The organism is Phytoactinopolyspora halophila (assembly GCF_003287285.1).
Lineage (GTDB): Bacteria > Actinomycetota > Actinomycetes > Jiangellales > Jiangellaceae > Phytoactinopolyspora_A > Phytoactinopolyspora_A halophila.
Window position 1 is genome coordinate 57672 of the sequence record NZ_QMIG01000003.1, and the last position, 56121, is coordinate 113792.

Annotated in this window: 57 protein-coding genes and 4 tRNA genes (2 of these 61 running past the window's edge); 30 read left to right on the plus strand and 31 right to left on the minus strand. The window is 67.5% G+C overall.

All coding sequences use genetic code 11. The features are described from left to right. Positions 1-596 carry the 3' portion of a DUF305 domain-containing protein gene (locus DPM12_RS05005; RefSeq protein ID WP_112257207.1) on the plus strand. It extends 34 nt beyond the left edge of the window, so the window shows 596 of its 630 coding nt (coding positions 35-630); its start codon lies off the left edge, out of view; the stop codon is at positions 594-596. A gap of 32 nt (positions 597-628) precedes the next feature. On the opposite strand, the gene DPM12_RS05010 is transcribed toward DPM12_RS05005, so the two are convergent. The 4 genes from DPM12_RS05010 to DPM12_RS05025 all read right to left on the minus strand — a co-directional run bounded on the left by DPM12_RS05010 (position 629) and on the right by DPM12_RS05025 (position 2454). After that, complete coding sequence (locus DPM12_RS05010) at positions 629-1066, minus strand: VOC family protein (protein ID WP_112257208.1); 438 nt, start codon at positions 1064-1066, stop codon at positions 629-631. A 368-nt stretch (positions 1067-1434) separates the two neighbouring features. After that, positions 1435-1698, minus strand: a complete 264-nt coding sequence (locus DPM12_RS05015; RefSeq protein ID WP_112257209.1) for a Txe/YoeB family addiction module toxin — start codon at positions 1696-1698, stop codon at positions 1435-1437. Then, the gene (locus tag DPM12_RS05020) at positions 1695-1946 is read right to left on the minus strand and encodes a type II toxin-antitoxin system Phd/YefM family antitoxin (RefSeq protein ID WP_112257210.1); all 252 of its coding nucleotides are present in this window, start codon (positions 1944-1946) and stop codon (positions 1695-1697) included. Before DPM12_RS05020 ends, DPM12_RS05015 begins: the two co-directional genes overlap by 4 nt. Positions 1947-2382: 436 nt before the next feature. Next, a tRNA-Val gene (locus DPM12_RS05025) sits at positions 2383-2454 on the minus strand. 247 nt (positions 2455-2701) lie between these two features. On the opposite strand from DPM12_RS05025, the gene DPM12_RS05030 reads away from it, so the two are divergent. Next, positions 2702-3094: an SsgA family sporulation/cell division regulator gene (locus DPM12_RS05030; RefSeq protein ID WP_158542751.1), complete on the plus strand. Its 393-nt coding sequence runs from the start codon at positions 2702-2704 to the stop codon at positions 3092-3094. A gap of 153 nt (positions 3095-3247) precedes the next feature. After that, complete coding sequence (locus DPM12_RS05035) at positions 3248-3802, plus strand: CGNR zinc finger domain-containing protein (RefSeq protein WP_112257212.1); 555 nt, start codon at positions 3248-3250, stop codon at positions 3800-3802. A 109-nt stretch (positions 3803-3911) separates the two neighbouring features. On the opposite strand, the gene DPM12_RS05040 is transcribed toward DPM12_RS05035, so the two are convergent. Together DPM12_RS05040 and DPM12_RS05045 are read right to left on the minus strand one after the other, a co-directional pair. Continuing rightward, on the minus strand, positions 3912-4745 hold the full coding sequence (locus tag DPM12_RS05040; protein WP_112257213.1) for an aminotransferase class IV: 834 nt from the start codon (positions 4743-4745) through the stop codon (positions 3912-3914). Beyond that, positions 4739-5791, minus strand: a complete 1053-nt coding sequence (locus tag DPM12_RS05045; protein ID WP_112257214.1) for a chorismate-binding protein — start codon at positions 5789-5791, stop codon at positions 4739-4741. The genes DPM12_RS05040 and DPM12_RS05045 overlap by 7 nt, the downstream gene beginning before the upstream one ends. 187 nt (positions 5792-5978) lie before the next feature. Here DPM12_RS05045 and DPM12_RS05050 point away from each other — a divergent pair. From DPM12_RS05050 to DPM12_RS05060, 3 genes are all read left to right on the plus strand, one after another. Beyond that, positions 5979-6050: transfer RNA gene (locus DPM12_RS05050), tRNA-Gly, on the plus strand. Between the two features lie 30 nt (positions 6051-6080). Continuing rightward, positions 6081-6151: transfer RNA gene (locus tag DPM12_RS05055), tRNA-Cys, on the plus strand. 34 nt (positions 6152-6185) lie between these two features. Next, positions 6186-6257: transfer RNA gene (locus DPM12_RS05060), tRNA-Val, on the plus strand. A gap of 151 nt (positions 6258-6408) precedes the next feature. On the opposite strand, the gene DPM12_RS05065 is transcribed toward DPM12_RS05060, so the two are convergent. The 3 genes from DPM12_RS05065 to DPM12_RS05075 form a co-directional block, all read right to left on the minus strand. After that, on the minus strand, positions 6409-6981 hold the full coding sequence (locus tag DPM12_RS05065; RefSeq protein ID WP_211658462.1) for an HD domain-containing protein: 573 nt from the start codon (positions 6979-6981) through the stop codon (positions 6409-6411). Between the two features lie 81 nt (positions 6982-7062). Next, positions 7063-7443, minus strand: coding sequence for a type II toxin-antitoxin system PemK/MazF family toxin (locus DPM12_RS05070; RefSeq protein WP_112257215.1), 381 nt, complete (start codon positions 7441-7443; stop codon positions 7063-7065). Next, a complete protein-coding gene (locus DPM12_RS05075) occupies positions 7430-7666 on the minus strand; it encodes an antitoxin (RefSeq protein WP_112257216.1) in 237 nt (78 codons plus the stop codon). The genes DPM12_RS05070 and DPM12_RS05075 overlap by 14 nt, the downstream gene beginning before the upstream one ends. A 690-nt stretch (positions 7667-8356) precedes the next feature. Here DPM12_RS05075 and DPM12_RS05085 point away from each other — a divergent pair. The 8 genes from DPM12_RS05085 (at position 8357) to DPM12_RS23085 (ending at position 12807) form a co-directional block, all read left to right on the plus strand. Continuing rightward, positions 8357-8638: a hypothetical protein gene (locus DPM12_RS05085; protein ID WP_123788483.1), complete on the plus strand. Its 282-nt coding sequence runs from the start codon at positions 8357-8359 to the stop codon at positions 8636-8638. After that, positions 8635-8970, plus strand: coding sequence for a type II toxin-antitoxin system PemK/MazF family toxin (locus DPM12_RS05090; RefSeq protein ID WP_158542753.1), 336 nt, complete (start codon positions 8635-8637; stop codon positions 8968-8970). Before DPM12_RS05085 ends, DPM12_RS05090 begins: the two co-directional genes overlap by 4 nt. A 189-nt stretch (positions 8971-9159) precedes the next feature. Beyond that, complete coding sequence (locus DPM12_RS05095) at positions 9160-9432, plus strand: type II toxin-antitoxin system Phd/YefM family antitoxin (protein ID WP_112257474.1); 273 nt, start codon at positions 9160-9162, stop codon at positions 9430-9432. Then, on the plus strand, positions 9429-9680 hold the full coding sequence (locus DPM12_RS05100) for a type II toxin-antitoxin system RelE family toxin (protein ID WP_112257219.1): 252 nt from the start codon (positions 9429-9431) through the stop codon (positions 9678-9680). The genes DPM12_RS05095 and DPM12_RS05100 overlap by 4 nt, the downstream gene beginning before the upstream one ends. A 231-nt stretch (positions 9681-9911) precedes the next feature. Further along, entirely contained in the window at positions 9912-10685 is a 774-nt protein-coding gene (locus DPM12_RS05105; protein WP_112257220.1) for a class I SAM-dependent methyltransferase, read from the plus strand. Between the two features lie 16 nt (positions 10686-10701). Then, positions 10702-11625: a UbiA prenyltransferase family protein gene (locus DPM12_RS05110; protein WP_112257221.1), complete on the plus strand. Its 924-nt coding sequence runs from the start codon at positions 10702-10704 to the stop codon at positions 11623-11625. Positions 11626-11670: 45 nt separating this feature from the next. Further along, complete coding sequence (locus DPM12_RS05115; protein ID WP_123788482.1) at positions 11671-12294, plus strand: transmembrane-type terpene cyclase; 624 nt, start codon at positions 11671-11673, stop codon at positions 12292-12294. Between the two features lie 138 nt (positions 12295-12432). After that, entirely contained in the window at positions 12433-12807 is a 375-nt protein-coding gene (locus DPM12_RS23085) for a VOC family protein (RefSeq protein ID WP_158542754.1), read from the plus strand. A gap of 121 nt (positions 12808-12928) precedes the next feature. On the opposite strand, the gene DPM12_RS05125 is transcribed toward DPM12_RS23085, so the two are convergent. Beyond that, the gene (locus tag DPM12_RS05125; protein ID WP_170313667.1) at positions 12929-13891 is read right to left on the minus strand and encodes a trypsin-like peptidase domain-containing protein; all 963 of its coding nucleotides are present in this window, start codon (positions 13889-13891) and stop codon (positions 12929-12931) included. Between the two features lie 163 nt (positions 13892-14054). On the opposite strand from DPM12_RS05125, the gene DPM12_RS05130 reads away from it, so the two are divergent. Then, entirely contained in the window at positions 14055-14603 is a 549-nt protein-coding gene (locus tag DPM12_RS05130) for a DUF488 domain-containing protein (protein WP_112257224.1), read from the plus strand. Positions 14604-14649: 46 nt separating this feature from the next. Here the strand turns inward: DPM12_RS05130 and DPM12_RS05135 are convergent, their stop codons facing one another. Together DPM12_RS05135 and DPM12_RS05140 are read right to left on the minus strand one after the other, a co-directional pair. After that, a complete protein-coding gene (locus DPM12_RS05135) occupies positions 14650-15297 on the minus strand; it encodes a LuxR C-terminal-related transcriptional regulator (RefSeq protein WP_112257225.1) in 648 nt (215 codons plus the stop codon). Continuing rightward, positions 15249-16445: a sensor histidine kinase gene (locus DPM12_RS05140; protein ID WP_112257226.1), complete on the minus strand. Its 1197-nt coding sequence runs from the start codon at positions 16443-16445 to the stop codon at positions 15249-15251. Before DPM12_RS05140 ends, DPM12_RS05135 begins: the two co-directional genes overlap by 49 nt. 101 nt (positions 16446-16546) lie before the next feature. On the opposite strand from DPM12_RS05140, the gene DPM12_RS05145 reads away from it, so the two are divergent. After that, positions 16547-18766 carry an MMPL family transporter gene (locus DPM12_RS05145; protein ID WP_112257227.1) on the plus strand — a complete coding sequence of 740 codons (2220 nt, stop codon included), beginning with the start codon at positions 16547-16549 and terminating at the stop codon, positions 18764-18766. On the opposite strand, the gene DPM12_RS05150 is transcribed toward DPM12_RS05145, so the two are convergent. Next, complete coding sequence (locus DPM12_RS05150; protein WP_211658465.1) at positions 18753-19352, minus strand: LOG family protein; 600 nt, start codon at positions 19350-19352, stop codon at positions 18753-18755. The two genes, DPM12_RS05145 and DPM12_RS05150, sit on opposite strands and share 14 nt — an antisense overlap. 88 nt (positions 19353-19440) lie before the next feature. Between DPM12_RS05150 and DPM12_RS05155 the strand changes: the two genes are divergently transcribed. The 3 genes from DPM12_RS05155 to DPM12_RS05165 all read left to right on the plus strand — a co-directional run bounded on the left by DPM12_RS05155 (position 19441) and on the right by DPM12_RS05165 (position 24653). Beyond that, complete coding sequence (locus DPM12_RS05155; RefSeq protein ID WP_112257228.1) at positions 19441-20355, plus strand: ATP-grasp domain-containing protein; 915 nt, start codon at positions 19441-19443, stop codon at positions 20353-20355. A 130-nt stretch (positions 20356-20485) separates the two neighbouring features. Beyond that, complete coding sequence (locus DPM12_RS05160) at positions 20486-21757, plus strand: hypothetical protein (protein ID WP_112257229.1); 1272 nt, start codon at positions 20486-20488, stop codon at positions 21755-21757. 10 nt (positions 21758-21767) lie between these two features. Beyond that, entirely contained in the window at positions 21768-24653 is a 2886-nt protein-coding gene (locus DPM12_RS05165; protein WP_211658467.1) for an FtsW/RodA/SpoVE family cell cycle protein, read from the plus strand. Positions 24654-24743: 90 nt separating this feature from the next. Here DPM12_RS05165 and DPM12_RS05170 read toward each other — a convergent pair whose 3' ends face one another. Continuing rightward, positions 24744-25346 carry a VanZ family protein gene (locus DPM12_RS05170; RefSeq protein ID WP_123788480.1) on the minus strand — a complete coding sequence of 201 codons (603 nt, stop codon included), beginning with the start codon at positions 25344-25346 and terminating at the stop codon, positions 24744-24746. 159 nt (positions 25347-25505) lie between these two features. After that, complete coding sequence (locus DPM12_RS05175) at positions 25506-26492, minus strand: rod shape-determining protein (protein ID WP_112257477.1); 987 nt, start codon at positions 26490-26492, stop codon at positions 25506-25508. Positions 26493-26597: 105 nt separating this feature from the next. On the opposite strand from DPM12_RS05175, the gene thrS reads away from it, so the two are divergent. Beyond that, on the plus strand, positions 26598-28604 hold the full coding sequence (gene thrS / locus DPM12_RS05180) for a threonine--tRNA ligase (protein WP_112257232.1): 2007 nt from the start codon (positions 26598-26600) through the stop codon (positions 28602-28604). A 16-nt stretch (positions 28605-28620) separates the two neighbouring features. Then, the gene (locus DPM12_RS05185; RefSeq protein WP_112257233.1) at positions 28621-29160 is read left to right on the plus strand and encodes an HIT family protein; all 540 of its coding nucleotides are present in this window, start codon (positions 28621-28623) and stop codon (positions 29158-29160) included. 62 nt (positions 29161-29222) lie between these two features. On the opposite strand, the gene DPM12_RS05190 is transcribed toward DPM12_RS05185, so the two are convergent. Further along, the gene (locus DPM12_RS05190; RefSeq protein WP_211658470.1) at positions 29223-29996 is read right to left on the minus strand and encodes a FadR/GntR family transcriptional regulator; all 774 of its coding nucleotides are present in this window, start codon (positions 29994-29996) and stop codon (positions 29223-29225) included. A 207-nt stretch (positions 29997-30203) separates the two neighbouring features. Here DPM12_RS05190 and DPM12_RS05195 point away from each other — a divergent pair, with 207 nt between their 5' ends. Continuing rightward, entirely contained in the window at positions 30204-31943 is a 1740-nt protein-coding gene (locus DPM12_RS05195; RefSeq protein ID WP_158542758.1) for an amidohydrolase, read from the plus strand. 1 nt (position 31944) lies between these two features. Here the strand turns inward: DPM12_RS05195 and DPM12_RS05200 are convergent, their stop codons facing one another. From DPM12_RS05200 to DPM12_RS05260, 14 genes are all read right to left on the minus strand, one after another. After that, complete coding sequence (locus DPM12_RS05200; protein WP_112257236.1) at positions 31945-34167, minus strand: hypothetical protein; 2223 nt, start codon at positions 34165-34167, stop codon at positions 31945-31947. After that, a complete protein-coding gene (locus tag DPM12_RS24065) occupies positions 34164-34478 on the minus strand; it encodes an ATP-binding cassette domain-containing protein (RefSeq protein WP_123788479.1) in 315 nt (104 codons plus the stop codon). Before DPM12_RS24065 ends, DPM12_RS05200 begins: the two co-directional genes overlap by 4 nt. Next, positions 34454-34846, minus strand: a complete 393-nt coding sequence (locus DPM12_RS24070; RefSeq protein ID WP_123788478.1) for an ATP-binding cassette domain-containing protein — start codon at positions 34844-34846, stop codon at positions 34454-34456. Before DPM12_RS24070 ends, DPM12_RS24065 begins: the two co-directional genes overlap by 25 nt. A gap of 226 nt (positions 34847-35072) precedes the next feature. Then, complete coding sequence (locus DPM12_RS05210) at positions 35073-35831, minus strand: ABC transporter ATP-binding protein (RefSeq protein ID WP_112257238.1); 759 nt, start codon at positions 35829-35831, stop codon at positions 35073-35075. Next, complete coding sequence (locus tag DPM12_RS05215) at positions 35818-36582, minus strand: ABC transporter ATP-binding protein (protein WP_112257239.1); 765 nt, start codon at positions 36580-36582, stop codon at positions 35818-35820. Before DPM12_RS05215 ends, DPM12_RS05210 begins: the two co-directional genes overlap by 14 nt. 16 nt (positions 36583-36598) lie before the next feature. Further along, positions 36599-37900: an ABC transporter substrate-binding protein gene (locus DPM12_RS05220; protein ID WP_112257240.1), complete on the minus strand. Its 1302-nt coding sequence runs from the start codon at positions 37898-37900 to the stop codon at positions 36599-36601. A gap of 14 nt (positions 37901-37914) precedes the next feature. Next, a complete protein-coding gene (locus tag DPM12_RS05225) occupies positions 37915-38898 on the minus strand; it encodes a branched-chain amino acid ABC transporter permease (RefSeq protein ID WP_112257241.1) in 984 nt (327 codons plus the stop codon). Then, a complete protein-coding gene (locus DPM12_RS05230) occupies positions 38895-39761 on the minus strand; it encodes a branched-chain amino acid ABC transporter permease (protein ID WP_112257242.1) in 867 nt (288 codons plus the stop codon). The genes DPM12_RS05225 and DPM12_RS05230 overlap by 4 nt, the downstream gene beginning before the upstream one ends. Positions 39762-39801: 40 nt before the next feature. After that, positions 39802-40662, minus strand: a complete 861-nt coding sequence (locus DPM12_RS05235; RefSeq protein WP_112257243.1) for an enoyl-CoA hydratase/isomerase family protein — start codon at positions 40660-40662, stop codon at positions 39802-39804. 87 nt (positions 40663-40749) lie between these two features. Beyond that, positions 40750-42240, minus strand: coding sequence for an NAD-dependent succinate-semialdehyde dehydrogenase (locus DPM12_RS05240; RefSeq protein ID WP_112257244.1), 1491 nt, complete (start codon positions 42238-42240; stop codon positions 40750-40752). Further along, entirely contained in the window at positions 42237-43178 is a 942-nt protein-coding gene (locus DPM12_RS05245) for an NAD(P)-dependent oxidoreductase (protein ID WP_112257245.1), read from the minus strand. The genes DPM12_RS05240 and DPM12_RS05245 overlap by 4 nt, the downstream gene beginning before the upstream one ends. Beyond that, entirely contained in the window at positions 43175-44179 is a 1005-nt protein-coding gene (locus DPM12_RS05250) for a transketolase family protein (protein ID WP_112257246.1), read from the minus strand. Before DPM12_RS05250 ends, DPM12_RS05245 begins: the two co-directional genes overlap by 4 nt. Beyond that, a complete protein-coding gene (locus DPM12_RS05255) occupies positions 44172-44978 on the minus strand; it encodes a 1-deoxy-D-xylulose-5-phosphate synthase N-terminal domain-containing protein (RefSeq protein WP_211658472.1) in 807 nt (268 codons plus the stop codon). Before DPM12_RS05255 ends, DPM12_RS05250 begins: the two co-directional genes overlap by 8 nt. A 127-nt stretch (positions 44979-45105) precedes the next feature. After that, entirely contained in the window at positions 45106-45615 is a 510-nt protein-coding gene (locus DPM12_RS05260; protein ID WP_112257247.1) for a VOC family protein, read from the minus strand. A gap of 153 nt (positions 45616-45768) precedes the next feature. Here DPM12_RS05260 and DPM12_RS05265 point away from each other — a divergent pair, with 153 nt between their 5' ends. From DPM12_RS05265 to DPM12_RS05295, 7 genes are all read left to right on the plus strand, one after another. Further along, positions 45769-47931 (plus strand): alpha-ketoacid dehydrogenase subunit alpha/beta, encoded by a 2163-nt coding sequence (locus tag DPM12_RS05265; RefSeq protein WP_112257479.1) that lies wholly within the window; start codon positions 45769-45771, stop codon positions 47929-47931. Position 47932: 1 nt separating this feature from the next. Next, entirely contained in the window at positions 47933-49273 is a 1341-nt protein-coding gene (locus tag DPM12_RS05270) for a dihydrolipoamide acetyltransferase family protein (RefSeq protein WP_112257248.1), read from the plus strand. 303 nt (positions 49274-49576) lie between these two features. Beyond that, positions 49577-50809: an amino acid ABC transporter substrate-binding protein gene (locus DPM12_RS05275; RefSeq protein WP_112257249.1), complete on the plus strand. Its 1233-nt coding sequence runs from the start codon at positions 49577-49579 to the stop codon at positions 50807-50809. A gap of 10 nt (positions 50810-50819) precedes the next feature. Then, positions 50820-51704 (plus strand): branched-chain amino acid ABC transporter permease, encoded by an 885-nt coding sequence (locus DPM12_RS05280; protein WP_112257250.1) that lies wholly within the window; start codon positions 50820-50822, stop codon positions 51702-51704. Continuing rightward, the gene (locus DPM12_RS05285; protein WP_211658475.1) at positions 51688-52785 is read left to right on the plus strand and encodes a branched-chain amino acid ABC transporter permease; all 1098 of its coding nucleotides are present in this window, start codon (positions 51688-51690) and stop codon (positions 52783-52785) included. The genes DPM12_RS05280 and DPM12_RS05285 overlap by 17 nt, the downstream gene beginning before the upstream one ends. Continuing rightward, the gene (locus DPM12_RS05290; RefSeq protein WP_112257251.1) at positions 52782-53528 is read left to right on the plus strand and encodes an ABC transporter ATP-binding protein; all 747 of its coding nucleotides are present in this window, start codon (positions 52782-52784) and stop codon (positions 53526-53528) included. Before DPM12_RS05285 ends, DPM12_RS05290 begins: the two co-directional genes overlap by 4 nt. Further along, positions 53518-54261 (plus strand): ABC transporter ATP-binding protein, encoded by a 744-nt coding sequence (locus DPM12_RS05295; RefSeq protein WP_211658477.1) that lies wholly within the window; start codon positions 53518-53520, stop codon positions 54259-54261. Before DPM12_RS05290 ends, DPM12_RS05295 begins: the two co-directional genes overlap by 11 nt. Positions 54262-54343: 82 nt before the next feature. Here DPM12_RS05295 and DPM12_RS05300 read toward each other — a convergent pair whose 3' ends face one another. Then, complete coding sequence (locus DPM12_RS05300) at positions 54344-55369, minus strand: LacI family DNA-binding transcriptional regulator (protein WP_112257253.1); 1026 nt, start codon at positions 55367-55369, stop codon at positions 54344-54346. Positions 55370-55590: 221 nt separating this feature from the next. Between DPM12_RS05300 and DPM12_RS05305 the strand changes: the two genes are divergently transcribed. Continuing rightward, positions 55591-56121: the 5' portion of an NAD(P)-dependent oxidoreductase gene (locus tag DPM12_RS05305; protein ID WP_112257254.1), read on the plus strand. The gene runs 447 nt beyond the window's last position; only the first 531 of its 978 coding nucleotides appear in the window; it begins with the start codon at positions 55591-55593; its stop codon lies off the right edge, out of view.

Here is a 56121-nt window from a genome sequence, read left to right on the forward strand (position 1 = left end):
TAGCAGCTTGCATGTTCGGTGCGGCGCCCCTGTCCGCCACCGCAGCGGAGCAGCCTCGCACCGCGTCGTCGGATGCGACCTACACGTCGGCGGCCGCCACGCAAACAGCGCCGAACCCGGCCGACGTCGAGTTCGTCACCATGATGATCCCGCACCACTTCCAGGCGCTTGTCATGAGCGCGATGGCTCCCGACAGGTCCGAAGACGACGAGCTGCTCGCGATGGCCAACCGGATCGACGTGGCGCAAACCGTCGAGATCGACACCATGCAGGGATGGCAGAGCCGCAACGGGCTCGAGGTCACCGATGCGCAGGAGAGCTACGAGGAGGTGCTCCAGCAGCCGGATCTTCTCGAGCAGATGGGAATGGCCACTCCGGCCGAGCTGGACGACCTGAGCGCGGCCGAAGGCACGGCGTTCGACGTGCAGTTCCTCGAATTGATGATCGAGCACCACGAGGGCGCGGTCAGGATGACGATCGAGGTCATCACCAACGGTAGCGACCCCGTCATACAGCAAATGGCCACCGACATGCTGACCACGCAGTCCACCCAGATCCAGCAGATGGAAGCAATGCTGGAGGACAAGACGTCCTGAGCTTGCGACGTCTGCGAGTGGAGCCGGGCTGATCAGTCGAGGCAGAACTCGTTTCCCTCGGGATCTGCCATCACGATGTGACCGGCCTCGAGCGGGGGAGCGGGCCCGTAGCGCTCAAGCCGGGTGGCGCCGTGAGAGACAAGCCGCTTGGCTTCCTCCTCCAGGGCCGCCATCCGGGCCTCGCCCTCGACGCCGGAGGCGGCTCGTACGTCGATGTGCACGCGGTTCTTGGCCTGTTTGTGCTCCGGAACCCGCTGAAAGAAGAACCGCGGCCCGGAGCCCTCGGGGTCGACCACCGCTGAGGCGTCGTTGCGGTTCTCGGGCGGCACGCCCATCGCCTCCAGGGCCTGCTCCCACGACTCGAAGCCCTCGGGTGGGGCCTGCAACTGGTAGCCGAGGGCCTCGGCCCAGAACGCCGCCAACCCGGCCGGGTCGGTGCAGTCGAATGTGATCTGGATGTTGCGCGCCATCTCATCTCACCTCCCGCAGGGTCCGCTGGTGGGTGTGCAAGTAGAGGTGGCGGATCTGGGACATCCTGGGGATTCGCATGTGGCCAATCATGGTTCCAGCTTCTCGCACGGGACTGACAATGTCGGGCCCAACTCTGTGAACGAGGAGAACCTTCGCGTCGAGAGGGTGATGCACGATGGGGTGTCCTGGGGCGCGAGCAAGCGGAATGGGCACCGATCTGGGCGAGCCACGACATCTTTCGCTTCAGGCACTCATCTCGCGACGGTGCCAGCGTTGCTGTGAGCATTGATCCGAACGCCCGCGCATGGCTTACCGACGAGGCAAATGAAGGCTGTCGTCAGCTGAACTACGTAGCATCTCGGTGTCGTCAAGGGTCGTAGTGGTAACGGGCGGAGAGGATCACCAGGTTGTCGTCACTCACGAGGTAAACAAGACGGTGTTCGTCGTTGATGCGCCGCGACCACGCACCGGACAGGTGATGACGTAATGGCTCGGGCTTGCCGATACCGGTAAATGGATCGTCTCGGGTGATGTCGTCAATAAGCTGGTTGATCTTCTTGAGGATCTTCCGATCAGTGGTCTGCCAGTAAACATAGTCTTCCCAGCCATTCGGTACGAACGTGATCTTCACGAGCGGTCAAGCTCGCGGGGTTCGGCTTCACCACTCTTGGCCTGCTCCAGGGCCTCTGCCAGCCGGGCCGCATTGGCGGGAGACCGCAGCAGGTAGGCCGTTTCCTCCATCGAGTCCCAGTCTTCCTTGGACACCAGTACGGCGTTGCCGTGCTTGGAGACGATCTCCACCGGTGTGTGATCGTCGTTGACCTTCTGGATCAACGGAAACAGCGTCTTGCGTGCCTCGCTTGCGGTAATCGCACTCATTCCAGCCTCCCACTCAATGTTGTACTTAATATTGTACCATTCTCTCGGTATCTAGCAGCAGGGGTTCGTGGCGGGGCGTCTGTACGCTCCAGGGCAGAGAACCACTGCTCACGGCGCTGTCCTTCACGAGGATTGCCCCAGTCGACGCACCGCGGCTGACGTTCACGTCGGGCGAGCAGTGCGGCCGTGATCCGGCGGTAGAGGTGCTGGTCAACATCGACCCGAATTCGTTCTCACCGAGACGCGTTCTCGGGCAGTTCGGAGGCGAGCGACACTCGACGACGTTGGGCCTCCACACACGCACGCCTGCACCGTCCTCGATCAGCGGATCTACGACGCGATGGCAGACTTTTCGCTGACTGACGCGCCCGACGATGCCCTAATAAGGGGGATAGCAACGACGAACAGAAGGAAGGTGATCTGCGGAGACGTATAGTGGGCGATGCTGGAATCGAACCAGCGACCTCTTCGGTGTGAACGAAGCGCTCTCCCGCTGAGCTAATCGCCCCTGCGCGAAGAAAACCATACCGCACCGGAGCGCCTTGCATCGAACCCGGTGCGGCATGGGGGAGAGGTCGTCGGCGACGAGCAGCGGCACGTCGGCGGGCCGCACCGTCAAGTCGGCACAAGTCAGCCCATATCATCCGCCCAGATGTGATCTGAATCACGCTCGAAAATTCGTTGTCGACACCGCGTCACGAGCGGGCTGACTCCCCGTCTTGGTGGGTATGGATGCCTCCACGGTCACATACCCCATGGCCCTGCAGTTGCTGAGCGGTCCGACCGACACGCGCTTGCTGCCCGCAGAGTTCCGGTACTCCGCCGACGACCCGTTGGCAGTCACGGTGGTCTTCGACGTCGGCTCCGAGTCCCCAGTTCAGTGGGTTTTCGCGCGGGATCTGCTAAGTACCGGACTCAAACGGGAGACCGGTCTCGGCGACGTCGTGGTCGGCCCGGTCGAGGATGCGCACGGTGTGCCGGCAGTGAAGATTTCGCTGTCGTCTCCTGACGGTGACGCACTCCTCCTGGCACCGGCGGCGCATGTCGACGAGTTCGTCGCGCACACGTGCCGGCTCGTGCCGCCCGGCACCGAAGGGCAACTTCTCGACATCGACCTGGCGCTCGGTAGTTTGCTCGACGGCGCGTAGAGCGGCGCGGGCGGCAACGTCCGGATAGCGAAGCGGACACGTCCGGATAGCGAATCCGGTCACAGGTCTGTCTCATCCGGACCTGATGTTGTGCCCAGGCCACATCGCGGTCTACGGTCGGCCCACCCGATAACCGTTATCCCGAGGTAGGCCGTGACCTTCAGCCACGATGTTCAACACTCGCTCGGCATCGTCGTCGACCTGATCAACACTGCGCCGGAGAGCACCGGGCAGGAGGCGTTGCCGGATGTCGAGGCGTTGCGTGCCTTCGTCGATGATCACATCATCAGTGACGTCGGGACGTTGGACGGAACGGACCTTGATCACGTGCGAGCGTTGCGAGCACGGCTACGCGAGATTTTTCTCGCGGAGACCACCGAGCAGACAGCGGCCTTGGTCAATGATCTGCTATCCAAGGCGCGCCTCTGTCCTCGGTTGACCGACCATGACGGTTACGACTGGCATATTCACTACTTCGCCCCCGGAGCGGAGTTGGCCGAGCATCTGCTGACCGACGGGGGCATGGCGCTGGCATTCGTCGTCGTCGCCGACGAACATCAGCGGCTCCGCGTTTGCGACGCGCCTGACTGCGGGCGAGTACTCGTCGATCTCTCACGCAACCGCTCGAAGCGATACTGTGACAGCCGCACGTGCGGCAACCGCCTGCACGTGGCGGCCTACCGCGAGCGCCGCCGCGCCGCGTCTTGATCCGCATCCCTCGCATCTCCACCCCCTTTCCATGATCATGAACACTAGTCCGCCTCATGGGTCGAGATGTGTTCATGATCATGGGGGAGTGGAGTAGCGGGGGTGTGGGTTATGGTTCGGGGTTTTCGGCGCTCCGGCGCTCGAACTCCGCGGCGATCTCGTCCGTCTTCGGACCCGGCGCCGTCACGTGGTGCCGACGGTCGTCGTAGATGACGGCCTCGACGGGCTGAACGTCCCGTACGGACGAGGTGAGAAAGATCTCGTCGGCCTCGTCGAGGACACTGAAGTCGAGCTCGGCTTCCTGCGCCTCGGTCCATTCCAGCACGAGATCCCGCGTGATCCCCGCCAGGCATCCGCTGGCCAGCGACGGCGTCAGCACCCGGCCGTCAACGACGACGAACACGTTGCTGCCCGTGCCTTCACACAGCCGGCCCTGCGTATCGGCCATGAGAGCCTCGCTACCGCCACGCTCGCGCGCCCGGGCCAGCGCGACGACGTTTTCCGCATACGACGTCGTCTTCAACCCGGCCAGCGCACCGCGCTCGTTTCGGGGCCACGGCACGGCGGCCACGCTGGCCGTCGGGGGATAGGGCTGCACCGGCGTGCCGCCGACGATGAGCGTCGGCTCGGCATCGCCGCGCTCGGACCCCATCGGAGCGATGCCGCCGGTGTACGTGATGCGCAGTCTCGCCAGGTCCGACCGCTCCAGCGCGCCGATGACGTCGGTGCACGCCTTGCGGACGAGCGCGCGGTCCGGGGCGGGCAGCCCGAGCCCGGTCGCGGACTGTTGCAGACGCGTCAGGTGACGTTCGAGCGCGAACGGCACGCCGTCGACCACCTTGGCCGTCTCGAAGGCGCCGTCGCCCACAGTCAGACCGTGGTCGAGGGCGCTCACCGTTGCGTGCGACGAGTCGGTGAGTTCACCGTTAATCCAGATCAACACGAAGCCAAGCCTACGAGCCGTTCGGCCTTCAGTTCCGTCTCGGCCCATTCGCGTTCCGGATCCGAACCCCACGTGATGCCGGCACCGGTACCGAAACGCAGTGTGCCCTCCTCGGCCCAGAAGGTGCGGATACCAACCGCCAGCTCTCCCTCGCCGGTGTCCGCGTCGACCCAGCCGACGGCGCCGCAGTAGGGGCCGCGATCCACGGGTTCGAGATCGGCGATCGCCTGCAGCGCGCTTGACTTCGGGGCGCCGCTCACTGATCCGGGCGGGAAGGTCGCATCGAACAGCTCGGGCCACCCGGCGGTGTCGACGAGCTGGCCGGTCACTGTGGACACAAGGTGCACCAGACCGGGATGTTTCTCCACGGAGAGCAGACCCTCCACGGCGATCGACCCGGTCCTACTCACCCGGGAGAGGTCGTTGCGCACCAGGTCAACGATCATCACGTTCTCGGCTTGATCCTTCTCCGTGAGGTCGTCCTCCGTGCGGCCGGTGCCCTTGATCGGCGACGACCAGACCGCGTGCCCGTCGCGTCGTATGTAGAGCTCGGGGGAGGCCGTAACCACCTGGAGTCCAGGCAGTTGGATCAGGCCACCGAATGGCGCATCGTGGCGCTCGGCGAGCTTCGCGGCCAGCGGGAGAAGTCCCCACTCGCCGAGCTCAGGCAGCGGCGCCTCCATCACCCGGCAGACGTTGACCTGGTAGACGGTTCCGGCCGCGATCCGTTCCCGGACCTCACGCACGGCGCTCACGTAGCCGTTCCGGTCGAGCGACGACGACCACGTGTGGGCGGGTGGACCCTGCCACCGCAAGCCCGCCGCCGCGCGGTCGAGGGGTAGCTGTTGCCACCGGGCGAAACGCGCGCAGGTGACGGAACCTTCGAACGTGACGACCACCGCCCACCTGCCGGAGCTGTCCAGTGCGGTCAGATCGTCGGTCAGCTCGTCCAGCTCGGTGGCCATCATGCCCCCGAGATGCGCCACCGGCCGGACCGCGTCTGGGCCACCGTACACGCCTTGCGACGCTACCCGAACGCGGCACATCCGTGCTTGTTCGGGCGAATGTGGCACCTGCGCTCCATCGGAGTCGCGCGCGAGTCCGATGGAGCGTCACGAACCGGCCGGGAGCTTCCCCTCGTGCGACCTACCTGTTTGGCCTCGAGGCCCTCAATGGGTTAATGTTCTATCCGCAGCCGCGTTCACCGGACCGGCACGGTGAACGGAGTTGCACGCGGACGTGGCGCAGCGGTAGCGCATCACCTTGCCAAGGTGAGGGTCGCGGGTTCGAATCCCGTCGTCCGCTCGGAGAGAGGCCCCGCCAAGGCCTCACCTCGGTGGAGTGGCCGAGAGGCGAGGCAACGGCCTGCAAAGCCGTCTACACGGGTTCAAATCCCGTCTCCACCTCGCTTGAGTGACTGTCAATCAACACTCCAGCAACGGGCGATTAGCTCAGTGGGAGAGCGCTACCTTGACACGGTAGAGGTCGCTGGTTCAATCCCAGCATCGCCCACACCCACCATCCGATGTCAGAAGGCTTTCTCACTTTCTTTGCATTCGAATGGTCGGGTGGCACGCATCGGCGACATTGGTGATGTCAACGTGCCGAGGAATCAACAGGGTCGTGCGGTCGTGACGGCAGTCGAGCACGATGCTCGAAATATCTAGACCGGCGCGAAGACCCATTCATCGGATAGGTCCAGCAGACGAGCCGCCCGCACGCATGACTCGATCAGCGATTCACGCGAGCGTGTGATGGCCCGATGCACCGGGTGGTCGGTGTCGTAGCGGGTCAGGATCTCGGCCAGCCGTTGATGCACGGATACCCGGATGCCGGTTGGGCCGGTGCTCATGTCCACCAGCGTGAGCATGTCAAGGTTGGTCTGTTCCGGTTCGCCGAACGCGGCCAGCTTGGCCGCGAGGCCCCGTTCCTCTGCCTCGTAGGCCGCTCCCGAGTGATACGCCACCAGGGAGACCAGTTCACTCGGAGCATGCCGGGCAGCCAGGAAGTCGGCGCCGTCGACCGGATGAAAGCCCGACGAGCGCACGTGCGGTGCGTAGCCGATGTCGTGTAGCCATGCCGCAGCCACCACCACGTCAGGCACGTGTCGCGTCTGTGCTGCCAGCTTCGCCGCCAGCGACCCAACCGCCAGCACATGCGCCCAGCGATCACCCATCGACGACATATGCTGCCTGGCGAGCGTTGCCGCCCCGGCCGGACTCCCGTCCTCGCTCATGACCACGAGCGTATGCCACGACACAGGCACATGATCACCAGCGGACGCGGCCCGCCGCGTCGTGCGGGCCATGTCGAGCGTCTAATCAGCTTCGTATTCGGCGCCACCGGCCATCTCGATGCCCAAGATCATGCCTAATGCGCCTTCGACGCTAGTCATGGTCTCTGGCTTTGCGTTGCCCAGCCGGTGAAGGAAGCGATTTCGAGACACGGCCCGCATAGCTCGAACAACCGCCACGCTGGTCTGCTCGACTCCCTCGCCCGGTGACACCTCCGGCCGCAAAGGCGAAGCCGTCCGTGAACTCGACACGGGCACGACCACCAACAGCTCATCAGGTACGCCAGCGTTGATCTGATCAACAGACACCACGATTACGGGCCGGTTCTTGCCCGGCTCACCCTGACGAGCCGTACCGAGCGACACAAGCCACAACTCGCCCCGACGCGGCTCAGTCGGTGCCATCAGTCAGAGTCTCTTCCCAGTCTTCGTCCTCGGTCTTCACGTCGGCCGAAGCAGCGTCCTGAAGCACGGCGGTGCGTTCCGCACGGAAGATCGCATCTCGCCTCACCTGTCGAGCCATGTCCGCTAGCATCGCCGAGATCGACACGCCCCGTTCTCGTGCCTGCTCGGCCAGGAGATCACGCGTTTCCCGGCTCACCCTGATCGTCGCGGTTTCGGCGTTCATGTCGCCATAGTATGGCGATGTTGTATGGCGACACAATGTAGCGCCAAAATTTACCATGCCATGGTGGGGCTTGAAGCGGTCGGTCCTTGACGGATCTTTGTCAGCACCTGCTTGATCGCCCTACACAGGTGTGCAGTAGAACGCACTGATCTGCCGATGATCGGGCACTCGCGAGAATTCGGCGATAGCTGGTGCGAGATAGTCAGGACCTGACGACATGCGTCACTGCGCCCAGATAGACACAGAGCCTTCGAACCTCCAGACGACTGGATCGGCCGAGACGCGGGCGCCCTCGACCGCGACGCTTAGGAACTCAGCGGGTGTGGTCGTCACTGTGTCTTGATCTTCTTCTCGATCGCGATGAGGTTGGTGAGTTTGTCAGTGGCGATGCGGCGTCGGGTCGTGCCGAGAAGGTCGCGTGGTCGCACGGATGCGCGCATCGCCTTGGCCTGCCCGGCGGTGATGTCCTTCTTCGCTGTTCACGGGATCAACTCGGCGAGCAGGCGTTGGAGCCGGTTGACGGTCTGCACGTGTGATCTGACCCGTTTGCCGAGTTGACCTCTTAGACATCAAGGCTGCACGCCCACCAAGGGACGCGGCCCGCCGCCTCCCTTTCCTGAAGCGGTTACCGCATCGGTATACCTTGCGAGGGTTCACGATTGGGGTGCTCGAATGGGTATACTTATCGGTATGACTGCGACTCTGGCAACCATCAAGGTCGACAAGGAGGTACGCGACCAACTCGCCAAGGTCGCCCGCTCTCGCCACACCACCATGCGCGCGCTCCTCGCAGACTTCGCTGAGCGAGCAACGCGCGAGCAGATGTGGGCTGAGATCAACGCGGGATATGCCCGCCTACAGCAAGACCCCGAACAATGGGCGGACTACATGTCCGAGCTTGAGAGCTGGGAGACGGCGACGGCCGACGCCGACGACCAGGCGGCTGAAGAGTGGCCGGAGTACCAGCAGTGAAGCTCAGCCAGGGTGAGATCTGGCTGGCCAAGCTGTCTCCCACGGTAGGCACCGAGCAAGCCGGGACACGTCCCATCGTCGTAGTATCTGGTGCCCAGTTCGCCAGGATGCCGATCCATCAGGCGATCGTCGTGCCCGTCACCAGCCGGGACCGCAACCTTCCTCACCACATTAAGATCGCCGACGACGGCGGTCTCGTGCGCGACAGTTGGGCCATGACCGAAGGCGTGCGCGCGATCTCAACCGAACGCCTCGTCCACCACATCAGCCAGGCCGACGACGTCACCGTGGGCGCGATACTCCGGTACATCCGTGAGTGGTTCCATCCATAGGAGCTGCGCTTCGGGACGACGGCCAGCTCGGCGCCCCGCGCCGTACGGCTGACTAACTCGACACTTGCCGAGGTGTCGAGTACGTAGGGTGGCACTAGTCTTCGTCGTCGCGGATATCAGCCAGCACGTCAGCCGCTGTCCGGTGACGGCGGTTTTGCACGCCACGTGCGGGTGTGTAACATGTTGAACATGAGTGCACACAGCCTGCGCGAGCTGCGCGGCAGTCTCGGCTCGGTGGTCCGGGAAGTCGCCATGTCCGGTGAAGAGGCCATTATCACCGACAGCGGCACTGAGGTTGCTGTCATCATCTCGATGGCCGATTACGAACGTCTGCACGAACATGCCGACGTCGCCGACGCCCTGCGGCTGCGGGACATGCGGGCTGAGGGTTTCTCGGCGATGTCCTTGGCAGAGATGATGGAGGCTCTCGGCGTGAGCGCCGATGAGGTTCTCGCGTCGTGAGGGTTGAGTTCCATCCAGACGTTCTCAAGCAGCTTCAACGACTTCCCCGTGATGCGTTTGAAACTGCCCTACAGAAGATCATCGGCCTGGTCAGTGAACCGCGGCCAGAGGGCGCGAAGAAGCTCGCCGGTGGTAGTCGCGACTACCGCATCCGGTTCGGCCAGTACCGGATCGTGTACGAGATCAACGAGGCCGACCAAACCCTGACGATCTTCACCGTAGCCAAACGCAGTGACGCATATCGGTAGACGAATGCGCGAGGGCACGCGGCGCCTTGGCGGCCAAGGCCCGGTGCTCAAGGGGTGAGCCCGTGCCCCGATGTCGTGGTGCCGGTCGCCGGGGGACGGTGGCAGCAGCACGGAGACACCTATTGACCGTCGTGGCGGCGTCGGCAATAGTGACAGTTAGCCGACTGCCCGACAAGTACCGTTTGGCACAAGCGGGTGGAATGTCACTGTCGCCGCTTTCCGGGGCCGAACATGCCAAGGCCGAGGTTCGAGTCATCGCGAGAGCAGATCGCGCACGCCTATAACGCCCTGGTCGACAAGGGATACTTCACGGACCGGTTCGGGGGAAATGAACGCTACCTCGGTCGGCTGATGCTCCATCACATTCCTGCGAAGGCACACAGCATCCTGGAGATCGGCGGCGCGACCGGGCTATGGATGCATCAGGTGCTTCGCCGCCGTCCGGCGATGCGTGAGGTCACGATCGTCGAGATCTCGGCTGCCGCGGAAACGTGCCGGGACCGTCTTTCACGAACGCTGCACGATCGGCCGGGCTCCAGGCTCGACGTGATCCGGGCCGACTTTCTCGACGTCAAGGACGAACTCCCGCAAGCTCAGGTGGTCGCGAGCAGCTTCGTCGCCGAGTACATGGGCGATCCGGCGACGTATGTGCGGGCGCTGTACGACCTCGCGGAACCGGGCGGGCGCGTCGTTTTCATCGACGTGCTGACCCGGCCGGACAGCCCTGCCGGTTCGATCGGTCCGAGACCCGTGCTTGCCAGCTTTGCCCGGCTCTGCCTGGCGTACGTGAAGGCGGGCCGGATTCCGCCACTGATCGGCGTTGCCCGAGCGTTGCCGCTCTACCGGTTCCCGTCCGAGCCGGCATTCCAGGCACTGTACGAGGACTACACGGCCACGTACGACTTTCCGCGTGCGGCCTGGATCGCCACGCAACGGGAGTACCCGGGAGCGGAGTTCCTCGACTTGGGCATGGCGGGTCTGCTGATGGTGCCGAAGCCCGAGTGAGGGGTGGGGCCAGCCGATGGCAGTCCGAAATCCGCCGCGCCCACGCCGGATCGCGGTACCTGCCTGGTTAGAAACGATTACGTGCCGCTGGGAGATCACGATCGTGATCGTGGCCCAGGCCGTGGCGCTATACATGTTCGGCGAGCTGGCGAGCGGCGGTGCGCCAGACTCGTTCCGGATCCTGGTAGCCGGGCTGTTCGGGCTGTGTGCGCAGGGCTTGTGCAGCGTGCTGAACGACATCGCCGACGTCGACGCCGATCGAGTCAACCATCCGGAGCGCCCGTTCCCGTCGGGCCGGGTCTCGATCCGCCAGGGCTGGTTCGTGGTTGTCGCGTGCTTTCTGGGCGCGCTGCTGTGTGGCGCGATCCTGGCGTACAGCGTCCTCGGATACATCATGCTCGGGCTGCATCTGGCACTCTCGGTCGCGTATTCCTGTCCCGGTGTCCGGCTGGGGCGGCACTGGCTGCTGGGACCGCTGACCCTGGTCAGCGCCACGGTATGTGGGATCTGGTTCATTCTGAGCTGCACGCCGCTGGCACCGGGAGTCGTCGTCCTCATCAGCTCGGTCTGCTTCCTCCATCACCTGCTGGTGATCCCGTTGAAAGACATCAAGGACGTTGCCGGTGACGCGCTGGTCGGCGGCACTTCGCTGGCTATGAAGTTTCCGAGGCGGGCGGTTCACGCGACCGGCATCACCGGCTACCTCGTGCCGTGGCTGATCCTGTTCGTCGCCGTCGACGCGGTGGGGAGTTCTGCGATCGAACCACCACTGCGAGCGGTGGCGGTCCTGTTCGGTATCGCCGGTGCCACGATGGCGTGCGCCGTGCTGTTTCGGCCGGAATTGCTGAGGACGAGCCAGCGGTTCTGCTGGTTCGCCGAACTGGGCCTGCTGTTCCTGTTCCAGTTGTCGCTGCCGTTCGCGGTGGTGGTGTTCGCTTAACACGGACGTCGGAACCTGTCAGGCCGCGCTGGGGGTGATCGTCGGTTGGAAAGCATCGACATGGTGGAGAACGCGCTAGCCGTCATCACCGGGCTTGCCTGGACGGTGGCGTACCTCGGAATCATCCACCGCGGTTTCCGGGACAAGACCTATGGCATGCCGCTGACCGCGCTGGCCCTGAACATCACGTGGGAATTCATTTTCGCTTTCCTGGTGCCGGGACGGTTCGGGCTGCAAGTCGCGATCAACGTGGTCTGGTTCTGTTTCGACGTCGTCATTCTCTATACGTATTTCGCGTTCGGCCGCAAAGAGTTCCCCGCGTCGGTGCACCAGCGGTGGTTCATCCCGTGGGGCGTCCTGCTCGTAGCGATCTCGTTCGTTACCCAGTATTCGGCAGCCCGGGAATTTCCGGACCTTCCGATGGACACGTATACCGCCTTCGTCGTCAACGTCATCATGTCGGTCGCGTTCATCACGATGCTGGCCCGCAGAGGCAGCCGAGCCGGCCAGTCGCTGGTGATCGCGACATCCAAGTGGCTCGGTTCGGCAGCCGTGACGGTGCTGGTATTTCTGGACCTCGGCAGCTCGCTGCTGCTGACATTGGGAGTCTGCGTCTTCGTCCTCGACGTCATTTACATCGTCATGCTCGCCAGGACGCGTGCCGCATGACGGCGGTTCCCGCGGGCATATGGGTGCCGGCAAGGCGGCCACAGCCCGCCAGGCGTTTCAGAGCCTGGTGGGGACGCCGCGTCATCGTTCCCCGAAAAACATGTCGCGCTCCCGCACGGCGCACCCCAGACTTCGGAGATGACATCGCTCATTCAGAACATTGCTGTGGACTGCGCCGACCCGTACCGGCTCGCGACTTTCTGGTCACACGTGCTCGGACGTCCGATCCATCCGGACAACGAACCCGGTGACGAGGAAGTGGGCGTGATGCTAGATGACGCACAGGAGCTGCTGTTCATCTCGGTACCCGAGCCCAAGACGGTGAAGAATCGTCTCCACCTGTGCCTGCGCCCGCACCAGCTCCGCGAGCAGGAGGTTGCGGAACTGCTGCGCAGTGGCGCCACGATGGTCGATGACCGGCGCAACGAGGACGGAACCGGCTGGGCGGTTCTGGCGGATCCCGAGGGCAACGAGTTCTGTGTACTCCGCAGCGCGGCGGAACGCGGGCGGTGAGAACGGCGTGATTCCGGTCTGACGCGAAACACCGACATCGTCCAGGTCATCACCTCGACAATGTCGGTGTTCTGGGGCCACGAGGGGTTCGTCGCGCTTGGACGACGACGCCCGTGACCGTTTACGCGGGTTCGAGTTCCGACGGCACCGCGATGACGTCGACCATCGCACCATTGCGCAACACGGTGAGGGGCAACGGTTCGCCAATCGCCTCATCGAAGAGTAGCCGCTGCAGGCTCTGTGCATCGGCGACCGGGGAACGACCGGCGGAGAGAACCAGGTCACCGGCCTTGAGCCCGGCACGATCGGCGGGGGAGCCGGGCACGATCTGCACGATGCGCAGGCTCTGCCGCTGCCCGGTACGTTCGGCCAGCGAGGCGGGCAACGGCACCGGGGTGCTCACCAGGCCCAGGTAGGCGCGGCGCACGCGGCCGTCCCGCATGAGCGTGCCGATGATCCGGCGGGTGGTCGTGTTGATGGGGACGGCGAGGCCGAGTCCGATGCCGGCGACGGCCGTGTTGATCCCGACGACGTGCCCCCTCGCATCTGCCAGCGCACCTCCGGAGTTGCCCGGGTTGAGCGCAGCATCGGTCTGGATGACGTCCTCGACCAGGCGCGTTGCCCTCCCGCTGCGCGTGGGAAGGGAACGGCCGAGGCCGCTGACCACGCCGGCCGTGACCGAGCCGTCCAGGCCGAGCGGGCTCCCCACGGCGACGACGAGCTGTCCCACCCGGAGGCCGTCGGCCTCGCCGAACCGGGCAGGGCCGACCACGGGTCCTCGTGTACGGGCGACGGCGAGGTCGGACAGCTGATCTACGCCGACGACGTCGAACTCGGTCTCTGCGCCGTCGGCGAACGCCGCGACGCCCCGGCTACCGGAGCCCGCCACGTGCGCATTGGTGATGAGATAGCCGTCGTCGGTGAAGACGACGGCGGAGCCGACGCTCTCGTTCCGGGCGCCGCCGTGCGAGCCCTGGATACGCACGCTGGCGACGTGGGGGAGGAGTTCGTCGGCGACGCCTGTGACGACACGCGAGTACGCATCCAGCGCCTCGCCATCGGAAGCTTCGGTCTGGTCGTTCACGATGTCACCCCCATACGTGACCGGATCGCTGGCCTGGTCGAGTACCGGGGAAACCCGGAACACCGGGAGATTGTTCCCGCGTCGCCATGCGGACGCCGACGTGCTTCTCGCCCTAGCATGAAGGCGTGATCCGCATGGCAGCCGAACGAAGCGAGGTACAGCCGTGGCTGCCGTCCTGACCGTCGGTCACGGCGCGCGCTCCGGGGACGCGTTGCTGGCCGTGCTCGGTGAGGCGGCGGTCTCGACCGTCGTCGACGTGCGCCGGTTTCCCGGATCGCGGCGTCACCCGCAGTTCGGCCAGGAGGCGCTCGCCGCGAGCTTGAACGGCGCCGGCATCGGATACGAGTGGCACGGGGACAGCCTCGGCGGGCGCCGCTCGCGCCGGGAGCAGAGCCGGCACGGCGCGCTCGTCAATGCCTCGTTCCAGGGATACGCCGATCACATGGACACGTCCGAGTTCCGGGAGGCCGTCGAGACGCTACGGAGCCGGGCCGCACAGGGCGAGCGGCTTGCGGTGATGTGCGCGGAAACGGTGTGGTGGCGCTGCCACCGATCGTTCATCGCCGACGCACTCGCCTGCCGGGGCACCGAGGTGGAGCACCTGCTCGATGTCGGCAAGCGCGATCGTTACCGGCCGCGGCTGACGATGCGGTGCGACGAGGACGGCTGGCCCGTGTACGACGTGCCGGACACCCTGCCCATCGACGAATAAGCACCGCGTGCCTGGGCGGCCAGTCCCGTCAGCGGGGCCAAGCCGGTCAGCCGGGGCGGCCGTCCAGATATGCCAGTACGGCGAGCACCCGCCGGTTGTCGTCGGGCGATTCGCTCAGGTGGAGCTTGTGAAAGACGTTGGCGATGTGCTTGCCGACGGCTTTCTCGGTGATGAACAGGGCGGATGCGATGGCGGAGTTGGTGCGCCCTTCGGCCATCAAGGTGAGAACCTCGTGTTCGCGCGCCGTGAGGGATTCGAGCCGGCTGTGCTGGCCACCGATGAGCGTGGACACGACGTGGGGGTCCATGGCGGTGCCGCCGCCCGCGACGCGGCGCAGCGCGTCGACGAACTCCCCGACCTGCGAGACGCGGTCCTTGAGCAGATAGCCGACCCCGCCCGAGCCGTCGGCCATGAGCTCGCGGGCATACAACGGCTCGACGTACTGGGACAGCACGAGCACCGGCAGCCCGGGTATCTCGTGCCGCGCTTCGATCGCGGCTCGCAGACCTTCGTCGGTGAAGGTGGGTGGTAGTCGCACGTCGACGACCGCGACGTCGGGCCGATGCGTGCGTAGCGCACGGAGCAGGGTGAGCCCGGTGTCGGCGGCCTCGACCACGTCGAACTCGTGGGCCGTCAGCAATCGCATCAGCCCGTCTCGGAGGAGGGCGTGGTCTTCGCCGAGGACAACTCGCACGGGATCTCCATGGTCACGGTGGTGGGGCCACCTTCAGGGCTGTCGATGTTCACCGTACCGTCGAACGCGAACAGCCGCCGGCCGATGCCATGCAGGCCCCCGCCGCTGCCGGCGACGGCGCCGCCCCGGCCGTCGTCGTGGACGGCGATGCGCAGCCGGCCACCGTCATGGTCGAGCGTGAGCTGAACCGATGACGCCCGAGCGTGTTTGGTGATGTTGGTCAGGGTCTCGGCCACGGCGAAGTACGCCGCCGATTCCACGGGAGCCGGTGGCCGGCCGGCCACGCGATCCTCCACCTCGACGGGCAACGGATGTGCCAGCACGAGTGCCTCGACGGCACCGGACAGTCCCCGGTCCGCGAGCACGGGTGGGTGGATGCCGTGCACGAGGTCGCGCAGATCGGCGAGCACCTGTCCGCTGCCTTCACGGGCCTCGGCCAGCAACCGGGCAGCGGCGTCGGGATCGGTACGCAGCAGTTCTTCGGCCATGCCAATGTTCATGCCGAGCGATGTCAGCTGGGCCTGGGCGCCGTCGTGCAGATCGCGTTCGATCCGCCGCAGCTCGGCCGCTTGCGCGTCCACGGTTTCGGCGCGCGAGTCGGTCAGCTGTTGCACCCGAGCGGCGAGCGAGGCGGCGCCGGTCGGGCCGAGGAGCGTGCCGGACAGGCGGGCGTAGCCGCGCATGAGCGGCGGGACGAGCCACCACCACAGCGGGAGGACGGAGAGGGCGAAGAGCGTGATCACGACGAGGTAGGTCACGAACCCGAGCGTGGCGTTGACCAGCAGCCACGCCAGGTCTCGCCACGTGGCGGGGTCGCGTGCCAGCGCGATCACCTTCGCTCCGGGATGTCCCGGGGGCATCCGCCGGCCCGGTTGCGCCGCAGCCGTGGGCCACACGTAGGGACGCGAGATCGTCACTCCCAGCGCGCTGGCGAAGATCCACCGGTGTACGTCGGTGAGCACGCGGGTCAGCCACGCCGCTGCGAGGATCATCGCGATGCCGACCCCGAACGCACCGATCAGCGGTATCCCGACGATGCTCACGAGGAACAGCGGGAGGCTGACGGGCAGGCTCATCACCAGCAGGGGCAACGTCCAGCCCAGCAGGGTGAGGCGCCACCGGAAAGGGCGGGCAGCCGACGACGGCATGGGTACATTCTTACCGCATCACGCGAGTTCGCGCGGTAGGGTAAGGCCCACCGTCAATTGGTGAGGCTTCCCCACTGCCATGGTGCCCGGCCGTGACGAACATGGCCGTTGTGAGCATCGACGTGACGAACACGGGGCCGAGCTCGACGACGGGACCCAGCTCGACAACCCCGAATGGGCCACGCGCTGGCCGGGCGGCCGAGTGGAGCATCAGGCATCCCTGGTGGGCAATCGGGGGCTGGCTGGCCTTCGTCGTCATCGCCGTCGTCCTGAGCGGGACCGTGGAGACGAAACAGGCGACCGGTAGTGAGCTCGGCGTCGGCGAGTCCGGCCAGGCAGAACGAATGATCGAGAACGCGGATCTGGCCGGCCCGGCCACCGAGAGCGTGCTGATCACCTCGCGGGACGGCTGGGACCGCGCAACGGCCGCGGCCGCAGCCGAAGAGACGGCCGGCCGGCTGCGCGAGTTGCCGGAGGTGGCCGAGGTCGGCTCGGCGATGCCGGCGCCGGCCGGCGAGGCGCTGCTCCTTCCGGTCGCGCTCGCCGGTGAACGCGACGACGCCACGGACCGGGTCTCTGCCGTGCTGGCCGAGCTGGAAAACGTCGGTGCTGAATACCCTGGCTTGCGAGTGGAGGCCGTGGGCGACGCATCGATCGGGCGCGGCATCGACGAGGTGGTCAACGAGGATCTCGCGAACGCGGGCATGCTCAGCGTGCCCGTGACGTTGGCGATCTTGCTCGTGGTGTTCGGCGCGCTGGTCGCCGCCGGAGTGCCACTGCTGTTGGGACTGTCGGCGGTGGGCGTGGCCACGGGATTGTGGGCGTTCGTGTCTCACGCGGTGCCCGATGTGGGGACCGTGCCGCAGCTCATCGTGCTGATCGGGCTGGCCGTGGGAGTGGACTACTCCCTGTTCTACCTTCGCCGCGAACGCGAAGAACGCCGCCGCGGAGCGGGCACCGTAGACGCGGTGCGGCTGGCTGCGGCCACGTCTGGCCGGGCGGTGGTGGTGTCCGGCCTGACCACGCTGACGGCGCTGGCTGGCCTGTACCTGGCCGACGACGCCATCTTCCGGGCTCTGGGTACGGGGGTCATTCTCGCGGTGGCGGTTGCGATGCTCGGCTCGGTCACCGTGCTCCCGGCGTTGCTGGTCAAACTGGGCCGTGCGGTGGATCGCCCGCGCATACCGGTGCTGTGGCGGCTGACCGCCTCGCGCGGCGAGCCGCGAGCCTGGCGGGTGTTGCTGGCGCCGGCGCTACGGGCCCCGCGAGTCACGCTCGCCGTCACGCTCGCCGCGCTGGTTGCACTCGCCCTGCCCGCCTTCGGTATGAGCTTGAAGAACAGCAGCACCGACGATCTGCCCCGGACGATCCCGGTGGTACAGGCATACGATCGGCTGGTCGAGGCGTTTCCCGGGGAGGGGGACGCGCATCAGGTGGTCGTGAACGCTCCGGCCGAACGGGCCGAGACTGTACACGCGGCGCTGACGGAGCTTCACGCCCGAGCCGGTGAGCACCGTTTGTTCGCCGTCGACGCCGGTCCGTCGATCCGCACCTCCGACGACGGGACGGTGTCGGCGATGGAGATCGGTTTCCCGCACGAGATCGACGCTCCGGAGGCCGAGGAGTCTCTGTCCGTGCTCCGGGGTGAGCTCCTGCCTGAGTTTCTCGGCCCCGTAGCCAGAGCGGAGTATGCCGTCGGTGGAGCCGCCGCCGACAACATCGATTACACGAGCCACCAGGCCGAACGGATGCCGTGGGTGATCGGATTCGTCGTTGTCCTGACCGTCGGCATGATGGCACTCGCTTTCCGATCGGTGGTGGTCGCGCTGGTCGCGGGTGCCCTGAACGTGCTGTCTCTGGCAGCCGCGTTCGGAGTGCTGACCCTGGTCTTCCAGCACGCTTGGGCAGAAGGGGTCCTCTCCTTCACCTCGACGGGACACATCGTGAACTGGGTTCCGATGTTCCTGTTCGTGGCGCTGTTCGGCCTGTCGATGGATTACCACGTGTTCGTGGTGAGCCGGATCCGCGAGGCGGCGTCGACGGGGCTGCGCACAAGGGACGCTATCGGCGCCGGAGTCACCCGCGCAGCCGGTGTGGTGACGAGCGCCGCGGCGGTCATGGTGGCCGTCTTCTCGATCTTCGCCACGCTGAGCCTGATCGAGATGAAACAGCTCGGTGTCGGCCTGGCCGCGGCCATCGCGATCGACGCGACGCTGGTTCGGATCTTGCTGCTGCCAGCCGTGATGAACCTGCTCGGCCGGGCCAACTGGTGGCCGTCACGGCTACCAGTTGGCGCCGGGCAGGCTCTCAGCGGGAGCTGACCAGCTTTAAGGCCTGGTCGACGTCGGTGGCGTACTGGATCAGTGCCCGGCTCGCGGGTTTGAGGAATCCCTCGGCCAGCGCGTGATCGAGCATGGTGACCAGGGGATCGAAGTAGCCGCTGCGGTCCAGCAGCACCACGGGCTTGGACTGCAAGCCGAGGTGGGACCAGGTGGCGACCTCGAAGAGCTCTTCGAACGTGCCGAGCCCGCCGGCGAGGACGATGAACGCGTCGGATAGCTGATTCATCAGTGCCTTGCGCTCGTGCATCGTGTCGACGACGTGCAGCTCGGTGACGTCGTGCCGGGCGACCTCCCGGTCGACCAGCGACTGCGGGATCACCCCGATCACCTCGCCGCCGCGGGCCAGCGCAGCGCCGGACACCGCGCCCATCGTGCCGACGTGCGCGCCCCCGTAGACGAGCCCGAACCCGTCGGTGGCCAGGCGAGTGCCGAGCTCTTCGGCCAGGGTCTGGTATTCGGCGCGTCTGCCCGGCGTCGATCCACAGAACACGCAGATCCGGCGGATGGCTCGTCTGGTTCCGTCGGGGCCGGCAGGATTCGCATCGGCAGGGTCGAAATCGGTCACCCACGTAGTTTAGGCACACGTTCGAACGCCGCGGACCATCCCGTAGAGTCGTCGCCGTAGTGCACGATCGAACGGGGGAGAGGTGCCTATGACGCGGATCGCGCTGGTGACGTGTGCGGAGCTTCCCGATCTGGACGAGGACGATCGGCTCGTCCTGGAAGCCCTGCGCGCCCGGGGTGTCGACGCCGTGCCGATGGTGTGGGATGACCCCGGCGTGGACTGGTTGGGATTCGACCTCGCCGTGTTGCGCTCGACCTGGGACTACCCTCCGCGCCGGGACGAGTTCCTGGCATGGGCGGACTCGGTGCCCGCCGTGCTGAACCCGGCCGAGATCATCCGGTGGAACACGGACAAGCGCTATCTCCGCGACCTCGAATCCGCCGGGGTGCCGGTGGTGCGCACGCAGTGGCTTGAGCCCGGCGCGCCGGTGCACCTTCCCGGTGAGGGCGGTCACCCGTGGAATCGGCTGGCCTCCGGAGGTGAGTACGTGATCAAGCCGGCGGTCGGCGCCGGATCTGTGGACACCGGGCGTTACCGGGTCAACGACAAGTCGCACCTGGCCCTGGCTCGCGAACACGTCGCCCGGTTGCACGATCGAAACGCCACCGTCATGGTCCAGCCGTACCTGTCCACCGTTGACGCGTTCGGCGAGACGGCCATGCTCTTCTTCGGCGGCGAGTTCAGCCATGCCATCCGCAAGGGGCCGATGCTCGACGGCCCCGACCGCGGCGTCGCCGGGCTTTACCGGCGCGAGCGGATCACGTCGCGGACACCCTCGGAGCTCGAACACAAGGTCGCCGAGCTGGTGCTGGCTGCCGTGCCGACGGCGCGCGAGCTGCTCTACGCACGGGTAGACCTCCTGCCGGGTGCCGATGGCTCGCCGATGCTGCTCGAACTCGAACTCACGGAGCCGAGCCTGTTCTTCGCGCACGGTCACCACGCGCCGGAGCGATTCGCCGACGCCGTGATGCGGTGGATCCCGTCGAGCCGTCAGGCCACCTAGCAAGATCACAAGATGGGAACATTTTCGCCCGCAGAGCGAGAACACCTGGGCAAACGGTAGGCGGGGGCCAGCCCGTACATGGACAATGGACGAAGGGGGCCGAGGCAGCAGCTTTCGTCGAAGGGCAGCCATGGCCAAGGGCGCGTTGTGGAAGTTTCGCCGCAAGAAAGCCGACCGGGAGCCGTCCTCTGCCACGCGGGACACCCCCGTGATGCCCGAAGACGCGGTCCCATTACGTCAGCTACTCGGTGTTGCCACCCTCACACCCGCCCAGGCCGCATTGCTCGCCCGTGACGTCATCGGCGGTGTCGAGGCGCTGCGGCGGCTCGGACCGGACGGCGTCGTGTTCGACACCGGCTCGGTCCGGTTGACGAGCTCCGGCCACGTCGGGTTCGCCCCGATGTGGTACGACGGCTCGCAGCGCGCCAGCGACGCCGCGGCAGCACTCCTGGACGAGCTGATCGGCAACGTCCGCAACGGCAGCGCGCAGCGCCGGGATGCCGTGTCGCACATCGAGCGGCTCGGCGATGCCAACGGAAACCTCACCAGCCTGGCCAATCGGGTGAACGAGGTGGCCGCGGAGCTCCTGAACGGCGAGGCCGGGCCACGCGTGCGGCACGTGCGGCGCGGGCTCGGCGCGCTGGTCACGGCGAGCCTGGGTCTCGAACGCGGCAGCGAAGACGCGGCGCGCCGGCCCGAGGTCATCCAACCGGCCCCGGCGCCCGCCGTCATGCCACGGATCACCAAACTCCCGCGATCGCAGCGGATGCCCCGCCGGCGCATCTTTCACAGCCGGCGCCGAGGCAGGGGGTGGAAGGTGCCGCTGGCCGCCGCCGTTGCCGCCGCGGTCGTCGTCGCCGGCTGGTGGGGAGCTCCCCGGGTCTGGGCAGAACTGGAAGACGGCTGGGACGAGCTGTTCGGTGCCTCCAATCCACCACCGACGGAGATCGATCCGGTGTCGCCTCCACCCGAGTCCGAGGATGACGACGGCGAGGCCGGGGAAGGCGACGGCGACACCACCGACGACGAGTCGGCGCTTGCCGACGTCGAACCTCCAGCACCGGAGTCGGCCGGGGCGATCAACGAGGTGAGCCTCGAAGCAGCCGACGGCACCTGCGAGGCCGACCAGCCGTGCCCGGTACGGGTGGAAGTCGACTTGGAGCCGGCGGCCTCCAGCCGGCAGGTGACGTGGTCGTTCGATGTCGTGGACCGGTGCGGCGAGGACGTCGCCACCCAGCCGGGTGTCACGGTGACGGCACAGGCTGGCTGGACCAGCGTGTGGGGTGATTCCCAAGTGGACGTTCCATCCGGAACGGCGCTCGCCATCATGGCCGTGACCGAATCGCCTGCCAATGCGTCGTCATCGCCGCTGCTGATCCCCGAGGACGACGGCACGTGTTGAGAGTCACGACATGCCTGTGCACACGAGCGGACCGTGGGGACCGCGAGTTCGCCCTGTCCTGCGCCACCCTCCGGGCGAGGCCACGTCGACGATGAAGAACCGCCGGGTACGCGCGGTCGATCCCGTGGTACTCGGCGCGGTGCTCGTGCTCGCCGGGCTCGGTGCCCTCAATCTCATCACCATCGGCGCCAGCAACCTGGCGCTGCGCCACGTCGTCATCGTCGGCGGGGGCCTGGTGGTCATGGCCGTCGCCGCGCGGCTCGGCTTCGCCCGGCTCCCGCTGCTCGCGTGGGGGATGTATGCGCTCGCGCTCGCCGGCCTGCTCGCGGTGCTGGCCGGTGACGGGGGAGCGCGCAACGCCCGCCGGTGGCTCGACCTGGGCATCACCACCGTTCAGCCATCCGAGCTGGCAAAGGTCGCTGTGGTTCTGGTCCTGGCCACCCTGCTGGGCCAGGGATACACGAGGCGGCGGTTCCTCGTCGCCCTCGGCCTCGCGGCCGCTCCCGTCGGGCTAATCGTCCTCCAGCCGGATCTCTCAACTGCCCTGGTGCTCGCCGCCATGGCGGCATTCGTCGTGATCCTCGCCCGGGTGCCACTCGTTCCGTTGCTGCCCCTGTTCGGTGCGGCGCTGGCGGTGCTGCCCATGGCCGTGCTGTTCCTCGAGCCTTACCAGCTCGGGCGGCTGCAAGCCTTCGTCTCCGGCGAGCGCGGTGCCAGCGGTCCCGGATGGGCCATGCTGCAAGCGGAGATCGCCGTCGCGGTGGGCGGGCTCTCCGGAAGCGCCGACGAGCCCCTGCATGACCTGCGGGTGGAGTACATTCCCGAAGCCCAGCACGATCTCGCGTTCGCCAGTATCGTGCACAGCTGGGGCCTGCTCGCCGGTGTCGCGGTCGCGCTCGCCGTTCTCGCGTTGGTGTGGCGGGCAGCGCTGATCAGCCGGCAGGCGCAGCTGTCCGAAGGCGCCCTGCTGGCCGGGGGTGTCGCCGCGCTGCTGGGCGTGCAGACCGTGGTATCGATCGCCGCGAACCTGGGCCTGGCGCCACACACCGGCCTGCCGATCCCGCTGTTCAGCTACGGCGGAACGGCCGCCACGTCGCTGTTGCTCGCGTTCGGCCTGGTGCTCGCGGCCCGGCGGCACACGTATACCCGCTGGTCGCTGTGGGATCCACCACCGGAGCGTCAGCGACGTCCCCGGTTCGCGCGTGTCGGGGCGCTCGTCCTCTCGGCGAACCTGTTCGGGCTGGCGTATTTCACCTGGCACACGCAGGACGTCCGCAGCGACGAACTGCGAGCGGTCAGCGAGGAACAGATGATGCGCTGCCTTCGGCTTCCGGCCGAGCGTGGCGTCATCGAGGACCGCAACGGCGAGGTGCTGGCCTCCAACGCGGACCAGTACGACGTGCGGGTGCTTCCCGGTCTGTTCCCGGATCATAATGCCGGCGCGGTGGAGAATCTCGCGTCCATGGTGGACGGGTCCTCCGACGATCTGCACGACGAGTTCGCCGGGAAGGGGGAGGAGCTCGACGTCACCGTGGCCACGGTCGGACCGGACGCGGCCGCGGAGCTGATCGATGCGGATCTGCCGGGCGTGCTGGTGGCGCCGTCGGAACGCCGAGATTATCCGCACGGGCGGCTGCTGGGGCCGATGCTGGGCTTCGTCGGCGTCGGAACGTCCGAAGACATGGATCGATGGCCGGACCTGCCGCTGGGCGCCACCGTCGGACAGGCGGGCCTGGAACGGCAGTACGACGAGACACTGCGGGGCACCGACGGCGAACAGTGCGTGTACGTCGACCCGCAGAACCGCCCCGTCGCCGCTGCGGGGCGGACCGATCCGGAGCCGGGCGGCGACGTCCACTTGAACCTGGACCTCGACCTGCAAGAGGTGGCGAATGACGCGGTGGCCACGGCGATGGAGGAGAGCGGTGGCGACGTGGGCGCCGCGGTACTCATGGACGCGCGCACCGGCGCGGTGCTGGCCATGGCGGGAATCCCGGCCTACGACAACAACGTCTACACACCGCCGATCGACCGGGATCGGCTGCAGGAGGAGATCAACGCTCCCGGGCAGCCGCTGTTTCACCAGGCCATTCAGCACGCTGCACCACCGGGGTCCACCTTCAAACTCGTCACGGCGGCAGCCAACGCCGAGTACGAGGCGCTGCCTCCGGATCGGGTTGTCCCCACCGGGGCCTCCTACACGCTGGGAGGGCACACGTTCGAGAACTGGCGTCCCATGCCGCCGCAGGATCTCGTCCAGGCGATCGCGTGGTCGAACAACGTCTATTTCTACGATCTCGCCTGGAAGCTCGGGGCGGACCGGCTCACCACTGTCGCGCAGCAGCTCGGGGCCGGAGAGCGCAGCGGCATCGATCTGCCCGCCGAGAGCGCCGGTGTCCTCGGCACGCCCGAGTCCGTCGAGGAGGCCGGCGGCACGTGGTATCCGGGTGCCACGGTCGTGCTGGGAATCGGCCAGGGGCCAGTCGTGGCCACACCGCTGCAGGTGGCGCGCTGGACCGCCGGGATTGCCACCGGTGAGATGGTCACGCCCCAGCTCGCGGCGTCGTCTGGCGACGAGGAGATCGAGCCATCCGAGCCCGAATCGCTATCCTTCGCCGACCGCCTTGACCCCGTGCGGGACGGGATGCGCGCGGCCGGTTCGGGCGGCACGGCAGCCCTGTTGAATGAGCTCCCGGTCGACGCGGGTGGCAAGACGGGTTCGGCGGAGAATCCGGCGTCGCCGACGAGCGAGCCGGACTCCTGGTTCACCGCCGTCGCACCGATAGACGATCCCGACGTCGTCGCCACCGTGTACGTCCGTGGCGGGGGAATGGGCTCCACTACGTCCGGCCCGGCGGCGCTGGAGATTCTTCAGGCCTACTTCGAGCAGCAGTAGAGCCGGTGGAGCCGCGGATCTGCGCCTGCATCACGACTGCATCGCGCCTTTGGGAGCCCTCAGCGCCCACTTCGATGCCGAAACATGCGCTTACTCGCCGTTCTGGCCGTATTCCTGCATGTCTGGGTGTCGAAGTCGGCGCTGACGATCGACGCCGCCAGAACGCGAACGGACGTGCCAGTTCACGACGACGCGCCGGGCCGCGTGCCCCAATGCGAGCCCGCCCAGGCCACCCACCGAACACACGAGCCAATCCTCGGCCGAGGCCACGCGTCCCGCCACGAACACGTACTGGATCAGCTCGATACTCAGCGGAACCACGATCGTGATGGCCACCGCCGTCCGGATCCGCAGGCCGCCGGTGAGCGTCAACGCAAGGAAGAATCCCAACGGCACGAAAAGCGCGGTGTTTGCCATTATCTGTACCAGCGCCATGTCCCGCGCGAACTCATCGAACACCCGCCGGAACGGAACCAGCTCGAGATGACGACGACTGTCGTCATACGCAGGCAGGAGAGTAACGGCCAGGACCATGCCGGCCGACATGACCACTCCCGCCCAGGAAACGACTCGGGGTACCGAGACGCCACCCTGCCGTCGGTGGCTGACGTACGTCAGCGACAGCGCAACGACGACGACCACCACAAAGAGAAATGTGATGGTCGGAACACTCTGACTGAAGGCACGCGTCATCTGTTCCACGGTGCAACTCACATGTATCTTCCACAGTGGGTGTGTCCAAGCCTGGCATCGAAACCGGCCGGGCTACACGCGGCGTGCGAGGAATAACGGCCGTGATAGCGGCCGGTTCGGCACACGGAATTCGGTCATGCGGGAGGCGCGCGAACTCCGCTAGCCGCCGTAGGCGGCCAGCACCTCCGGGTGCATCATGGCGACACTGGCCCCCTCGGCCACGCAGGTCAGGGGACGGTCGGCCAGCTTCACCGGGAAGCCGAAGTGTTCTTCGAGCAGCTGGGTGAATCCGGACATCAGCGCGCCTCCGCCGATGGCGAGCACGCCGTGGCTCATGATGTCACCCACCGCCTGCGCGGGCAGGTCTTCCAGGCAGCTGGTCAATGTCTGGACGATCTCGTCGACCGTGGTCCGGAGAGCTTCCTTGACCTCGTCGTTTTCCAGCGTCACGAGCCGGGCGCGGCCGGTTGCGCCGTCGCGGCCTTCGACGATCAGCGGCGGATCGGCCAGGGCGTCCATGGCCACTTTGAGGTTCTCCGCCGTCAGGTCGCCGACGACCAGCTGATGCTCGGAGCGCAAGTACTGTGACAAGGTCCGGGTGAGTTCGTCGCCCGCCACGCGGCAGGTGCGCGAGGCCAGGATGCCGCCGTAACAGAATCCGGTGATCTCCGCCGTGCCGCCGCCGACATCGACGACGAGGTGGGCGCGCGGTTCGAGCGGGTCGATGCCGGATCCGAGCGCCCCGGCGACTGGCTCGGGCAGCAGCGCCACCTTGCGCAGGCCAGCCTCGTGTCCGGCTTCCAGCAGGGCCCGGCATTCCAGGGTCGTCGCTCCCGTGGGAACCCCGATGACGGCACGGCGGCGCAGCCCGGACCACACGTGCTGTCTCGCCTTGCGAAGGATGGCGACGATGAATGAGCGCGCCGATTCCAGATCGACGATCACACCGTCTTGGAGGGGCCGCACGGTCTGAAAGCCCACGGGCGTCCGGCCGATGAGCTGGCGTGCGTCCTCGCCTACGAGGATGGGAACCGTGGGCTCGTCTGCCCGGGCAAGCATGACCGACGGCTCGTCGAACACGATGCCCCGTTTGGGCTGGACAACCACAGTGTTTGCGGTCCCGAGATCTACACCGAAGCCACCCACCGTCACCTCCAACCCTAGGCTTCAAGATCTTGTTTCCACTCTACGCCGCCGCCCGGGTACGATCGACCCGGTTCCGTGCACGAATTTGAGCGAAGGAGAAGCGTCGTGTCCGATCACATCCGTATCGTCGTCGCCGGTGCCGAGCGACAGGTGGATACGGGCACGACGGCCGCCGATCTCTTCGCTGACGACCCCGCAGTGATCGCCGCCCGCGTCGGTGACCAGCTCGTCGATCTCGCCCGGCCGCTGGCCGACGGCGAGAAGATCGATCCGGTTCCGATCGACTCCGACGACGGCCGCGCCATCTTGCGCCATTCCACCGCGCACGTTCTCGCCCAGGCCGTGCAGGAGCTGTTTCCGCACGCCAAGCTCGGCGTGGGACCGCCCGTGGAGAACGGCTTCTACTACGACTTCGACGTCGCCGAGCCGTTCACCCCGGAGGATCTGAAACAGCTCGAGAAGCGGATGCAGCGCATCATGAAGGAGCGCCAGCAGTTCGTGCGGAGGGCAGTCGCCGACGACGAGGCGCGCGCCGAGCTGGCGGACGAGCCGTACAAGCTGGAGTTGATCGGCCTCAAGGGCGGCGCCGAGGGTGGCGAGTCGGGCCCGGATGGCGCCGCGGCCGAGGTCGGCTCGGGTGAGCTGACGATCTATGACAACGTCCGGCGCGGGGGAGAGGTCGCCTGGAAAGACCTGTGCCGGGGTCCGCACCTGCCCACCACCAAGCACATTCCCGCGTTCAAGCTGATGCGCGTGGCGGCGGCCTACTGGCGCGGCGACGAGAGCAACCGCCAGCTGCAGCGCATCTACGGCACCGCGTGGGAGAGCAAGGACGAGCTGCAGGCTTACCTCGACCGGCTGGCCGAGGCCGAGCGCCGCGACCATCGCAAGCTCGGTGCCCAGCTGGATCTGTTCAGCTTCCCCGAGGAGATCGGCTCCGGGCTGGCCGTGTGGCACCCGAAGGGGGCCGTGGTGCGCCGGGTGATGGAGGAGTATTCGCGCCAGCGGCACGAGACCTCCGGTTACGAGTTCGTCTACACCCCGCACATCACCAAGGACTCCCTGTTCGAACAGTCGGGGCACCTGAGCTTCTACAAGGACGATCTGTATCCGCCGGTGCACCTGGACGCCGAGTATGACGCCGAGGGCAACCTCCGCAAGCCCGGGCAGGATTACTACCTCAAGCCGATGAACTGCCCGATGCACACCATGGTGTTCAAGTCGCGCGGGCGTTCGTACCGCGAGTTGCCGCTGCGGCTGTTCGAGTTCGGCATGGTGTACCGGTACGAGCGTTCCGGTGTGGTGCACGGGCTGGTCCGTTCGCGGGGGTTCACCCAGGACGACGCGCACATCTTCTGCACCCCGGAACAGCTCGCGGGCGAGCTGGCCAGCCTGCTGGAGTTCGTCCTGGGGCTGCTGCGCGATTATGGCCTGTCCCGGTTCCGGGCCGAGCTGTCCACCCGGCCCGAGAAGTTCGTCGGCAACATCGAGGACTGGAACCAGGCGGAGGCCGCCCTCGAAGAAGCGTTGAAGAAGGCCGAGCTGCCGTACACCATCAACGAGGGCGACGGCGCGTTCTACGCCCCCAAGATCGACGTCCACGTCACCGACGCGATCGGCCGCAGCTGGCAGCTGTCCACGCTGCAGGTGGATCTGCAGACACCGGTCCGCCTCGACGTGGAGTACACCGCCGCCGATGGCACGCGCCAGCGGCCGTACATGATCCACCGGGCGTTGTTCGGCTCCATCGAACGGTTCTTCGGCATCTTGCTGGAGCACTACGCCGGGGCCTTCCCGCCGTGGCTTGCGCCGGTGCAGGTTGCCAGCATCCCGATCGCGGATCATCACGTTCCCTACCTCGACGAGGTGGCCGCCAAGCTGCGTGAACGCGGCGTCCGCGTCGACGTCGACACCTCGGACGATCGCATGCAGAAGAAGATCCGCAACGCGCAGACGCAGAAGGTCCCGTATATGCTGCTCGCCGGCGACGACGACGTCGCGCAGGGTGCGGTGTCGTTCCGGTATCGCGACGGCACCCAGAAGAACGGTGTGCCCGTCGACGACGCGATCGCCGAGATCGTCGACGCGGTCGAACGTCGCGTGCAGGTCTGAGCGAGGGTTTCCGGGCATGTCCGACGACCGGTTGCAACGGCTGTGGACGCCGTACCGCATGGCCTACATCAAGGCCGGTAACGAGCGCAATGGCACGAGCGATGAGTGCCCGCTGTGCCGGATCCCCACGATGGCCGACGACGAGGGCCTCATCGTGTTCCGGGGAACGCACGTGTACGCGGTGCTCAACCTGCATCCGTACAACCCCGGGCACCTGATGGTGGTGACCAATCGCCACGTCGGGGATCTCGAGGAGCTGACCGACGCCGAGATGGTCGAGCTGACCTCGGCGACCCGGGACGCCGTTGAGGCGATCAAGACGGCGTCCCGGCCGCACGGGTTCAACGTCGGGCTGAACCTCGGTGGTGTCGCAGGGGGCTCGCTCTCGGCGCATCTGCACCAGCACGTGGTGCCGCGCTGGAGCGGCGACGCGAACTTCATGACCGTGCTGGGCGAGACCAAGGTGATGCCGCAGCTGCTGGCCGACACGCGCGAGCTGCTCGTGGAGAACTGGCCCACCCCGTCGCCCTCAGCATCCCCTGATCACGAGGGCTAGCGCAGCATCACTGCTGGCTGGCGGCGAGATGTTGTCACTCGTGGCTGGCGGCTAGCGCGGCGTCATTCGTGGCTGGCGGCGAGGTGCTGGGCCATCACGTCGTGGTGTTCGCGCACGGCCACCCTCGCCGCCTCCTCGTCGCGGTCGACGACGGCCTGCAGGATGGGTTCGTGCAGCGCCGTGACCGCGGCGGCCTCGCTGCTTTGCAGCCACTGCGGCACCACGCCGCGCTCGATCCAGGTGCGGTACTCGTAGTCGATCAGCGTGGAGTGGACGCTCTCGAAGATCGATGAGAGGTACGGGTTGTGCGAGGCGCGGACGAGCGTGGTGTGAAAGCGGGTGTCGGCGCTCATCCACGCGGCGGTGTCGCCGACGCTGTCACGTAACTGCTCCAGGGCCTGCGCACCGGCGTCGAGCTCGTCCTCGGTGCCGCACTCGATGGCCTGCGCGATGCCCGTCGTCTCCAGCGCGAGCCGGAGCACGTTCAGATGCTGGACGGACTCGCGGTTCAGGCTGACCATGAGGTTCACCGTGGCGGCGAGCCCGGCTTCCGGGCGGCGCGTGACGTAGGCTCCCGAACCGCGCCGGGACTCGACCAGTCCGCGGATGACGAGGATCCGGATCGCCTGGCTGACCGTCGGGCGGCTGGTGGACAGCATGCGTGCGAGTTCCCGCTCCGCGGGGAGCCGCTCGCCCTCGGCGAGGTCCTGCTTGATGATGAGGTCCTGGATCTGCTCTGCGATCTTTTCCGCGGCGAGCCGCCCCTGATCCGACGGACTGTCCGATACGTCATCCATCTGCCATATCGATTCGTCCGGGACATGTTTGGAACGCACCTGCGGGAACCTCCTTGATGTGCAAACCCAATGGGCCAGTTTATCGGGCGGTGGATCGACGGATCGGGTGGCTTGCCAGCTGCGGGAGGGTCTCGCCGATGTCTTGACAAGCCGCAGCCCGATTGCGAGCCTAAGTGGCTAGGCCACTATAGCGCCTCGACGGAGAGGACACACGGTGATCGACCACGGCACGACGGGATTCACGCGATGAGTGGCGGGCACGCGGACATCGTGCTCACCAACGGGCGGATCTGGACGGGTATTCACGGCTCACCCGACGAGTCGCCCTCCAGTATCGCCGTCAAACACGGCACGGTCGCCGCCGTGGGCGACGACGCGCTCGCCGGGCACTGGACCGGAGTGAACACACGCGTCGTCGATCTGGACGGCAGGCGAGCCGTGCCCGGGCTGATCGACTCGCACATCCATGCCGTGCGCGCCGGAGCGAGCTACCTCGACGAGCTCGACTGGACCGAGGTCACGAGCTTGCGCGACGCCCTCGAGACGCTCCGGGCAGCCGCCCGGACACGCCCGGCAGGGACGTGGATCCCGGTGCTCGGAGGCTGGCATCCGAGCCAGTTTCGCGACGAGCCACGGATGCCCACGCGAGAAGAGCTGGACGCGACCTGCCCGGACCATCCCGCCTTCGTCCACCCCCTGTACGGGCACGAGGACCACGGCGTGCTGAACTCCCGCGCGCTCGCCGAGCTCGGCTGGACGGGGCAGTGCGCCGATCCCGACGGTGGCACTCTCGGGCGCGCGGACGACGGCTCGCCGGACGGGCGGCTCGCCGGCGTGGCCGCATACCAGCACGTGATGCGGGCAGCGCTGCAGCCGGGGCCGGAACGGGCGGCAGAGTCGACCACCGCGTTCTTCGCCCGCCTAGCCGCCCTGGGCCTGACCGGCGTGATCGACGCGGGTGGCCTGGGCATGACCCCCGAGAAGTACCACGCCCTGCGCGCCATCTGGAGGCGCGGAGCGCTCCCGATCCGGGTCCGCACGAACGTCGGGGCGACCAGCCGCGGGAACGAACCGGCCGAGGTGGCCGCCTGGCAGGAGATGCTCGACCCCGCGTTCGGTGACGATCTGCTCGCGGTGCTCGGCATCGGAGAGGTGCTCCACTTCGGCTGCCACGACTGGGAGGGCATGGTGCCGTTCGAGATCGACGACGCCGCGCACGGCCAGCTCGTCTCGATCCTCGAGGCAGCGGCACGCGGGCGCTGGCCGGTCACCATCCACGCCATCCTGGACAGCTCCATCAGCCGCGTCCTCGACGCGATGGAACGGGTGGCCCAGACGGTACCGATCGGCGGGTTGCGCTGGTCGATCTGCCATTCCGAGTGCATCGGAAGCGCCAACCTCCGCCGCGTGAAGGATCTCGGTATCGCGCTGGCGCTGCAGGGCCGCGTCGCGCAGAAGGCACGGGTGTGCGCCAGCCGGTGGGGTGAGCAGGTCATGTCGCACGCGCCCCCGCTGGGCGACATCGTCGAGCTCGGGATCCCGTTCGGCGCTGGCACCGACGCCACGCGCGGCGCGTCCTACAACCCGTGGCGCTCCCTCTGGTGGTTCGTGACCGGCAAGTCGGTCGACGACGGCCCGCGGCGCGCGGAGCGCCACCGGTTGGACCGGGCCACGGCGCTCGACGCGTACACGCGGGGCAGCGCCTGGCTCTCGTTCGAGGAGGGACGACGTGGCGTCCTGGAGCCCGGATACCAGGCAGACGTGGCGGTGCTCTCGGACGATTACTTCGCCATGGCCGAGGACGACATCCCCGCGCTCGCGTCGGACCTCACCCTCGTCGCCGGGCGCGTCGTGCATCGCTCGGCCGCGTTCGAGTCGGTGCCGCTGCAGCGGCACCCGGGACGCCCGGCGCCCGATGGCGAGCTCGCACCGGGTGTCCCGGCCGCCGGGTCGCCATCCGGCGCCACTCTCGCGACCACGGCCTGACCTACCAGCGGTCTCGTGATGCTTTTGCCAGGATGCGTCCTCCTATATTGCCGCTGATGGCGGCGATGACAACGGTCGCGAGCAGGGCGCTGATGAGGAAGTCGACGGGTAGGCTGACGGCGTTGTTGGTGGTGTGCGGAGCGAGGAGCCATCCGGTGGCGGCGGTGCCGCCGAGGCCGCCTATGGCGATGGGCCAGGCGAGGCGGACGGTGGCGATGGAGTCGAATACGTCGTGGCGGCCCACGAGCAGCGGGTTGCGGACGAGACCGCGGCTCTCTTCGATGACGACGGCGGCCCAGGTCAGCGCGGCGACGATGATCAGGGTCAGCACGCCGGGGACACCGAAGACATAGACCCATTGGGATTTGTTCTGCAGGTCGAGGGCGCCGGCGATCCGGTTGATACCGACACGCTCGACGCTGGTGCCGGAGCCGGCGGCGCGCTGGAGGTCCCGGCCGAGTTCGATGTCGGGCAGATCGGTGCCGTCGTGACTGGCAAGAACGATGTTGAGCATGGATCCGGACGAGGATCGCTCGACTTTCTCTGGTGAGGCGGGGCGGATGTCGACGCTCGTGGCGGACGACGAGAGGACCTCGGCCAGGCGCCGTGGTAGCTCAGCGGGCGCCAGGGTGGTATCCGCGCACTCGGCGCCGAAGGCCTGCAGGTCGGCGCATTCGCCAAGCACGACGGTCGGATCGTCCACCTGGACACTCTCGTGAATGGTGATGGCGGCGATGTGGTGGTCGCTGGCGAATTGGAGCACGGCGCGGATGCGGTCCTCGTCGGCTCGAACGGTCAATGCCGAGGTGCCGATCTGCTCGGAAGCACGGTTTTGTGCCTCGGCGGGAGCAGTGAACAGGGCCAGGACGACCGCGGCGTGACCGACGACGATCACCAGTGACGTGATCGTTCCAGTGAGGCGGGCAATCGCGCGTGAACGGTGTCCGGTGATCCGCCAGCCCAGGAGGACGCCGATGCCGCGGCGCTGCAACGTCGTCGTTCCACGCCGGCGCGCGATCAGTTGCAGGAGTGTCGCCAGAGCCGCGGGGAGGCAGACCACCGCGAGGCCGGCGGCGGCAAGAGTAGACAGCGCCTGGACGACCTGGTTGTCGAAGAAGACGATGATCCACGGCTGCACCGCCAGAACGACGAACACGGTGATGGTCCGGCGCCATGATGGCTGGTCGGCCGGCACTTCCAGCCGGGATGCCTCCAGATTGTCCTTGCGGCCGAGCGTGCCTGCGGTCATGCGGTTCAGCGCGGCGCCGCCGATGACGTGGGCGGCAATGATCACGAGAGCGATCAACCAGGCGACGGGTCGTACCACCTCGGCCTGCAGGACATAACCGGTGAACGGCAGTGTAGTGTCGGCCGCGGTGATCCAGGCCAGCGCACCCAGGCACAGGGCAAGGGAGATCGAGCCGGCGAGCCAGGTCCGCGGCGCCGCGATGCGGGCGCGGGCTCGCCGGTCGGCGCCGATGCGGACGAGCAGGCGGTGCCGTCGCCGGGTCTCGTCGTCGGCCACTCGTGCTGCTGAGGCGAGCGCGATCAGCCCCGGCAGGATGCAGAGGAAACCGGCCATCGCCCAGAACTCCTGGACGTCCCGGTCGTAGTGGTCTTCCCCAAGGCGGTGATAAAAGGGATCGTCGTCTGCCACACCAAAGGTGCTGAGCTGCCTGGGTTCGCGACCGGCGAGGGTGTCGGTGCCGACGTAGGCAAACAACTCGGTGGCCGAGACGAGACCGTCGGCACCGATCAGCCCGATGTCCCGGCCGAACCGGTCCGGCACCCCATGGTCGGCGAGCAGGTCACGCAAGGCCGGGCTGACCACCGCCTCGCCGGGCTCCGGCAACGCGGACACCCCCGGCGGCAGCGGCGGGTCCGCAGTTTCGGCGTGCTGGAGGAAGACCACCGGCACGTGCTCAAACCCGACATAGCGCCCATCAATGTCCCACAACAGCGGTGCCGCCGTGCCGGACATCGGGTCCTCCACCGGCGCGCGGGCGCGACCGACGTCTTCGCGGTGGTCATAGACTGCGCTGGCGAGCACCGCAGCCGCGGCACCCAGCGAGATCGTGACAAACGCCAGCAGAGCCAGGACCGCGCCGAACCCGTTGACCCCGCGCAGCGACGTGCACCGCCGGCCGATCGCCCGCAGATTACGCCGCAGCTGCCGCTGTGACTGCCGCGACGATACGGGCCGGTGTGGCGCGGGAGCCGTCACGTTGCCTCGACCGGTCGCGCCGCCGACAGCTCGATGATCCGGTCCGCTGAGAAGGCCACCTCCTCATCGTGAGTCACGATCACTGCCGCCATCTCAGCAGAGCGGATCTTGGTGAACATCACCTCAAGGACCTCGTCCCGGGTTGCCCGGTCGAGCGCGCCAGTCGGCTCGTCCGCCAGCAGCAACGACGGCTGGGTGATCAGCGCACGGGCCAACGCCAGCCGCTGCGCCTCGCCACCGGATACGTAAGCCGTCTCAGCAGTGGTCCGCACGCCGAGGTCCTCGATCAGCCAGTCTGCTTCAGCGCGCACCCGTCGGGGTCGCCACCTTTGAGCAGCCCCGGCAGCATGACGTTCTCCACTGGGCTCAGCTCCGGCAACAGATCGGCGTGCTGGAAGACGAAACCGATCGAGTCCAGCCGCACCTGCGCTCGTTGCGACGAACTCATCGTGGTCAGCTCGCGGCCGAGCAACCGTACCGAACCCGACGTCGGGACCCGCAAACCGGCCAGGCACGCCAGAAACGTCGTCTTCCCCGACCCCGATGGGCCCAGCACAGCGACGGTCTCGCCAGCCCCGACGGTCAGGTCAGTCTGAGCGAGAAGCTGATGCTCGCCCACATTGACCTGTACCGACAAGGCCGTCAACAACGCGGATCGATCTTCGACGGACTCAGACAACGGTTTCCTTCACCAGGTTCGGCGACGAACGGTAGATTCAGCCGGAGAAATTGTCCGGGATTATGGGGTGGACAGTACACACCCTGATTACCGTCGACATCGTGAAATGCGCACCTCGGGCGTGCCCCCACACTCGCCAGGTTGGTCGACGCAGAGAGATCATCGACGATCGTGTACATGTCCATGTCTGCGATTGTTGACGATCATCACGGGTTAACCTCCACTCTCACAGGCCGAGGTGCTGATGCAGTGGCTCCGGATCGTCGTGCAGCGTCTCCGATGGCCCGGACCAGGCCATGGATCCGTGCTCGCCGAGGATGAACACCCGGTCGCTGATGGCCAGCGCGAAGTCGACGTTCTGCTCGGCGACGAGAACGGACAGCCCGGTGTTCCGGAGCTGGGTGAGCCGTTCCCTGATCACCTCCAGCACCGTCGGCGCGAGCCCTTCGGACGGCTCGTCCATGATGAGCAGCTCGGGGTTGGTCATCAACGCGCGGGCAATCGCGAGCATCTGCTGCTCGCCCCCGGAGAGCGTGCGCGCCATGGCGCGGGCCCGTTCCTCGAGCCGTGGAAAGAACTCGAAGACCCGGGGGATCGTCCAGCGCTGCGTCTTCCCGTTGCCCTTCTTGCGCCGCCCGCCCACCATGCCGAGATTCTCCTCGACGGTGAGGCTCCCGAAGACGCGGCGACCCTGCGGGACCAGGCCGATCCCGGTACCCGTGATCTCGTGCGGGGGCAACGCGAGCAGGTCGGTGTCGGCGAAGGTCACCCTGCTGCGCGTGCCGCCGCTGGCCGCGTCGACCGCGGCGGAATCCGCGGTGACCGTCGGTGGCCGCAGCCCGCAGACTGCCCGGACCAGCGTGGTCTTTCCCATGCCGTTCCGCCCGAGGAGGGCCACCGACTCGCCATCCTCGACGGTGAGGCTGATGCCCTCCAGCACGCGGGCCGTCTCGTAACCCGCGTGCAGGTTCTCAACCGTCAGCAACCTCGTCCCTCCTGCCTAGATAGACCGCCTGCACGGCAGCATCGGCACGGATCTCGTCCGGAGTTCCGCACGCCAGCGGCGTCCCGTTGTCGAGGCACAGCACGCGGTCGGCCAGCTCGAGGGCGAGCGACATGTCGTGCTCGATGAGGAGGTACGTGACCTCCGTCGACAGATCCTTCAGCAAGCCGCGCAGGACCTGGCGTTCGGCCACCGACAACCCTGCCGCCGGCTCGTCCAGCAAGATGAGCCGGGGCCGCGACATCAGCGCGATCGCGATCTCCAATTGACGTTGCTCCCCGTGCGAGAGCGTTTCCACCGTGTGAGCGGCACGATCGCCGAGGCCGACGTGCTCGAGCACGGCGCGGGTCTCCACGGCGAATCGATCGTTCGCATCGAGCCGGCGCCAGAAGCGCCGGCTCGTCCACGAACCCACCTGTGCCGCGAGCCGCACGTTGTACTCGACGGTGAGGCTCGGGAACAGGTTGGACACCTGGAACGTGCGGGCCACGCCACGCAGCGCTCGCTTGCGCTCGCTCAGGCGGGTCACGTCCCGGCCGAACAGCGAGATCGTGCCCCGGCTCGGGCGCATCTCGCCTGCGATCATGCGAAACAGCGTCGTCTTGCCGGCCCCGTTCGGGCCGATCACGGCGACGCGCTCGCCGGCCGACAGCGCCAGGCTGACGTGGTCGACGGCGGTGAGCCCGCCGAACTCCTTGGATACGGCGTCGAGCGTGAGTACGGGATCCGGCATGGTGACCGCCGCCTGTCTACTGGTCCGTGAAGCTCTGGTAGTCCTGGCTGAAGGCCGGGCTCTCAAGCCATTCATCGGGGTCGAACGTCCAGAACTGGCTCACGTCGTCGAAGCGTTCCTCGACGACGTTCCAGAGCTCGCCGTCGTCGCGTTGCTGGACGGTGCGGATGTACACGGGCACGACGATGCCGTTGTACTCGTCGAAGCTCACGTCGCCCCACACCGCGTCCGGCACGTCCGCTTCCTTGATCGTCTCGATGAGCTCCTCGCCCTCGACCTTCTCTCCGGCTTCCTCCAGAGCGGCGTCGACGAGCTGCGCGGTCAGGTACGCGCCGGAGGCGTAGATGGAGGCGATCTCGCCATACTCCTCCTCGTAGGCCTCGCGGAACTCGGGGTTCCCGCCGGCCTCGCTGTCCGGGGCGTAGTACGCGGCGGACTTCAACCCGATCGAGATGTCCCCGACGTCGTTCAGCGGACCGGAGCTGGTCGTGGGCGCACCGGTGACGATCGGCGTCGAGCCGAGCAGGCCCAGGTTGGACGCCTCGCGGATGAAGTTGCCCGCGTCGCTGCCGCCGGTCGTGCCGGAGAAGATCACATCGGCGTCGGCGCTGGCGAGCTGCGCGACGTAGTTGCTCAGATCGGGCGCCGAGTTCGGATACCACAGCTGCTCGATGACCTCGCCACCGTCGGCCTCGAACGCGCTCACGAAGCCACCGCAGCCGTCCCAGCCGAACGCGTAGTCCGGGCAGATGGTCGCGGCCGTCTCGTACCCGTTGTCGATCGCCCACTGGCCGGCCGCGAATGTCGTCTGGCTACCGGCCAGCGCGCCAGTGCGCAGCACCAGCGGGCTCGACTCGCGCTGCGTGATGTCGTCTGCTGAGGTCTGGGACAGGTTCGCGACGCCTGTCTCGGTGGCGTAGTCGGCCACGGCCAGCGCGCTGCTGGCGAGAACGGGACCCACGATCACGTCGACGTCTTCCTCCTCAACCAGGCGTGTCGCCTTGGTCAGGGCGGTGTCGGGATCGCTGGCCGCGTCCTCGAAGATACTCTCCACGGTCAGGCCCGCGGGCCCGTCGTTGCGTTCCCAGTACAGATCCCACCCTTGCTGCATGTCCTCGCCCGTGGCGGAGGCGAAACCGGTCAACGAGCCGACGAGGCCGACCCGGAACGTGTCGGCGCCACCGTCCGACTCGGCGGAGGTGTCGTCGCCTTCCTCCTGGCCGGGAGGCGTGCATGCGGCAAGGTAGATCGCGGCGCTGGCTGTGATGCCGATGGCGACGAAGCTTCGACGTGGAAGACGTGTAATGCGACTGCGCATGGCATTGCTCACCTTCACTCTCTTTGATATGCGGAACCCTGCGGGACAGCTGGCACCTTGCGTGGCACCCGCTCGAGCGCCCCGGCCGCAGCCTGGCGGATTCCCCCGGCGAGTCCCTGCGGTGCGAAGAGGACGGACGCGATCAGCAGCACGCCCAGCACGGTCATCCAGCGATCGACGTACGTGCTCAGCGCCTGCTCGATCAGCACGACGGTGGTCGCGCCCAGGATCGGCCCGCTTACGGTGCCGATCCCGCCGAGGACGACCATGATCAATGCGAGGGCGGAACTGTTGAAATCGCCGATGGCCGGGCTGACGAACTCGGCATGCCAGACGAAGACCGCTCCGGCGGCGCCGGCGACGGTGCCGGAGAGCATCATGGCGGCGAACTTGTACGCGGTGATGTTGTAGCCGACGCTGCGCATGCGGCTCTCGCTGTCGCGGATGCCGCGCAGCACCAGCCCGAACGGCGAGCGCGAGACGATCAGCACCAGCACGGTCACGACGACCAGCGCGCCGAGAACGAGGAAGTAGAAGTTCCAGTACGGAGCGATGATCTCCGGGCGGCGGATTCCGGTCAGGCCGTTGTCCCCGCCGGTCACGTCCGACCAGCGATACGCGATGCCGTAGCAGATCATGCCGGCGGCCAGCGTCACCATGAGGAAGAAGACGCCGCGCGTGCGCATCGACACCAGCCCGAACAGCGCGCTCACGAGGAGCGTCATCGCGGCGGCAACGGCCAGCTGGACCCAGAGGTCGTAGTCTTGCCGCGACGCCCACGCGAGGCCGTATCCGGACGCCGCGGCGATGCCCGCGTGCCCGAGCGAGACGAGCCCGGCGTCCCCGGCCAGCATGTTGATGCTCGACGCGAGGATGGCGGAGATGACGACCATCGATGCGAGGCTGATGTAGTACTCGCCCACCATGTACGGCAACGCGAACGCGAGGGCGAGCAGCGCGCCGAGCGCTGCGAATTTGGCGGTCCTCGTACGGTTCATGCGGTCCTCCCGAACAGACCTTGCGGGCGTAGCACGAGGACGAGCGCCATCGGCGCGAAGATCGTGAAGTACGAGAGCTCGGGAACGTACACCTTCGCGACCGTGTCGATCAGCCCGATCAGAATCGCGCCGACGGCGGCACCGCCGACGCTGCCGAGTCCGCCGATGATGACGACGACCATGGCGAACAGCAGGATCTCGGTGCCGGAGAACGGGGTCAGGCTGAGCAGGCCCGAGCCGATCGCCCCCGCGGCCCCCGCCAGCACCGCACCGAAGACGAACACGTACGTGAACACACGGTCGATGTCGATGCCCATGGCCGACGTCATCTCGCGGTCGTCGACACCGGCGCGCACGATCGCGCCGATCCGGGTGTATCGCTGCAACGCGAAGAGCAGGAGCCCGATGACGACCGTGACGCCGATGATGAACAGCCGGTACTGCGGATACGCGAAGTCACCGACGACGAGCGCACCCGACGGGGCACCGCTGGCGGCGTTCACCGATCTGGCGTCCCCACCGAAGATCGCGAGGACCACGTCGGTGAGGACGAACAGCACGCCGACCGTGATGAGCACCTCGGGCATCTCCCGGTTGCGCACGCGGCGCAACAGCCCCCGCTCCACGAGGAGACCCACAGCGGCCGCGACCGCGCCGCCGGCGACGAGACCGGCCCAGAAGTTGCCCGTGGCAGCCACGGTGACGACGGCGACGTAGGCGCCGACCACGTAGAACGCTCCGTGCGCGAGGTTCGAGATGCGCATGAGCCCGAAGATGAGGGTGAACCCGCTGGCCATGAGGAACAGGAGAGCCCCGAAGCTCAGCCCGTTCAGGACCAGCTGGACGAGAAACGTGGCGTTCAACGCAACTCCTTTGTCGCGGGGCGGTCGTTTGATCACGACCTCAGTCGAAGTTGTTCTTCCGCCCTTGCCGCACGTAGTCGACGGTCGATGCGATGCTGTCCGTGCCGTGGATCGAGCGGCGCTTGGCCAGATGGCCGAACATCTGGATCCCGAACCCGCCGTCGAGGTCGTCGACGACGCGCCGTTTCCAGGGCCGGCGTACGATCTGGGTGGTGAGCCGGCGCGTGGTGCGTGGCTGGCTCATGATGTGATCGGCGATGGTGTAGGCGCGCTGGACGAGCTGCTCGCGGGGCAGCACCTCGTTCACCAGGCCGTACTCGAGCGCCGTCGACGCCGTGATGGCCTCGCCGGTGAGCAGGGCATACGCGGCGCGCTTGACACCGAGAAGCTCCTGGAACGCGCAGTGGATGCCGTCGGCCGGCACCGAACCGATGTCGTAGTGCAGGTCGAAGATCGTCGCGTCGTCGCTCATCAGAGTGATGTCGCACATCAGGACGATTTCCGAGTGGAAGCCGGGACCGTTCATGATCCCGATGGTGGGAACTTCGAGATCGTTGACGAGCGCGCTGACGTTGATCCGGCCGTCCTTGTAGGCGTACTCGTACGCCCAGTGCTCCAGATCCTCCTCCTCAAGCTGGAAGCCCTCCGGATCGGCATCCATCATGAACTCGTCGCCCGAGCCGGTGAGGATGAGCAGCTCGTTCTCCGGATCCGCGCCCACCGTGGCGAGCATCCGGCCGAGCGCGCGGTGGTTCTCGACGCTGAGCTGGACCGGGCCGTCGAGGGTGTGGGCCCGGGCGAGGAGCACGCCGTCGGAGCGGCGGTCGAAGTGGAAGAATTCCTTGAACTCCTCCCGGTAATCCTCGAGCCGTGGAGTGGCGGCCATGCTTTGCAACGACATCGGGATTCCTTTCACTGCGCGTTCTCGTCGGTGTTCTCGCCCGGGTTCTCGGCCGGCTCGACCGGGGTCCCGGTCGGGCGGCCGCCCCTACCAGGACGTCGCGATGTACTTGCGCTCCGTGTACTCGAGCATTCCGTCGTGACCTCCTTCACGGCCCAGGCCGCTGTGCTTGATGCCCCCGAAGGGCGCGCTCGGATCGGACACCACGCCGCGGTTGAGGCCGACCATGCCGGTCTGCAGCGCCTCGGCCGTGCGCATGCCCTCGGCCAGGTCCGCGGTATAGATGTAGGAGACGAGCCCGAACTCGGTGGCATTGGCGGATTCGATGGCCTCGTCCAGGTGCGTGAACCGGACGATCGGGGCGACCGGCCCGAAGATCTCCTGACCGAGGATCTCGGCGTCCCCGGCAACATCGTCGAGCACGGTCGGCTCGAAGTAGTAACCTGCGGCCTCGGGCGCGCGCCCACCGGTACGCGCGCGGGCGCCGCGGGCGAGCGCATCCTGGACGAGCTGGTGCACCTTGGTCCGCGCGGCCGCGTTCACGAGCGGCCCCAGGTCGACGCCGTCGGCGTAGCCGGGACCGACCCGCAGCTTCGCCATGGCCGCGGCGAACCGCGCGCCGAACTCGTCGGCGACCGACTCGTGCACGTAGAAGCGGTTGGCGGCCGTGCAGGCTTCACCACCGTTGCGCATCTTGGCCGCCATGGCCCCGGCAACCGCGGCGTCGAGGTCCGCATCGGCCAGCACGAGGAACGGCGCGTTACCGCCCAGCTCCATGGAGCTGCTGAGCACCCGATCCGCCGCGGCGTGCAGGACGGAGATGCCGACCTCGGTGGAGCCGGTGAACGAGACCTTGCGCACGGCCGGCTGGTCCAGAAGGGTGCGCACGACGGCGCCGGAGCGGTGTGCTGGCAGCACGTTCACCACGCCATCGGGAACGCCCGCCTCGCGCAGCAGGCCAGCGAGCGCCAGCGCGGTCAGCGGCGTGTCGCTCGCCGGCTTGAGCACGACGGTGCAGCCGGCCGCGAGCGCGGGCCCGATCTTGCGGGTGGCCATCGCGGCGGGAAAGTTCCACGGTGTCACCAGGACCGCCACGCCGACCGGCTGGTGTTCGACGACGATGCGGTAGTCGCCGGAGGGCGCGGGCTGTATCGAGCCCGACAGCCGCACCGCTTCCTCGGCATACCACCGGAAGAACTCCGCCGCGTAGCGGACCTCGGCCACCGAATCGGCGAGGGCCTTGCCGTTCTCCATGGAGATCAGCAAGGCGAGGTCGTCGATCCGCTCGGTCATCAGGTCGAACGCGCGGCGCAGGATCTCGGACCGGCGGCGCGGTGCCGTGCGGCCCCACTCGCCGAGACTCGCCTCCGCCGCGCCGACAGCCACCACGGCATCGGCTTCGCTCGCGGAGGCGACCGAGGTGAGCGTGGCCTCCGTGGCGGGGTCGATCACGTCGATCGTCGCCCCGTCCGACGCCTCGCGCCAGCCGCCCGCGACGAACAGCCCGGTGGGAACCGCGTCGACCAGCCGGGCACCGCGCCCGATGCCCTCCGTGCGTACCACCTGTTCCGTGCTCATTCCGGCTGCACCGCCAATCCGGACGAGTTCGCCTGCACCTCGAACAGCGAGAGGAAGTCGGAATCGCGGTATCCCCGCCCGATCGCCGCCTGGATGAGCTGCAGCACGCTGGCCGCGAGCGGCATGCTGACGTCCTCGCCGCGGGCCGCGGCCAGCCCCAGGTCGAAGTCCTTGCGCAAGAGCTCCGTGGTGAACGTCGGCGTCCAGTCCAGTGAAAGCAGGTCGGGCGTGCGCTTGCGCACCCAGTCGGTGCCCAGGACCGTGCTGTTCAGGAATTCGAGGAACGCCGCCCGGGGCACGCCCGACTTCTCGGCGAGCGTCGTCACCTCGGAGAGCGACTGGACGATCATGCCGAGATAGAGGTTGTGACAGAGCTTGACCAGCCGTGCCTGCTCGGCCTCGCCGACCCACACCGAGGTCCGGCCGATGGTGTCCAGACAGCCCCGCACCCGCTCGTAGGTGTCGTGCGGTCCCGAGGCGACGATGATCGCTTCGCCGCCGGCGACCACGTGCGGATTTCCGCTGACCGGCGCGGCGAGAAACGCCACTCCGGCGGCGTCGGCGCTCGCACGAACGCGAGCGGACGTGTCGGCTCCCACCGTGGAGCAGTCCACGATCACCTGCGGCATCCGGTCCCGGGCCAGCAGGCCCTGCGCCCCCAGGACGACGTCTTCGAGATCGCGGGAGGTGGAGACCATCGTGAAGACGATGTCGGCGGCGCCGAGGTCGGGGAGCGAGTCCGCGACGCGCGCCCCTGCGGCGGAGAGGTCCGCGGTCTTCGCGCGAGTCCTGTTCCACACCGTCACGTCATAGCCGGCGTCCACGAGCCGGCGTGCCATCGCCGAGCCCATGCGCCCGGTTCCGAGCCATCCCAGTGTCTGCGCGTCGTCCATGTCCGTCCTCACCGTGTCGCGGGATCTCGCGGTCAGCTCGCTCATACGGGGGCGTACTCCCCGGGTGTGGACGGCGCGGGCGCCGCCCGGGGCGCCGTGCCCGGGGCACCGAGCAGCGTCCACGCCGTGTCGATCAGGTCTTGCGTGCCGAGCCCGTACCTGCGGAACAGCGAGGGAGCCGACTTCGCGCCTTCGGCGAACGTGTCCTGCAGCCCGAGACGGCGAAGCGGGCGCCCGAGCCCCGCGCCGGCCAGCGTCTCGGCCACGGCGGAACCGAGCCCGCCGATGACCGTGTGGTTCTCGGCCGTGACCACGGCCCGGACGCCGCTGGCCGCCTCCAGCACGGTCTCTTCGTCGAGCGGTTTCACCACGGGCACGTTGAGCACCTTCGTGCCGATTCCCGCGTCGCGCAGTTCGGCGGCTGCCGCGAGGGCTGCGGAGAGCATCATGCCGCTGGCGATGAGCGCGATGTCGTCGCCGTCCTCGATCACTTGCGCGCTGTGCAAGGAGAATTCGTGATCGTCGTCGAAGATGACCGGGATCTCGCCCCGTTTCAGGCGCAGGTAGACCGGACCCGGAACGTGGGTGATGGCGGGGAGGGCACGCTCGATCTCGACGGCATCGGCGACGTCGACGACCGTCATGTTCGGGACCGCCCGCATGAGCGCGACGTCGTCGATGGCCTGGTGGCTGGGGCCGCCGGGGCTGGAGATGCCGGGCATGAAGCCGACGAGGCGCACTGGCAGGCTGGGGTAGGCGACGGCGTTGATGATCTGGTCGAGGGGCCTGCGCGTGGCGAACACGCCGAAGGTGTGCACGAATGGCAGGTAGCCGCGCCGCGCGAGCCCGCCGGCCATGCCGACCATGTTGGCCTCGGCCATGCCCGCGTGGATGAAACGCTCCGGCAGTGCCTCTTGAAACAGGTCGATCTCGCACTGCCGGGTGAGGTCACCGGTCAGGCAGAGGATCTCGGAACGCTCCTGCGCGAGCTTGACGAGCGCCTGCCCGTACGGCTTCAGGACGGTGGGGTAGGGCGGGTTACGCAAGTCGGGCCTCCAGTTCGGCTGTGGCGGCCTCGGCGACGTCCTCCGGCAGCTTGATGAAGTGGCCGTCCGCTCCCTCGGGGAGCGCCGCGAGCCCGTGCACGGTGGACGTCCGGCCGACGACGATCGCCGGGCGCGGGTCCTCGACGGCGGTGGCCAGGGCGTCCTCCAGGGCGTTCACGTCGTGCCCGTCGACGTCGAACGCGGTCCAGCCGAAGCTGCGCCACTTGTCCGCGATCGGCTCGATCGTGGTGATCGACGAGAGCTGGCCGTCGACCTGGGAATCGTTGGCGTCCAGGAGCACGGTGAGCGAGCCGAGCTGGTGGTGAGCGGCGAACATCGCCGCTTCCCACACCTGGCCCTCTTCCAGCTCGCCGTCGCTGACCAGGGAAAACACGCGTGCCTGCGGCTCGGCCGCCAGCCGGTGTGCGAGCGCGAATCCAACCGCTCCGGAGAGACCCTGGCCGAGCGAGCCGCACGTGAGATCCACCGCGGGCGATCGCTCGGTACCGATCGCTTCCAGCGCGGACCCGTCGTGGCCGTACGTGGCCAGCTCCTGCTCGTCGAGCAGGCCGGCTTCGGCCGCTGCGGCGTAGAAGGCGATCATGTAGTGCCCCGGGGAACACACGAGATCGTCTCGTGCTGGCCGGTAGGGGCCAGCGTAGAGCGACGCGATGATCTCGGCCGAGGAGAGCGCCTGGCCGAGGTAGCCGAATCCGTGTGGAGCGATCATCCGAAGCGATCGGAGGCGGATCCGATCGGCGAATCGCGCCGCATCCGCCGCGAGTGGGAGAACAGTCACGAGCACCTCCGCTCAGCAAAGTGGCCTAGCCACTATGGAGAAGCAGATTAGCGGCGCGGTGCGGGGCGGTCAAGGGTGGGGACGCGCCCGATGCCGCCGGGCGAATCGCACGCCCGGACCTGCTCGATCAGGCCGGATCGGCGCCGCTGTCCTGGTCGAACGCCTTCCCGTTCGGGTAGGAGACCAGTTCGAACTGCATTCCCCACGGAGCCAGGAAATAGATCCAGCGTTGACCGGCGCTCGGCCCGCGGCTCGCCGTCGGTCCGGAGAGCACGGTGACGCCGTGCTTTTCGAGATGGCGGATCGCCGCGTCGAGGTCCTCCACGTAGAGCGCGATGTGATGACCACCGATGTCGCTGTTCTTCGGCACCACGTGCGTTTGATCCGGCGCGGAGTACTGGAACACCTCGAAGATGGCCTGGCCACCGCATCGGAAGAAGTGCAGCTCGCGCATGACCGCCCGCGGATGGACGTTGAGGTGATCCGACATCCAGTCACCGTCGTCCCGGAACGGGCCGAGGGAGTACATGTACTCGCAGCCGATGACGTTCACGAGGAAGTCCGTGGCCTCGTCCAGATCGGGCACGGTGAATCCGATGTGATCGATGCTGGTCAGGCCCGGTATGCCACTGGTCATGACGCACCTCCTGCAATCGTTTGGCCGCGAATGCTACCGCAACGATGAGGATGAATCCATAGCGCAAGGGCATGCATGGACATCCTATGCATCCTGTGCCAGGGTTGTTATCGACAAACGATTGCAGGAGGAGTCGTGGAGCACAACGACGGCATGGAGCCTGCAGCGCCGTGGGTCGAGACCGTGGCGACCGTCTCCGATTGGGACGCCGCCGATCCGTCGCTGCTGATCACCATGTTCGGCCAGCTCGTGTTGATCCGGACATTCGAGGAGTACGTCCTGGAGCTGGCCAACTCCGGGCTCGTGCACGGTCCGGCCCATTCCAGCATCGGGCAGGAGGGCGGCGCGGTCGGATCGGTCCTGGCGTTGTCCAGTGCGGACACCGTGAACGGTTCACACCGCGGGCATCACCAGTTCCTGGCCAAGGCACTCCACCACGTGCAGCCCGCGGGCATCGACCTCACCCGGGAGGTGGAGCCACGGGTGCGCGAGGTGATCACGCGGAGCCTGGCCGAGATCTGCGGCCTGGACCGCGGCTTCAGCCACGGCCGAGGTGGCTCGATGCACCTGAAGTGGCGCGAGGCGGGAGCGATCGGCACCAACGCGATCGTCGGCGGCGGCGTTCCGGCGGCAGCCGGCTACGCCTGGGCGCACCGGCAGAGCGGATCGGACGCCGTGTCGGTGACCTACTTCGGTGACGGCGCGATCAACATCGGGTCGACGCTCGAAACCTTCAACCTGGCGGCCGCGTGGCGGCTGCCCATCTGCTTCTTCGTCGAGAACAACAGGTATGCCGTGGCCACCCACGTCTCGGAAGTCACGGCAGAGCCGCGGCTGTCGGCCCGCGGCCCCGGGTTCGGCATCGCGAGCTGGAAGGTGGACGGGATGGACCCGCTGGCCGTCTACCTGACCATGAACGAGGCGCTGGAGCACATGCGTGCTGGCAACGGCCCGACCCTGATCGAGGCGGACGTCTACCGCTACTTCCATCAGAACGGCGCCTTCCCCGGCAGCGCGTTCGGCTACCGGACCAAGCAGGAAGAGAGCGAGTGGCGCGAGCGCGATCCCGTGGACAGGGTGGCGCGCCACCTCGTCGACGCCGCGATTCTCACCCAGGACCAGGTGGACGGCGCCACCGAGCGGGCGCGAGCCTTGCTGGCCGAGGTCGGCGACGAGCTCGTGGAACCGCTGCCGGGTGGTGGCCCGGGCAAGCGGCGGATCAAGCCCGCCGAATGGCCCGATCCAGACTTCGTCGACGTCGGCGTGCGCGGCGACCTCGGCGAGTTCGCGGACGCCCGGTTCGCCGACCGGGACACGTTCACCGGGAGGCTGGACGAGCAGCGCTTCGTCGGCGTGATCGCGAACGTGCTGGCGCGCCGGATGGAGACCGACGAGTCGGTCGTCGTGCTGGGCGAGGACATCCACCGGCTCAACGGCGGCACGAACGGTGCCACCCGGGGGCTGAGCCAGGCGTTCCCGGGCCGGATCCTGGGCACACCGATCAGCGAGAACGCGTTCGCCGGCCTGGGTGGCGGGATCGCGCAGCACGGCCAGTACCGGCCGGTCGTCGAGTTCATGTACGCCGACTTCATGTGGGTCGCCGCCGACCAGGTCTTCAACCAGATCGCCAAGGCCCGCCACATGTTCGGCGGGACCGATCCCGTCCCGCTGGTACTGCGCAGCAAGGTCGCGATGGGAACCGGCTACGGATCGCAGCATTCGATGGATCCCGCGGGGATCTTTGCGAGCGCACCGGGCTGGCGCATCGTCGCACCGTCCACACCGTTCGACTACGTCGGCCTGATGAACAGCGCCTTGCGCTGCAACGATCCAGTGGTCGTGCTGGAGCACGTGGACCTGTACACGTCGCGTGGCCCGGCACCTGCCGACGACCTCGACTACTGCCTGCCGGTTGGCACGGCGGCCGTCCGACGCACCGGCAGCGAGCTCACCATCATCTCGTACCTGGCCATGACGGGGTACGCGTTGCAGGCGGTCGAGGAACACGGCAGCGTGGACGCCGAGGTGATCGACTTGCGCTGGCTCGATCGCGCGAGCATCGACTGGGACACGATCGGCGCGAGCATCACGAAGACCAATGCCGTGCTCATCGCCGAGCAGGGCCCGGTGGGCACCTCCTACGGGGGATGGCTGGCGGACGAGATCCAGCGACGGTACTTCGACTGGCTCGACCATCCGGTGGAGCGCGTTACTGCCGGTGAGGCCTCGCCGAGTATCAGCAAGGTGCTGGAAGACGCGGCGATCGCGGGCAGCGCGGAGGTCGCCGCGAAACTCGCCGAATTCGAGGGGGCCTGACATGGCCGAACTGCTGCACGTGCCCGAGATCGTGACCGACGCCGGGGACGTGACGCTGCGCAGCTGGCAGGTGACGGAGAACCAGCCCTACGCGGCGACGGACACGCTGGCCACGGTCGAGACTGACAAGGCCGTGGTCGATGTCGAGGCCGAGTCTGCCGGTGTCGTCGTGACAACCCTGGTGGACGAGGGTTCGACCGTTCCGGTCGGCGCGCCGATCGCCGTTCTCCGCGCGAGCGACGAGCAGGTGCCCGACCTCCCCGCGCTGCTTCGCCAGCTCGGGGTGTCCGCGCCGGGGGAGGAGCGGGCCCGCGAACCCGTGCCGGAGCCTTCCGGACCGGCGCTGGAGCCTTCCCGCGCGGCACCGGATTCGCGGCAGCACACGCCGGGAGACCCGTCCAGCCCACGTATCGAGGGCCAGGGTCGCGTCTTCGCCAGCCCGCTGGCGCGCAGGATGGCGCGCGATGCCGGGTTGGCACTCGATGACCTGCATGGCAGCGGGCCGGGAGGGCGGATCGTCCGCCGGGACGTCGAGGCCGCCATTGCAGATCGCACCGGCGCGGTCGAGTCGCGCACGCCGCGGCCCGCGCCCGAGGTGCCGGCCGGCCAACCCGCGGGGCAACCGGCCGGCGAACCCACCGGCCAAGCGACCGGGCAGCCCGCCGGCGTCACCGAGGTCCCGCACACCCGGGCACGCACGGCCATCGCCGCCCGGATGGCGAGGAGCAAGCAGCAGGTCCCGCACTTCTACTTGAGGGACACGCTGCCCGTCGACGAGCTCGTCAGGCTGCGGCGCGACCTCGCCGCCCAGACGTCGGCCACCGTGAGCCTCAACGATCTTCTGATCAGGGCCGTGGCGCTGGCACATGCCGCGGTGCCGGCGATGAACGTGATCTGGACGGACGAGGCGGTGCGCGCGTTCCCGAGCGTCGACGTCGGCGTGGCGGTCGCCACCGATGCCGGTCTGGTCACGCCCGTGGTCCGGGAGGCCGACCGGATGTCCATCACGGCGATCGCCGCCACGGTTCGCGACTACGTCGACCGCGCCCGCTCCGGCCAGCTGCGCCAGGACGAGCTGGAGGGCGGAACGGTGACCGTGACAAACCTCGGCATGCACGGCATCGAGGAGTTCTCGGCGATCATCAATCCGCCGCAGGCGTCGATCCTCGCTGTCGGGGCCGCGCGCGAGGAACCGATCGTGCGGGACGGACGTGTCGAGGTGGCGACGCTGATGAGGGTCACGCTCTCCGTGGACCATCGTCCGGTCGACGGCGTGGTCGCCGCGGAATGGATGAGCGCCTTTCGCGCGCTCGTCGAGAACCCCCTCCGGCTCCTGGTGTAGGGGGAGTCGTGGCGGGCGAGCTCGGGGTCTTCGGGGTGTTGACAGGGGGCGGATCGTCTGGTCGTATGGCGAGAACGCAATCGATTGTAACCGATTGCGTGGCACGATGGGCCATGAGGAGGGTCGGATGGTTGGCGGTTCTGCTCATGCGATCACCGACTGCGCCCCGCACATGCACATCTGGGCATGGTCGCCGTCGTCACCACATTCCCCAGAGAGTTCGAGCTATGACCCATTCGGCAGCAAACGATTGTCACAACTGCCCGTGACCGGAACCAGTTCCACGACGATGTAGGAGCGTTCATGTCCCGACGACGACAGGTTGGCACGAGGCGCACCACGGTTGCCTGCGCGACACTGGGCTGTGCCGCATTGGCTCTCGCCGCGTGTGGCGACGGCGATGCGGAAAGCGGCGACGACACCATCGAGATCGGCATATCGTTGCCGCTCACCGGCGATTTCTCCGAGCCCGGAGAAGGCGTCCGGCGCGGGTACGAGCTCTGGGCGGAGATGGTGAACGAGGAGGGCGGCCTGCTCGGCCGTCGCGTGGAACTGAACATTCTCGACGATCAATCGAACGCGGATCGGGTGGTGGCCGACTACGAAGCCCTGATCAGCCAGGACGAGGTTGACCTCGTGTTCGGCCCGTTCTCCAGCCGGCTCGTGCTGGCATCGGCCCGCGTGGTCGATGAATACGGCATGCTGTTCGTCGAGCCGGCCGGCGCATCCGAAGAGATCTTCGAGGCGGGGTACGACAACCTGTTCTACGCTGCCCCTGCCGTCGCGGATGACCACTACAACTACCTCTTCGACTACATCATGGAGATGCCGGAGGAGGAACGCCCCGACAGCGTCGCATACGCCAGCATGGACGATCCGCTCGCGCAGGGCACCGCCTACGGCCTCAAAGACAAGCTCGAAGAAGCCGGGATTGAGACCGTCGCGGACGAGGTCTACCCGCCGAACACGACGGAGTTCTCCGGGATCGCCGCGCAGCTCGCCGAGGCCGATGCGGATCTGCTGGTCGGCGGTACGCAGTATCAGGATGCGGTCAACCTGATCGTCGCGGTGCAGCAGCTCGACTACCAGCCCCGGATGGCTGCCTTCAGTACCGCGCCGACCCTGCCGGAGTTCTCGGAGGCACTCGGCGACGATGTTGAAGGGATTCTCGCGCCGACGGGATACTCGGCTGCGGCGGATTACCCGACGAACGCGGAGTTCGTCGAGCGCATTGCGGAGCGCTACGACGGGCGGATCCCATCCGAGGACGAAGCCAACGCCTTCACCACCGGCCAGGTCGTGCAAGCAGCGGTGGAGGCCGTCGGATGCGCCGAGCAGGGTGAATGCCAGCAGAAGCTGATCGACTGGCTGCACGAGAACACGGTGGACACCGTCGTTGGCCCGCTCAGCTGGGACGAAGCCGGGCGTCCGGACAGCGCGCATTTCATCCAGCAGCACGTGGACGGCGAACCGGAGATCGTCCTGCCGGAAGATCAGGCGACGGCCGATTTCATTGACGTCAAGCCGGAATGGTGACTAGAAGCTCATGTCCGGTGGACTCTTCTTGCAGAGCCTGATCCTGGGCGTCCTGCTGGGTGGCTTGTACGCGCTCATGGCTGCCGGTCTCACCTTGTACTTCGGTGTGATGCGCGTCGTGATGATCGCGCACGCGGCCTTCCTGGTGCTCGCGGGATACCTGGCCTGGTTCTTCACGACCCGCACGGGTCTCGACCCGATCCTGTCCCTGGCGGTCACCGTTCCGGCGTTCTTCGTGCTCGGTGTGGGCATCCGGCGGCTGCTGATCACCCGGTTGAAGCCGGCCACGATGACGATGATGTCGGTGCTCCTCACGTTCGCCCTCGCGCTGGTGATCGAAGGGCTGCTCGGGTTCACGTTCACCGGGGTGCAGCGGCGGATCAGAACGGGCTACAGTTCCGCGAATTTCGAGATCTTCGGTGCGCAGGTCGCCGTGGTGAAGCTGATCGCCTTCGTGCTAGCGGTGGTCGCGCTCGGATCGCTGTGGTTCGTCCTGAAGAAGACGTCCCTCGGTCAGGCCCTGCGAGCCACCATCCAGCATCGCGAGGCGGCCGAGCTCGTCGGCATCGACACCGACAAGGTCGCCGGCTACGGCTTCGGCATCGGGCTCGCCACCGCGGCGGTGGGCGGTACGGCGCTGGCGCTCGACGCGACGATCTATCCCTCGCTGCACTGGCATTGGATCGGCCCGATGATGGCGATCATCGTCGTCGGTGGACTCGGTTCGATCCCGGGCGCGGCCATGGCGGCGATGGCGCTGGGAATCATCCACGCATTCCTCCAGGTACCGCTGGGAGCGACGTGGGCGCAGACCGTCTTCTACGTCGCGCTCTTCGGCACGCTGATGGTGCGCCCGCAAGGATTCTTCGGAGGCCGCCTTGCCCAACGATTCTGACCTCGCGGACGCGTCGGCGCAGGGCGCCTCGAGACCGTGGCCGATCCCACGGCTTCTCGGTACGGGCACGCTCGGCGCGCTGGCGATCCTGGTGCTGAGCTTCCCGTTCCTGACGGACACCGGGTACCTGCTCTCCACCGGCGTGTTCATCCTCAATTACGCCCTGATGGCGACGGGATGGAATTTCGTCGGGGGGTTCACCGGCTACATCTCGCTCGGCCACGCCGCCTACTGGGGCCTGGGGGCGTACGCCACCGCCATCATGATCACACGGTTGGACATGCCCTGGTATCTCGCGCTCGTCACCAGCGCGGCGGCGGTGGCCGTCATCGCCGTCCCTGTCGGCATCGCCGCCCTGCGGGTGCGCGGAGCCTCGTTCGTGATCGTCACGATCGCGTTCGTGATGATCTTGCTCCTGGTCTTCCAGAGCTGGGCGGGCGTCACCGGCGGCTCCAGCGGATTGATGGTGCCGCGAGCCTTCGACGTGCTGCGCACGCAGCACCACCAGATCTTCTTCTACCTCTACGCCGCCGCCCTGGCGCTGACACTGCTGGTCTGGTGGGCCATCGACCGTTCCCGGTTCGGCATGGGGCTCAAGGCGATCCGCGAGGACGAGGACAAGGCGCGGGCGCTGGGCGTGCCGACATACGCCAGCAAGCTGGTGGTCTTCGTGCTGTCCGCGTTCTTCACCGGCCTGGCCGGCGGGCTGTACGCGCTGTGGTTCGGTGACCTCGATCCGGTCTTCCAGTTCTCGATCCTCATGGGAGCGTACATGGTGCTCATGGCGCTGCTCGGGGGCATACGCGAGCTGTTCGGTCCGGTGCTGGGGGCCCTGGTGGTCGGGGTGTCGGTCGAGTACTTCAAATCCGAGTTCGGAGATACCCAATTCCACCTCGTTGCCACCGGGTTGCTGCTGGCGCTGGTCGTGCTGTTCATGCCGGAGGGCCTCATTCCGTGGCTCCGGGGTCTGTTCCAGCGCTTCGGCCCCCGGGCCAGTTCGATCCGCGAGGTCTCGGCCGGCGAGCTGGCCGAGCAGGTGGAACGGGAACACGCCGTCGACGAGCCCGGGAGCAGGTCGTGACCACAGAAGATACGTCGAGCCTGGCAGCCGAATCGTTGTCGAAATCGTTCGGTGGCGTGCGAGCGGTCGACGACGCCACCGTCCGGTTCGTTCCGGGAAAGATCAATGCGATCATCGGGCCGAACGGGTCCGGCAAGACCACGTTCCTGAACTGCGTCACCGGGATGATCCGCCCGGATTCGGGCCGTGTCTCGCTCCGGGGCAAGGAGATCACGCGTGCATCGCCGGATCGGATCGTGCGGCTGGGGCTGGGGCGCAGCTTCCAGGCGTGCCGGATCTTCCCCCGTATGACCGTCACGGAGAACCTGCTGGTCCCGGTCCGCAACCGGTCCGTGCGGACGCTGCTGGGCAAGGCGCACGACGACGCGACCGTGCGGCGCGCGCAGTTGTGGCTACAGCGTCTGGGGATCGACCACCTGCACGGGGTCGAGGCCCGCGATCTCTCGTTCGGGCAGCAAAAACTGCTCGAACTCGGGGGAGTGCTCATGAGCGAACCCGAGATCGTCATTCTCGATGAGCCGGCGGGCGGCGTGAACCCGTCCCTGATCAGGTGGATCTCCGCTCTCATCCAGGAGCTCAACGCCGAGGGCCGGACGTTCGTCGTCGTCGAGCACAACATGGAGCTGGTGATGACGCTCTCGGACCATGTCGTTGTCTTCGACCGGGGCCGTCCCATCGCGTCGGGCACCCCGGCAGAGGTCCAGGCCGATCCGCGCGTGCTGGAGGCATACCTTGGCGTCTGAATCCCCTCCGAACCTGCTCGAACTGGACCGGATCGAAGCGGGGTACGGGCACGCGGCCCTGGTGCTTCGCGGACTGACGATCACGGTGCCACGGTCCACGATCGTGTGCCTCGTGGGACCGAACGGCGCCGGCAAGTCCACGGTGCTCAAGGTGGCCAGTGGCATGCTGCATCCTCGCGGGGGCACGGTACGTCTCGACGGACACGACGTGACCCGGCACGGCCCGCAGCAACGGCTGCGCGCGGGATTGGCGCACGTATTGCAAGGCCACAGCGTATTCCCGGAGATGACGGTGGGAGAGAACGTGCGCCTGGGTGCCTACACGGTGCCCGATCGGGCCACCGTGGCCACGAGGGTGCAGTTCGTCCAGCACCTCTTCCCGGTCGTGAGCGAACAGTGGGACGTGCTCGCGGGCCTGCTGTCAGGCGGTCAGCAGAAGCAAGTGGAGTTCGCCCGCTCGCTCATGATCGATCCGAAGGTCGTCCTGCTGGACGAGCCGTCGATGGGATTGGACCCCAAGGCGACGGCCACCGTGTTCGAGCAGATCGAGCGGATGCGCGACACCGGGACGGCGGTCTTGCTGGTCGAGCAGAATGCGCGACGTGCCCTCCAGACCGCTGACATCGGATGCGTGCTGGATCTGGGCCGCGTGCACATGAGCGGACCGGCGCCGGAACTGCTCGACGATCCGGAGCTGTCCCAGCTCTATCTCGGTGGTCACGTGGCTGGCTGACCGCCGACGATCGCCCCCATGGACATGTGCGCGATCGTCAACGATCCGCCTGCTGACCGCCACCCTGCTGGCCGCCGCCCTGCTAGCCGTTCTCCTGCGGAGGTGCGCTCGTGGAACGCCGCGTGATCAGGGAGACCGGCAACAGGACGGATCTCGGCTGGCGATCCGGCTCCTCGATGTAGTCGAGAAGCATCCGCGCCGCCTCGGAGCCGAGCTCGTGATGCGGGATCGCGACCGTTGTCAACGGCGGGTGCAGCTTGTCGAGGAGCGGGATGTTGTTGAACCCGACGATGCTCACGTCGTCCGGGCAGCTGAGGCCGCGCTCGTCCAGGGCGTCGTAGCAACCCAGCGCGATGAGATCGTTTCCCGCGGTCACTCCCGTGACCGATGTCCCGGAATCGAGCAACGCGTTCATGGCCTCGGCGCCGGCCCGCTCGCTCCACTGGGCACACTCGACGACCAGACCGTCGTCGTCGAGGCCCAGATCCCGGACGACATGCCGGAAGGTGCGCGCACGCGTGAGCGCCGTGGAGGTGGATTGCGGCCCCGCGAGGTGGGCGATGCGTCGATGTCCCAGGCCAGCCAGGTGCCGGACGGCAAGGTCGATTCCGTGCGCGTCATCCGGCGTGACCGAGGGCACCCCGGGATCGTCGGTCCGGCGATTGGCCAAGACCATCTTGACGCCCTCGTCACGCATCTTCTCGATCAACGGATGGGACAGGTGCGCGGTGCACAGGATCAGCCCGTCCACCTGCCGCGACCGCAGCGATTCGACCAGCGCCTGCTCGCGCGCGAGATCGTGGTCGGTGTTGACGATCCAGACGCTGTAGCCCGCTTCCTCGAGGACCTCTTCGATGCCGCGGGCGATCGGGGGGAAGAGGGGGTTGGTGAGGTCGGGTACCACGAGGCCGATCGTGTTCGACCGCGCGGTCTTCAAGCTGCGCGCGATGGGATTGGGCTGATAGCCGAGCCGTTCGGCGGCCTTGAGCACGCGCCGTGCGGTGTCGGCGTTGACGAGATGTCGGGTCTCCGGATTGAGCGCGCGCGACGCCGTTGCCGCATGCACGCCCGCAGCCTGCGCCACGGAGCGCAGCGTCGTCCTCGGCATGGTCGCATCCTACGCTTTCTCGCCGGCGACGGGCTGGCGGTATCGATTCATGGCCATGCGGCACATGTCACCCGATGATTCGCACAAACGATTGTGATTCGGCCCCATGATAGGGCGCGCCGCCCATCCGAGCAAGCTCGACGTGTAGCCAGGTCGTTTGGGTTGACGTGGATATGACCCTTTCGTAGTGTTAGACACAATCGTTTGCACAAGGAGCTTGCATGAACTCTCCGAACCCGGGCCGGACCGAGCCGAGCCAGACGAGTGTGGGCTGGATCGGGACCGGCCGGATGGGCGCGGCCATGGCCGCGCGGCTAGCCGACGCGGGCGTCGACCTCGCCGTCTGGAACCGGACCCCGGCCAAGGCCAGGCCCCTGGAAGCGCACGGTGCTTCCGTGTGCGCATCCATCAGCGAGCTGCGCACACGCGACGTCGTGTTCACCACCGTCGCGGGGCCACCGGACCTGGAGGAGGTGCTGCTCGGTGACAACGGCTTGCTCGCAACCGACGGCGCGGTGCCGGGGATTGTCGTGGACTGCTCGACGGTCTCGGCGGAGTCGTCGCAGACGATCCGCGAAGCGTGCGCCGAGCGGGGCGTGGCGTTCCTGGCGGCGCCGGTCAGTGGCAACGCCCAGGTGGTCGAAGCGGGGCAGGCCGGTCTGGTGGTGTCCGGCCCGGAGGAGACGTTCACGCGTGTCGAGCCGCTGCTGCGCGAGATCGGCACCACGGTCACCTACGTGGGTGACGGCGAG

What these genes read in the sequence shown, in the direction of transcription:
- DPM12_RS05020 (WP_112257210.1), bottom strand. Translation starts at nt 1,946, where the DNA reads ATGAGTGCGATTACCGCAAGCGAGGCACGCAAGACGCTGTTTCCGTTG.
- DPM12_RS05070 (WP_112257215.1), bottom strand. Translation starts at nt 7,443, where the DNA reads ATGGCACCGACTGAGCCGCGTCGGGGCGAGTTGTGGCTTGTGTCGCTC.
- DPM12_RS05045 (WP_112257214.1), bottom strand. Translation starts at nt 5,791, where the DNA reads ATGTGCCGCGTTCGGGTAGCGTCGCAAGGCGTGTACGGTGGCCCAGAC.
- DPM12_RS05275 (WP_112257249.1), top strand. Translation starts at nt 49,577, where the DNA reads ATGTCCCGACGACGACAGGTTGGCACGAGGCGCACCACGGTTGCCTGC.
- DPM12_RS05075 (WP_112257216.1), bottom strand. Translation starts at nt 7,666, where the DNA reads ATGAACGCCGAAACCGCGACGATCAGGGTGAGCCGGGAAACGCGTGAT.
- DPM12_RS05270 (WP_112257248.1), top strand. Translation starts at nt 47,933, where the DNA reads ATGGCCGAACTGCTGCACGTGCCCGAGATCGTGACCGACGCCGGGGAC.
- DPM12_RS05185 (WP_112257233.1), top strand. Translation starts at nt 28,621, where the DNA reads ATGTCCGACGACCGGTTGCAACGGCTGTGGACGCCGTACCGCATGGCC.
- DPM12_RS05010 (WP_112257208.1), bottom strand. Translation starts at nt 1,066, where the DNA reads ATGGCGCGCAACATCCAGATCACATTCGACTGCACCGACCCGGCCGGG.
- DPM12_RS05245 (WP_112257245.1), bottom strand. Translation starts at nt 43,178, where the DNA reads ATGAGCGAGCTGACCGCGAGATCCCGCGACACGGTGAGGACGGACATG.
- DPM12_RS05225 (WP_112257241.1), bottom strand. Translation starts at nt 38,898, where the DNA reads ATGAACCGTACGAGGACCGCCAAATTCGCAGCGCTCGGCGCGCTGCTC.
- DPM12_RS05155 (WP_112257228.1), top strand. Translation starts at nt 19,441, where the DNA reads ATGACGCGGATCGCGCTGGTGACGTGTGCGGAGCTTCCCGATCTGGAC.
- DPM12_RS05110 (WP_112257221.1), top strand. Translation starts at nt 10,702, where the DNA reads ATGGCAGTCCGAAATCCGCCGCGCCCACGCCGGATCGCGGTACCTGCC.
- DPM12_RS05065 (WP_211658462.1), bottom strand. Translation starts at nt 6,981, where the DNA reads ATGAGCGAGGACGGGAGTCCGGCCGGGGCGGCAACGCTCGCCAGGCAG.
- DPM12_RS05260 (WP_112257247.1), bottom strand. Translation starts at nt 45,615, where the DNA reads ATGACCAGTGGCATACCGGGCCTGACCAGCATCGATCACATCGGATTC.
- DPM12_RS05300 (WP_112257253.1), bottom strand. Translation starts at nt 55,369, where the DNA reads ATGCCGAGGACGACGCTGCGCTCCGTGGCGCAGGCTGCGGGCGTGCAT.
- DPM12_RS05220 (WP_112257240.1), bottom strand. Translation starts at nt 37,900, where the DNA reads ATGCGCAGTCGCATTACACGTCTTCCACGTCGAAGCTTCGTCGCCATC.
- DPM12_RS05215 (WP_112257239.1), bottom strand. Translation starts at nt 36,582, where the DNA reads ATGCCGGATCCCGTACTCACGCTCGACGCCGTATCCAAGGAGTTCGGC.
- DPM12_RS05265 (WP_112257479.1), top strand. Translation starts at nt 45,769, where the DNA reads ATGGAGCCTGCAGCGCCGTGGGTCGAGACCGTGGCGACCGTCTCCGAT.
- DPM12_RS05085 (WP_123788483.1), top strand. Translation starts at nt 8,357, where the DNA reads ATGACTGCGACTCTGGCAACCATCAAGGTCGACAAGGAGGTACGCGAC.
- DPM12_RS05140 (WP_112257226.1), bottom strand. Translation starts at nt 16,445, where the DNA reads ATGCCGTCGTCGGCTGCCCGCCCTTTCCGGTGGCGCCTCACCCTGCTG.
- DPM12_RS05160 (WP_112257229.1), top strand. Translation starts at nt 20,486, where the DNA reads ATGGCCAAGGGCGCGTTGTGGAAGTTTCGCCGCAAGAAAGCCGACCGG.
- DPM12_RS05235 (WP_112257243.1), bottom strand. Translation starts at nt 40,662, where the DNA reads ATGTCGTTGCAAAGCATGGCCGCCACTCCACGGCTCGAGGATTACCGG.
- DPM12_RS23085 (WP_158542754.1), top strand. Translation starts at nt 12,433, where the DNA reads ATGACATCGCTCATTCAGAACATTGCTGTGGACTGCGCCGACCCGTAC.
- DPM12_RS05195 (WP_158542758.1), top strand. Translation starts at nt 30,204, where the DNA reads ATGAGTGGCGGGCACGCGGACATCGTGCTCACCAACGGGCGGATCTGG.
- DPM12_RS05240 (WP_112257244.1), bottom strand. Translation starts at nt 42,240, where the DNA reads ATGAGCACGGAACAGGTGGTACGCACGGAGGGCATCGGGCGCGGTGCC.
- DPM12_RS05105 (WP_112257220.1), top strand. Translation starts at nt 9,912, where the DNA reads ATGCCAAGGCCGAGGTTCGAGTCATCGCGAGAGCAGATCGCGCACGCC.
- DPM12_RS05145 (WP_112257227.1), top strand. Translation starts at nt 16,547, where the DNA reads ATGGCCGTTGTGAGCATCGACGTGACGAACACGGGGCCGAGCTCGACG.
- DPM12_RS05280 (WP_112257250.1), top strand. Translation starts at nt 50,820, where the DNA reads ATGTCCGGTGGACTCTTCTTGCAGAGCCTGATCCTGGGCGTCCTGCTG.
- DPM12_RS05095 (WP_112257474.1), top strand. Translation starts at nt 9,160, where the DNA reads ATGAGTGCACACAGCCTGCGCGAGCTGCGCGGCAGTCTCGGCTCGGTG.
- DPM12_RS05170 (WP_123788480.1), bottom strand. Translation starts at nt 25,346, where the DNA reads ATGACGCGTGCCTTCAGTCAGAGTGTTCCGACCATCACATTTCTCTTT.
- DPM12_RS05030 (WP_158542751.1), top strand. Translation starts at nt 2,702, where the DNA reads ATGGCCCTGCAGTTGCTGAGCGGTCCGACCGACACGCGCTTGCTGCCC.
- DPM12_RS05165 (WP_211658467.1), top strand. Translation starts at nt 21,768, where the DNA reads ATGCCTGTGCACACGAGCGGACCGTGGGGACCGCGAGTTCGCCCTGTC.